49 protein-coding genes (1 of these 49 cut by a window edge) are annotated in these 56,887 nt (G+C 70.3%); 19 read left to right on the top strand and 30 right to left on the bottom strand.

Annotated elements, in window-relative coordinates:
• Positions 1-50 precede the first annotated feature (50 nt).
• A complete protein-coding gene (locus ACWGIH_RS11920; protein WP_453450309.1) occupies positions 51-1,601 on the bottom strand; it encodes a ricin-type beta-trefoil lectin domain protein in 1,551 nt (516 codons plus the stop codon).
• 122 nt (positions 1,602-1,723) lie between these two features.
• Between ACWGIH_RS11920 and ACWGIH_RS11925 the strand changes: the two genes are divergently transcribed.
• The 4 genes from ACWGIH_RS11925 (at position 1,724) to ACWGIH_RS11940 (ending at position 6,922) form a co-directional block, all read left to right on the top strand.
• Positions 1,724-3,136 carry a class II fumarate hydratase gene (locus ACWGIH_RS11925; RefSeq protein ID WP_453450308.1) on the top strand — a complete coding sequence of 471 codons (1,413 nt, stop codon included), beginning with the start codon at positions 1,724-1,726 and terminating at the stop codon, positions 3,134-3,136.
• Between the two features lie 103 nt (positions 3,137-3,239).
• Entirely contained in the window at positions 3,240-3,926 is a 687-nt protein-coding gene (gene fomD, locus ACWGIH_RS11930) for a cytidylyl-2-hydroxypropylphosphonate hydrolase (RefSeq protein WP_453450307.1), read from the top strand.
• Positions 3,927-4,053: 127 nt separating this feature from the next.
• A complete protein-coding gene (locus tag ACWGIH_RS11935) occupies positions 4,054-4,746 on the top strand; it encodes a class I SAM-dependent methyltransferase (protein ID WP_453450306.1) in 693 nt (230 codons plus the stop codon).
• Positions 4,747-4,801: 55 nt separating this feature from the next.
• Positions 4,802-6,922: a SpoIIE family protein phosphatase gene (locus tag ACWGIH_RS11940; RefSeq protein WP_453450305.1), complete on the top strand. Its 2,121-nt coding sequence runs from the start codon at positions 4,802-4,804 to the stop codon at positions 6,920-6,922.
• A gap of 78 nt (positions 6,923-7,000) precedes the next feature.
• Here the strand turns inward: ACWGIH_RS11940 and ACWGIH_RS11945 are convergent, their stop codons facing one another.
• Positions 7,001-9,265 carry a transglycosylase domain-containing protein gene (locus ACWGIH_RS11945; protein ID WP_453450304.1) on the bottom strand — a complete coding sequence of 755 codons (2,265 nt, stop codon included), beginning with the start codon at positions 9,263-9,265 and terminating at the stop codon, positions 7,001-7,003.
• Between the two features lie 237 nt (positions 9,266-9,502).
• Between ACWGIH_RS11945 and ACWGIH_RS11950 the strand changes: the two genes are divergently transcribed.
• Genes ACWGIH_RS11950 through ACWGIH_RS11960 form a run of 3 tightly spaced genes read left to right on the top strand, consistent with a single transcriptional unit; the run spans position 9,503 to position 13,130 of the window.
• A complete protein-coding gene (locus ACWGIH_RS11950; RefSeq protein ID WP_453450303.1) occupies positions 9,503-10,030 on the top strand; it encodes a PadR family transcriptional regulator in 528 nt (175 codons plus the stop codon).
• On the top strand, positions 10,027-10,713 hold the full coding sequence (locus ACWGIH_RS11955; protein WP_453450301.1) for an ABC transporter ATP-binding protein: 687 nt from the start codon (positions 10,027-10,029) through the stop codon (positions 10,711-10,713). The genes ACWGIH_RS11950 and ACWGIH_RS11955 overlap by 4 nt, the downstream gene beginning before the upstream one ends.
• Complete coding sequence (locus ACWGIH_RS11960; protein WP_453450300.1) at positions 10,710-13,130, top strand: FtsX-like permease family protein; 2,421 nt, start codon at positions 10,710-10,712, stop codon at positions 13,128-13,130. The genes ACWGIH_RS11955 and ACWGIH_RS11960 overlap by 4 nt, the downstream gene beginning before the upstream one ends.
• Positions 13,131-13,166: 36 nt before the next feature.
• On the opposite strand, the gene ACWGIH_RS11965 is transcribed toward ACWGIH_RS11960, so the two are convergent.
• Entirely contained in the window at positions 13,167-14,105 is a 939-nt protein-coding gene (locus tag ACWGIH_RS11965; protein ID WP_453450299.1) for a LysR substrate-binding domain-containing protein, read from the bottom strand.
• Positions 14,106-14,234: 129 nt separating this feature from the next.
• Between ACWGIH_RS11965 and ACWGIH_RS11970 the strand changes: the two genes are divergently transcribed.
• Positions 14,235-14,789 carry a peroxiredoxin gene (locus tag ACWGIH_RS11970; RefSeq protein WP_361832984.1) on the top strand — a complete coding sequence of 185 codons (555 nt, stop codon included), beginning with the start codon at positions 14,235-14,237 and terminating at the stop codon, positions 14,787-14,789.
• A 15-nt stretch (positions 14,790-14,804) separates the two neighbouring features.
• A complete protein-coding gene (locus ACWGIH_RS11975) occupies positions 14,805-15,338 on the top strand; it encodes an alkyl hydroperoxide reductase (RefSeq protein ID WP_453450297.1) in 534 nt (177 codons plus the stop codon).
• An 80-nt stretch (positions 15,339-15,418) separates the two neighbouring features.
• On the opposite strand, the gene ACWGIH_RS11980 is transcribed toward ACWGIH_RS11975, so the two are convergent.
• The 4 genes from ACWGIH_RS11980 to ACWGIH_RS11995 all read right to left on the bottom strand — a co-directional run bounded on the left by ACWGIH_RS11980 (position 15,419) and on the right by ACWGIH_RS11995 (position 20,447).
• Positions 15,419-16,771, bottom strand: coding sequence for an AI-2E family transporter (locus tag ACWGIH_RS11980; protein ID WP_453450296.1), 1,353 nt, complete (start codon positions 16,769-16,771; stop codon positions 15,419-15,421).
• Between the two features lie 125 nt (positions 16,772-16,896).
• Positions 16,897-17,628: an aggregation-promoting factor C-terminal-like domain-containing protein gene (locus ACWGIH_RS11985; RefSeq protein ID WP_453450295.1), complete on the bottom strand. Its 732-nt coding sequence runs from the start codon at positions 17,626-17,628 to the stop codon at positions 16,897-16,899.
• A gap of 405 nt (positions 17,629-18,033) precedes the next feature.
• Entirely contained in the window at positions 18,034-19,356 is a 1,323-nt protein-coding gene (locus tag ACWGIH_RS11990) for a PhoH family protein (RefSeq protein WP_351173081.1), read from the bottom strand.
• A gap of 329 nt (positions 19,357-19,685) precedes the next feature.
• On the bottom strand, positions 19,686-20,447 hold the full coding sequence (locus ACWGIH_RS11995) for an isoprenyl transferase (RefSeq protein WP_365820672.1): 762 nt from the start codon (positions 20,445-20,447) through the stop codon (positions 19,686-19,688).
• A 130-nt stretch (positions 20,448-20,577) separates the two neighbouring features.
• Here ACWGIH_RS11995 and mgrA point away from each other — a divergent pair, with 130 nt between their 5' ends.
• Positions 20,578-21,615 (top strand): L-glyceraldehyde 3-phosphate reductase, encoded by a 1,038-nt coding sequence (mgrA, locus tag ACWGIH_RS12000; RefSeq protein ID WP_453450293.1) that lies wholly within the window; start codon positions 20,578-20,580, stop codon positions 21,613-21,615.
• Positions 21,616-21,631: 16 nt separating this feature from the next.
• Here mgrA and ACWGIH_RS12005 read toward each other — a convergent pair whose 3' ends face one another.
• Positions 21,632-22,216: a hypothetical protein gene (locus tag ACWGIH_RS12005; protein ID WP_453450292.1), complete on the bottom strand. Its 585-nt coding sequence runs from the start codon at positions 22,214-22,216 to the stop codon at positions 21,632-21,634.
• 325 nt (positions 22,217-22,541) lie between these two features.
• Here ACWGIH_RS12005 and ACWGIH_RS12010 point away from each other — a divergent pair, with 325 nt between their 5' ends.
• Positions 22,542-22,922, top strand: a complete 381-nt coding sequence (locus ACWGIH_RS12010) for a DUF192 domain-containing protein (protein ID WP_453450291.1) — start codon at positions 22,542-22,544, stop codon at positions 22,920-22,922.
• Positions 22,923-23,156: 234 nt separating this feature from the next.
• On the opposite strand, the gene ACWGIH_RS12015 is transcribed toward ACWGIH_RS12010, so the two are convergent.
• Entirely contained in the window at positions 23,157-23,573 is a 417-nt protein-coding gene (locus tag ACWGIH_RS12015; protein WP_453450290.1) for a winged helix-turn-helix transcriptional regulator, read from the bottom strand.
• Between the two features lie 61 nt (positions 23,574-23,634).
• Here ACWGIH_RS12015 and ACWGIH_RS12020 point away from each other — a divergent pair, with 61 nt between their 5' ends.
• Positions 23,635-24,843, top strand: coding sequence for a winged helix DNA-binding domain-containing protein (locus ACWGIH_RS12020; protein WP_453450289.1), 1,209 nt, complete (start codon positions 23,635-23,637; stop codon positions 24,841-24,843).
• A gap of 46 nt (positions 24,844-24,889) precedes the next feature.
• Here ACWGIH_RS12020 and ACWGIH_RS12025 read toward each other — a convergent pair whose 3' ends face one another.
• Positions 24,890-25,645 carry a class I SAM-dependent methyltransferase gene (locus tag ACWGIH_RS12025; RefSeq protein ID WP_453450288.1) on the bottom strand — a complete coding sequence of 252 codons (756 nt, stop codon included), beginning with the start codon at positions 25,643-25,645 and terminating at the stop codon, positions 24,890-24,892.
• 134 nt (positions 25,646-25,779) lie between these two features.
• On the opposite strand from ACWGIH_RS12025, the gene ACWGIH_RS12030 reads away from it, so the two are divergent.
• Positions 25,780-26,139 (top strand): antibiotic biosynthesis monooxygenase family protein, encoded by a 360-nt coding sequence (locus ACWGIH_RS12030; protein ID WP_453450287.1) that lies wholly within the window; start codon positions 25,780-25,782, stop codon positions 26,137-26,139.
• Between the two features lie 49 nt (positions 26,140-26,188).
• On the opposite strand, the gene ACWGIH_RS12035 is transcribed toward ACWGIH_RS12030, so the two are convergent.
• From ACWGIH_RS12035 to ACWGIH_RS12095, 13 genes are all read right to left on the bottom strand, one after another.
• Entirely contained in the window at positions 26,189-26,815 is a 627-nt protein-coding gene (locus tag ACWGIH_RS12035; protein ID WP_453450286.1) for a hypothetical protein, read from the bottom strand.
• Between the two features lie 45 nt (positions 26,816-26,860).
• Positions 26,861-27,421: a hypothetical protein gene (locus ACWGIH_RS12040; protein WP_453450285.1), complete on the bottom strand. Its 561-nt coding sequence runs from the start codon at positions 27,419-27,421 to the stop codon at positions 26,861-26,863.
• A 174-nt stretch (positions 27,422-27,595) separates the two neighbouring features.
• Complete coding sequence (locus ACWGIH_RS12045; protein ID WP_453450284.1) at positions 27,596-28,270, bottom strand: OmpA family protein; 675 nt, start codon at positions 28,268-28,270, stop codon at positions 27,596-27,598.
• 3 nt (positions 28,271-28,273) lie between these two features.
• Complete coding sequence (locus tag ACWGIH_RS12050; RefSeq protein WP_453450283.1) at positions 28,274-28,876, bottom strand: hypothetical protein; 603 nt, start codon at positions 28,874-28,876, stop codon at positions 28,274-28,276.
• Between the two features lie 32 nt (positions 28,877-28,908).
• A complete protein-coding gene (locus ACWGIH_RS12055; RefSeq protein WP_453691639.1) occupies positions 28,909-29,517 on the bottom strand; it encodes a pilus assembly protein TadG-related protein in 609 nt (202 codons plus the stop codon).
• On the bottom strand, positions 29,514-29,705 hold the full coding sequence (locus ACWGIH_RS12060) for a hypothetical protein (RefSeq protein WP_453450316.1): 192 nt from the start codon (positions 29,703-29,705) through the stop codon (positions 29,514-29,516). The genes ACWGIH_RS12055 and ACWGIH_RS12060 overlap by 4 nt, the downstream gene beginning before the upstream one ends.
• A gap of 499 nt (positions 29,706-30,204) precedes the next feature.
• Complete coding sequence (locus tag ACWGIH_RS12065; protein WP_453450314.1) at positions 30,205-31,080, bottom strand: DUF5936 domain-containing protein; 876 nt, start codon at positions 31,078-31,080, stop codon at positions 30,205-30,207.
• Between the two features lie 27 nt (positions 31,081-31,107).
• Entirely contained in the window at positions 31,108-32,049 is a 942-nt protein-coding gene (locus tag ACWGIH_RS12070; RefSeq protein ID WP_453450282.1) for a type II secretion system F family protein, read from the bottom strand.
• A gap of 57 nt (positions 32,050-32,106) precedes the next feature.
• Complete coding sequence (locus tag ACWGIH_RS12075; protein WP_453450280.1) at positions 32,107-33,465, bottom strand: CpaF family protein; 1,359 nt, start codon at positions 33,463-33,465, stop codon at positions 32,107-32,109.
• Positions 33,466-33,475: 10 nt separating this feature from the next.
• A complete protein-coding gene (locus ACWGIH_RS12080) occupies positions 33,476-33,805 on the bottom strand; it encodes a TadE/TadG family type IV pilus assembly protein (RefSeq protein WP_361832951.1) in 330 nt (109 codons plus the stop codon).
• A 473-nt stretch (positions 33,806-34,278) separates the two neighbouring features.
• Positions 34,279-35,886, bottom strand: coding sequence for an AAA family ATPase (locus ACWGIH_RS12085; RefSeq protein WP_453450279.1), 1,608 nt, complete (start codon positions 35,884-35,886; stop codon positions 34,279-34,281).
• Positions 35,887-35,978: 92 nt separating this feature from the next.
• Positions 35,979-36,692: a Flp pilus assembly protein CpaB gene (cpaB, locus tag ACWGIH_RS12090; protein WP_453450278.1), complete on the bottom strand. Its 714-nt coding sequence runs from the start codon at positions 36,690-36,692 to the stop codon at positions 35,979-35,981.
• 93 nt (positions 36,693-36,785) lie between these two features.
• Positions 36,786-37,727 (bottom strand): hypothetical protein, encoded by a 942-nt coding sequence (locus tag ACWGIH_RS12095; RefSeq protein ID WP_453450277.1) that lies wholly within the window; start codon positions 37,725-37,727, stop codon positions 36,786-36,788.
• 294 nt (positions 37,728-38,021) lie between these two features.
• Between ACWGIH_RS12095 and ACWGIH_RS12100 the strand changes: the two genes are divergently transcribed.
• Positions 38,022-38,990: a chitinase gene (locus ACWGIH_RS12100; RefSeq protein ID WP_453450313.1), complete on the top strand. Its 969-nt coding sequence runs from the start codon at positions 38,022-38,024 to the stop codon at positions 38,988-38,990.
• A 68-nt stretch (positions 38,991-39,058) separates the two neighbouring features.
• Here ACWGIH_RS12100 and ACWGIH_RS12105 read toward each other — a convergent pair whose 3' ends face one another.
• Complete coding sequence (locus ACWGIH_RS12105) at positions 39,059-40,390, bottom strand: Nramp family divalent metal transporter (protein WP_453450276.1); 1,332 nt, start codon at positions 40,388-40,390, stop codon at positions 39,059-39,061.
• Positions 40,391-40,539: 149 nt separating this feature from the next.
• Here ACWGIH_RS12105 and ACWGIH_RS12110 point away from each other — a divergent pair, with 149 nt between their 5' ends.
• Positions 40,540-41,880, top strand: a complete 1,341-nt coding sequence (locus tag ACWGIH_RS12110) for a M14 family metallopeptidase (RefSeq protein WP_453450275.1) — start codon at positions 40,540-40,542, stop codon at positions 41,878-41,880.
• A gap of 70 nt (positions 41,881-41,950) precedes the next feature.
• On the opposite strand, the gene ACWGIH_RS12115 is transcribed toward ACWGIH_RS12110, so the two are convergent.
• Positions 41,951-42,406 carry a phospholipase A2 gene (locus tag ACWGIH_RS12115; RefSeq protein WP_453450274.1) on the bottom strand — a complete coding sequence of 152 codons (456 nt, stop codon included), beginning with the start codon at positions 42,404-42,406 and terminating at the stop codon, positions 41,951-41,953.
• Positions 42,407-42,622: 216 nt separating this feature from the next.
• On the opposite strand from ACWGIH_RS12115, the gene ACWGIH_RS12120 reads away from it, so the two are divergent.
• A complete protein-coding gene (locus tag ACWGIH_RS12120) occupies positions 42,623-47,281 on the top strand; it encodes an nSTAND1 domain-containing NTPase (RefSeq protein WP_453691634.1) in 4,659 nt (1,552 codons plus the stop codon).
• 125 nt (positions 47,282-47,406) lie between these two features.
• On the top strand, positions 47,407-48,228 hold the full coding sequence (locus ACWGIH_RS12125; protein ID WP_453450272.1) for an MBL fold metallo-hydrolase: 822 nt from the start codon (positions 47,407-47,409) through the stop codon (positions 48,226-48,228).
• Positions 48,229-48,364: 136 nt separating this feature from the next.
• Here the strand turns inward: ACWGIH_RS12125 and ACWGIH_RS12130 are convergent, their stop codons facing one another.
• The 4 genes from ACWGIH_RS12130 to ACWGIH_RS12145 all read right to left on the bottom strand — a co-directional run bounded on the left by ACWGIH_RS12130 (position 48,365) and on the right by ACWGIH_RS12145 (position 52,216).
• On the bottom strand, positions 48,365-49,858 hold the full coding sequence (locus ACWGIH_RS12130) for a GntP family permease (protein WP_453450271.1): 1,494 nt from the start codon (positions 49,856-49,858) through the stop codon (positions 48,365-48,367).
• 129 nt (positions 49,859-49,987) lie between these two features.
• Positions 49,988-50,401, bottom strand: a complete 414-nt coding sequence (locus tag ACWGIH_RS12135; RefSeq protein WP_062770654.1) for a RidA family protein — start codon at positions 50,399-50,401, stop codon at positions 49,988-49,990.
• A gap of 7 nt (positions 50,402-50,408) precedes the next feature.
• Positions 50,409-51,167, bottom strand: coding sequence for an IclR family transcriptional regulator (locus tag ACWGIH_RS12140; protein ID WP_453450270.1), 759 nt, complete (start codon positions 51,165-51,167; stop codon positions 50,409-50,411).
• Positions 51,164-52,216 (bottom strand): sugar kinase, encoded by a 1,053-nt coding sequence (locus ACWGIH_RS12145; protein ID WP_453450311.1) that lies wholly within the window; start codon positions 52,214-52,216, stop codon positions 51,164-51,166. The genes ACWGIH_RS12140 and ACWGIH_RS12145 overlap by 4 nt, the downstream gene beginning before the upstream one ends.
• Positions 52,217-52,371: 155 nt before the next feature.
• Between ACWGIH_RS12145 and ACWGIH_RS12150 the strand changes: the two genes are divergently transcribed.
• A complete protein-coding gene (locus tag ACWGIH_RS12150) occupies positions 52,372-53,679 on the top strand; it encodes an amino acid deaminase (protein WP_453450269.1) in 1,308 nt (435 codons plus the stop codon).
• Positions 53,680-53,897: 218 nt separating this feature from the next.
• Positions 53,898-55,499 carry an N-acyl-D-amino-acid deacylase family protein gene (locus ACWGIH_RS12155; RefSeq protein WP_453450268.1) on the top strand — a complete coding sequence of 534 codons (1,602 nt, stop codon included), beginning with the start codon at positions 53,898-53,900 and terminating at the stop codon, positions 55,497-55,499.
• Between the two features lie 1,232 nt (positions 55,500-56,731).
• Here the strand turns inward: ACWGIH_RS12155 and ACWGIH_RS12160 are convergent.
• Positions 56,732-56,887, bottom strand: partial view of a hypothetical protein gene (locus ACWGIH_RS12160; RefSeq protein WP_453450267.1) — the 3' end only. The gene runs 456 nt beyond the window's last position; only the last 156 of its 612 coding nucleotides appear in the window; its start codon lies beyond the right edge, outside the window — the gene reads right to left on this strand; it ends in the stop codon at positions 56,732-56,734.

The raw sequence follows: 56,887 nt of genomic DNA on the forward strand, positions 1-56,887 counted from the left end.
GCTACGGCCCCTCCACGCGCGCGTGGAGGGGCCGTAGCCGTACCGCGCTCTCAGGCGAACCGCTGGTTCGCCGCCCCCGAGCACTTCTGGAGCCGCAGCGGCTCCTTGGCTGCCGCCAGGGTCAGGCAGAGCCCGGTGTCGGCGGCGGGCCGCAGGGTGTCCGCCTCGCGGACGAACTTCTGGTTGGCGCCGCCGTGGCAGTTCCACAGCGTCACGGCGGTGCCTTCCCTTGCCGTGCCCGGGACGTCGAGGCAGCGGTCCTGGGTCAGGCCCGTGTGCAGGGACCGCTGTCCGCCGGGCCCGCCGTCGTACCACCAGGTCTGGTTGCGGTTGCCGGTGCAGTCCCAGCCCTGGACCTTGGTGCCGTTACGGCTCTTCGACGCGTCGACGTCCACGCACGTCCCCGTGCCCGCGTTCTTGAGCGGCTTGTACGCGTCGTCCCAGGCGCCCGGGTAGAGCTTCGGGCTGCCCGTGCTCGCCGGGTCCGCGCAACCGCCCTCGCTGAGGCCGGAGTCGTAGATCTGCGTCAGGCAGGAGGCGAAGGCGGCGTGGCCGCGGGCGTTGGGGTGGAAGGACTGGCGGACCGAATTGGAGTCCGGCGGGAACGGGTGGGAGAGGTCCACGTAGAGACCGCGCGCCCAGGTGTCCTCCATGCAGACCTCATGGCCGTGGAAGAGGCGGGAGTTGTCGAGGTAGGTCGCGCCCGCGGCCTTGACCGCCTTGCGCATGCCGGTCTCGAAGGTGGGGACGGCGTAGTTGCGGCCCCACTCGGTATCGGAGTCGTAGCCGAGACCGCCGCACGCCAGCTTGCCGGGGAACTTGGGGTTGTCGCGGAAGTCGGGGCCGATCGGGCTCGGGTAGCCCATGACGACCAGCTTGTAGTCGTCGCCCGCGTACCCCGCGTCCCTCATGACGGTCTTCAGGTCGCGGACGGACTGTTCGACCTTGGGCACGAGCGCGTCGACCCGCGCCTGCCAGCCCGCCGTGTACTTGCCCGCGCAGGCGCCCTGGCTGAGCAGGAAACGCGTCACGCAGTCGGTCATCACGGGCGCGAACTGGAGGTCGTCGTTGGCCCCGATGACGAGCAGCACCGCCTTGATCTTCGTGTTGCGCGCCTTGACGGCGAGGTTGTCGCTCTGCACCAGCTCGTCGGGGTACTGCTTCTGGCCGCCGATCCTGATGTTGACGGTCTGCGCTCCCGAGCAGGCGACGTTGTACGTCTCGTCCGCGGGGATGCCGGTGCGGTGGATCGCGGCGTCCGGGGAGCGGTGGCACCAGTTGTCGGGGCCGTCGGTGCCGGGTTCGTACGTTCCGACGCCCTCCCCCGAGATCTCGCTGTCGCCGAGGGAGATCAGCCCGGTCCTGCGGTCGGCGAGCGGGCGCTCGGCCGGGTCGCCGTAGAGCTCGGTGGCCTCGGCCGCCCGGATCTTCTCCAGGTCCGGCGGCAGGGGCGTGGCAGCGGGTGCGACGCTCCCGCGGTCCTTGCCGTCCGCCGCCTGGGCAGGCGTGCCCGCCACGGTGCCGAGCACCGCCGCCATCGCCACGGCCGCCGCGAACATACATCGCGGCCTGCCCTGGCGGCCTTGTCTGGTGCGCTTCATTGCGCCTCCCCGGTTTGGTGTTACCCACGGTTTTTACTGGTGAGTAAGAGCCTTGGGAATACCTAGAACAAGACAAGTGCTCAACTTTTCAGCGAGGTTTGACGGAGAGGTAGGTTCGAGGCATGACCAGCGACGCCAGCGCAAGCGCAAGCGGTGAGTACCGGATCGAGCACGACTCCATGGGCGAGGTACGGGTCCCCGAGCACGCCAAGTGGCGGGCGCAGACGCAGCGGGCAGTGGAGAACTTCCCCGTCTCCGGACAGCGCCTCGAGCGCGCGCACATCGCCGCGCTCGCCCGGATCAAGGCGGCGGCCGCGAAGGTCAACGCGGACCTCGGGGTGCTCGACAAGGACGTCGCCGACGCGATCGCGGACGCGGCGGGCGAGGTGGTCGAGGGGCGCTGGGACGAGCACTTCCCCGTGGACGTCTTCCAGACCGGTTCCGGCACGTCGTCCAACATGAACACCAACGAGGTCCTCGCGACGCTGGCCACCGAGCGGCTCGGCCGCAGCGTCCACCCGAACGACCACGTGAACGCGTCCCAGTCCTCGAACGACGTCTTCCCCTCCTCGATCCACATCGCGGCCACCGGCGCCGTGACACAGGACCTGATCCCCGCGCTCGAACACCTGGCGACCGCCCTGGAGCGGAAGTCGGCGGAGTTCGCCGACGTGGTGAAGTCCGGGCGCACGCACCTGATGGACGCCACGCCCGTGACCCTGGGCCAGGAGTTCGGCGGCTACGCGGCCCAGGTGCGCTACGGCGTGGAGCGGCTCGAGGCCTCGCTGCCCCGCCTGGCCGAACTGCCCCTCGGCGGCACCGCGGTGGGCACCGGGATCAACACCCCGCCCGGCTTCTCGGCGGCCGTGATCGACGAGGTGGCACGGGCCACGGGGCTTCCGCTCACCGAGGCCAGGGACCACTTCGAGGCCCAGGGCGCGCGTGACGGCATCGTGGAGACCAGCGGGCAGCTGCGGACGATCGGCGTCGGCCTCACGAAGATCGCCAACGACCTGCGCTGGATGGCTTCGGGCCCGCGGACCGGCCTCGCCGAGATCAACCTGCCCGACCTGCAGCCCGGTTCCTCGATCATGCCGGGAAAGGTGAACCCGGTCATCCCGGAAGCGGTGCTCATGGTCGCCGCTCAAGTCACCGGCAATGACGCGACGGTTGCCGCCGCGGGCGCCGCCGGCAACTTCGAGCTGAACGTGATGCTGCCGGTCATCGCCAAGAACGTCCTGGAGTCCGTGCGGCTCCTCGCCAACGTCTCGCGGCTCCTCGCCGACCGGACGGTGGACGGAATCACCGCGAACGCCGAGCGGGCCAGGGAGTACGCCGAGTCCTCGCCCTCCGTGGTCACCCCGCTGAACAAGTACATCGGATACGAGGAGGCGGCGAAGGTCGCCAAGAAGTCGCTGGCCGAGCGGAAGACCATCCGGGAGGTGGTCCTGGAGGGCGGGTACGTCGAGCGGGGCGAGCTCTCCCTGACGCAGTTGGACGAGGCACTGGACGTCCTGCGGATGACGCATCCATAGGACGCCTCGCAGGGAGCATCCATGGGGCGCATCCATGGGCTGTTTTCCTTTACGCCCGGACACGTTCCGAAGAGCTTGTCCGGGCGCCGACTAATATCTCTGCATGACAGACCTGACCACGCCGCCAACGACGAGCAGCGAGACAGCACGCTGGGCCCCCGGTTCCCACGTCCTGTGGCGGTACAAGGAGAACGCCGGTAACAGCATGCACATCTGCCGGCCCGTCACGGTCGTGCAGGACACGGAAGAGCTGCTCGCCGTCTGGCTGGCCCCCGGCACCGAATGCGTGAAACCCGTCATGGCCGACGGGACTTCCGTCCATCAGGAACCACTCGCCACCCGCTACACCAAGCCTCGCGCCCTGCGCAGGGACCGCTGGTTCGGCACCGGCGTGCTGAAGCTGGCCCGCCCCGCGGAGCCGTGGTCGGTGTGGCTGTTCTGGGACCCGGGATGGCGGTTCAAGAACTGGTACGTGAACCTCGAGGAGCCACGCGCCCGTTGGGCCGGAGGCATCGATTCCGAGGATCACTTTCTGGACATCTCCGTGCGACCGGACCGGACGTGGCAGTGGCACGACGAGGACGAGTTCGCCCAGGCCCGGCGCGCCGGTCTGATGGGGGCGGAAAAGGCACGGGACGTGCGGGCCGCGGGGCATGCCGCCATCGACGTGATCCGCTCGTGGGGGCGGCCCTTTTCGGACAACTGGCCGCACTGGCGCCCCGATCCGGACTGGGCGATTCCGGCCCTTCCGGACGACTGGGATCGCACGCCCGCGCATATGACGTCATGAGACCCTTGATGCGCCCCCATGGTTCAAACGTAGGATCGTCCTCCGCAAGGGCGCACAGCAGCAACTCAGCAGCAACTCCCTGAGCTTGCGCGTTGCCTGACAGGATGTCATCGAAGGGCGGCAGAACGTGAGCGAGGCGAGCGAGTTCGACGGGTACGGCGGGCCATCCGGCGCGCTGCCCGACCGGACGGGCCAGGCCGAGGCCTTCGACGCCATCGGCAGGCACTACGACGAGGCCTTTCCCCACAAGGACGGGCAGGTGGCCGCGGGCCGCAGGCTCGCCGAGGCGCTGCCACCCGGCTCCAGGGTGCTCGACGTGGGCTGCGGCACGGGCGTCCCGACCTCCCGGCAGCTCGCCGACGCCGGGCACCACGTCCTCGGCATCGATCTCTCCTCGGGCATGCTCGACCTCGCCAGGAAGAACGTGCCCGCGCACAACGCCGAGTTCCGGCAGCTCGACGTGGCGGCGCTGCGTGCCGAAGGCCCGGACGGCGTCGGGAAGTTCGACGGGATCGCGGCATTCTTCGCGCTCCTGATGCTGCCGCGCGCCGAAATCCCGTACGCTCTGCGGCTGCTGCACGGTCTGCTGCGCCCCGGCGGCCTGCTCGCGCTGTCCATGGTCGAGGCCGACCTGGACGACGCGGGAATTCCGTTCCTGGGGCACACAATCCGGGTATCCGGTTACCTGCGGGAGGAACTGCGGCAGGTCGTACGTGACGCGGGCTTCGACATCGTCGACGAGGACACGTACTCCTACGCCCCGGCGAGCACCGACGTACCACCCGAGCACCAGCTCTTTATGCACTGCCGACGCGGCTGACCAACGTAGCCACCGGACACCAAGGCGCAGCCCCGGACGGACGGATTCGAAACGCGTGACGGAGCACTCCATCCCCGACGAGGGCCGACAGCCGCGAGCTGCCCGGCCCGCCGCCCCCGCGGATCCCCGCGGGGCGCAGGCGCGTGCCCGGAAGGCGCGGGACACCCCGGGCGCGGCCGCTTTGCCCGCGCAGGCCCAGGTCCGTGCGGGCGACTGCACGGCGAGCCCGAGCGACGAGCACTCCCAGCCGTCCGGCGTCCCCGGACAGCAGCCCGACCCGCACCGGCCGCGCCCCGACCAGGGAAGCGGGCAAGGGAGCGGTCAAGGCAACGGGCACGGCGGCGGGCACAGCGGCGGGCACGGCGGTGGGCACAACGATCCCGACGGCGTCCCCCCGGGCGCCCCTGGCGGTGAGGAGCGGCGTACGGGACAGCCACGACCTGCGGGGTCCGGCCCCGCGGCGATGCGGCGCGACGGCGACCGGCTGCGCTTCGTGGGCGCCGCGACCCGTCGCATCGCCCGCGGCATCGACCTGGACGAGATCGTCATGGGCCTGTGCCGGGCCACGGTGCCGACGTTCTCCGACGCCATACTGGTCTATCTGCGCGACCCGCTGCCGGTCGGCGAGGAGCGGCCCAGCGGCGCGCTCATCCTGCGGCTGCGCCGCACCGACCGGCTGCGCTCCATCGAAGAGGGGGCGGAGGAGCCCGACACCGACGGCGCCGCCCTGCCCTCCCTTCAGGTGCAGAGCGACCTGGTGACGACCGCCGAGCTGTGCGAGGTGCGCCCCGGCGGCACCCTCGCCGAGGTCCTGCGCGGCGTGCGCCCGGTGTTCGCCGACGCCCCCGCGGCCCGCGCGGCCCTGCCCGAACTGCTCGGCGAGGGGCGGACGGTGCCCACGGGGCAGCGGACGATCCTCGCGCCGCTGCGGGGCAGGCGCCGGGTGATCGGCGCCGCGGTGTTCCTGCGCCGCCCCGACCGGCCCGCGTTCGAGAACGACGACCTGCTCGTCGCGGCCCAGCTGGCCACGCACAGCGCGCTCGGCATCGACAAGGCGGTGCTCTACGGCCGCGAGGCGTACATCGCCGACGAGCTGCAGCGCACGATGCTGCCCGAGACCCTGCCGCGTCCGACCGGCGTGCGCCTCGCGTCCCGCTATCTCCCGGCCGCCGAGACGGCCCGGGTCGGCGGCGACTGGTACGACGCGATCCCGCTGCCCGGCAGCCGGGTCGCGCTCGTCGTGGGCGATGTCATGGGGCACTCCATGACATCGGCGGCGATCATGGGCCAGCTGCGGACGACCGCGCAGACCCTGGCCGGGCTCGACCTGCCGCCCCAGGAGGTCCTGCACCACCTGGACGAGCAGGCCCAGCGGCTCGGCTCGGACCGCATGGCGACCTGCCTCTACGCGGTCTACGATCCGGTCGCGCACCGCATCACCATCGCCAACGCCGGTCATCCGCCGCCCGTCCTGCTGCACCTGGGCGGCCGCGCGGAAGTCCTGCGGGTCCCGCCGGGCGCTCCCATCGGCGTGGGCGGCGTCGACTTCGAGGCCGTGGAGCTCGACGCGCCCGCGGGCGCCACACTGCTGCTCTACACGGACGGCCTCGTCGAGTCCCGCCTGCGTGACGTGTGGACGGGCATAGAGCAGCTGCGCGAACGACTCGCCGCCACCGCCCAGTTGACCGGGCCGGACCATCCGCCGCCCCTGGAAGCCCTCTGCGACGACGTGCTCGACATGCTCGGCCCCGGCGACCGGGACGACGACATCGCGCTGCTCGCCGCCCGCTTCGACGGCATCGCGCCGAGCGACGTCGCGTACTGGTTCCTGGAACCGGAGGACGCCACGCCCGCCCGCGCCCGCCGCCTGGCCCGCAGCGCCCTGGAGCGCTGGGGCCTCGAAGAGCTGACGGACTCCCTGGAGCTCCTGGTCAGCGAGGTCGTGACGAACGCCGTGCGGTACGCGTCACGGCCGGTGACCCTGCGCCTGTTGCGTACGGACGTGCTGCGCTGCGAGGTCGGCGACGACGTGCCGCAACTGCCGCGGCTGCGGCAGGCGCGGGCCACGGACGAGGGCGGCCGCGGGCTCTACCTGGTCAACAAGCTGGCCCGGCGGTGGGGCGCGACGCGCCTGAGCACCGGGAAGGTGGTCTGGTTCGAGCTGAACCACAGCTGAGCCGGCAGCGGTGCACACGGCGAAGGCGCCCGGAAGCAAGTGCTTCCGGGCGCCTTCGCGTCGAGCGGCGGGTGGCCGTCAGTCCCTGGCGGGCCGCCCGTTCGGGTTCTCCGGGATCTCGATGGAGTCCGTCGGGTCCGGCTCGTCCGGGTCGTCCGTCGGCTCCTCGGTGGTGGGCTCCTCCGTCGGCTCCTCGGTGGTCGGCTCCTCCGTGGGCTTCTCCGTCGTCGGGTCGTCCGTCGGCGGCTTCGTCGTCGGGTCCTCGGTCTCCGAGGGCTCCTCCGTCGGCTCCTTCGGGGCCTGCGTCGTCGGCTCCGGGGGCGGCGCGATGGCCGCGCCCATGGAGGTGTCCAGGTCGAACTCGCTGGGCGAGCCCATCGCGTCGAAGGTGTACGCCGCCCAGATCTGCGCCGGGAAGCTGCCGCCGTCGACGCGCGGCAGTCCGCCCGCGCCCTTCATGGAGACCTGCTTGCTCTCCTCGGCCGTGCCCGCGGCGCCTTCACCGAAGAGGCCGACGGCGGTGACGAGCTTCGGCGTGTAACCGGCGAACCAGGCCGACTTGTTGTCGTCGGACGTACCGGTCTTGCCCGCCACGTCCTGCACGGGGCTGCGCACCGCGCGGCCCGTTCCGTCGTCGACCACGCCGGTCAGGACCGAGGTGAGCGAGTCGGCGGTGCCCCGATCGACGACCTCCTCACCGATCGCGTCCGGCAGCTCGATCGTGCGGTCCTTGTGCTCGACGGACGCCACGATCTGGGGGGTGACCTTCTTGCCGTGGTTGTCGAGCGTCGCGTAGACGCCCGCCATCTCCAGCGGGCTCGCGCCCATGGTGCCCAGGGTCTGGGCGGGCACGGCGGGCAGATCCTCGACGTCCATGCCGAGCTTGCCCGCGGTCTCCAGGACCTCGTCCATGCCGACGTCCACGCCCATCTGCGCGAAGACGGAGTTGATGGACTTGTTCATCGCCTTCTGGACGGTGACCTGGCCGTAGCTCTTGTCGTCCTCGTTCGGCGGCGCGAAGGCGACGTCGCTGCCCTTGACCGGGCGCTTGCTGGTGCCGTCGTAGATCGTGTTGGCCGTGATCGGCTGGCCCGACTGCGTCTTGGCGCCGCTCTCCAGGGCCGCGGCGAGGATCAGCGGCTTGAAGGTGGAGGCCGGCTGGTAGTCACGCCGGGTGGCGTTGTTCGTGTAGTGCTTGACGTAGTCCTCGCCGCCGTACATGGCGAGGACCTTGCCGGTCTTGGGGTCGACGGACGCGGCACCCGCCTGCACCCGGGCGTCGGCCTTGCGCTTGTCCGGGTCGAGCTGCTTGTTCAGCTCCTTGTCGACGGCCTTCTCCAGAAGCTTCTGCTTCTTCTTGTCGATGTTCAGCGTGATCGTGTAGCCGCCCGCGTCGAACTGCTCCTCGCTGAGGTGACCGGCCTTCATGACCTCGGCCTTGGCCTCCTTCACGAGATAGCCGGCCTGGCCCTCGAGGCCGGGCGCGGCCTTGGGGGACATCGGCTTCTTGAAGGTCAGGCCCTCGCGCTCGCTCGCCGACAGCCAGTTCTCCTCGACCATGTTGTCGAGCACGTAGTTCCAGCGCGCCTCGACCAGCTTCCGGCTGGCGTCCGTGGCGGACGTCCAGTCGTACTGACTCGGGGCCTGCAGGAGGGCGGCGAGGTAGGCGCCCTGCGAGACGCTCAGCTTCTCGGCGTCGATGCCGTAGTACGCCTGGGCGGCGGCCTGGATGCCGTAGGCGCCGCGGCCGTAGTAGCTGGTGTTGATGTACCCGGCGAGGATCTTGTCCTTGCTGCTGTTCTGGTCCACCTTCAGCGAGATGACCAGTTCCCTGAACTTACGGGTCACCGTCTGATCCTGCGTCAAGTAGTAGTTCTTGACGTACTGCTGGGTGATCGTCGAGCCGCCCTGCTTGCCCTTGCCTGTGACGGTGTTGATCAGGCCGCGGGCCGTGCCCTTGAAGTCGACGCCCTTGTCCTTGTAGAAGGACTTGTTCTCGGCGGCCACGAACGTGCGCTGGACCTTCTTGGGCACCTTGGCCAGGTCGACGACCTCGCGGTTCAGCTCGCCGGTCCTGGCGATGACATCGCCGTTCTTGTACTTGTAGACGTTGCTCTGGAGCTTTGCCGCGGCGTTGCCCTCGGGCACGTCGACCATCATGTAGAGGACGACGAAGCCGAGCATGCCGAGCAGGCAGAGCCCGAAGAACGTCCCGAGTATCTTCTTCAGCGTGAAGAAGCGGCGTATGCCCGTGCGCTTGGGTTTGCCGCCGCCGGCGGGGCGTACGCGCGCTGCCCGGCGCGCGCCGCGCTGCCGCGCCTGTCGCTCTTCCGCTCGGCCCATGGCTCTGAGTGCTCCGCTTCCGTCTAGTCCTCATGCGTACGTCGAGTCAGCTCATGAAGCTAACACCGCACCCTGGGACAAACTCATGCCGATCCGGTCTTTTCCGGACGTGACAAAGAGCACCTGCCCTTGAGTACCGACGAACACAAGCCCCAGAAGGTTGCCCGCCTTTCGAACCTGTGAGCTGTCCGTGACAGGTATACATGCCACGTATACACACGGTGTAGAGTGCTCCGCATGTCCATCGGTCACACCCTCCTCGGCCTTCTTGAGTCGGGCCCGCGCCACGGCTACGACCTCAAGCGCACCTTCGACGAGAAGTTCGGGCACGACAAACCCCTGCACTACGGGCAGGTCTACTCGACCATGTCCCGCCTCCTGAAGAACGGCCTCGTCGAGGTCGACGGCATAGAGGCGGGCGGCGGTCCCGAGCGCAAGCGGTACGCGATCACCGAAGCCGGCATCACCGATGTCGAGCGCTGGCTCGCCACCCCCGAGAAGCCCGAGCCCTACCTCCAGTCGACCCTCTACACGAAGGTCGTCCTCGCCCTCCTCACCGAGCGCGACGCCTCGGAGATGCTCGACGCCCAGCGCGCCGAGCACCTGCGCCTGATGCGCATACTCACCGACCGCAAGCGCAAGGGCGACCTCGCCGACCAGCTGATCTGCGATCACGCCCTCTTCCACCTCGAAGCCGATCTGCGCTGGCTCGAACTCGCCGCCGCACGCCTCGGCAAGCTCGCCCAGGAGGTCCGCCCCGCATGACCCCCGCCGGTTCCCTTCTCACCGCCTCCGGGCTCCGCAAGGCGTACGGTCCGACCACCGCGCTCGACGACGCCGAATTCTCCATCCACCCCGGCGAGGTCGTCGCCGTGATGGGCCCCTCCGGGTCCGGCAAGTCCACGCTCCTGCACTGCCTCGCGGGGATCGTCAGGCCCGACTCGGGCTCCATCACGTACAACGGCCGTGAGCTCACCGGCCTGCCGGACGCCACGCTCAGCGCCCTGCGCCGCAGCGAGTTCGGCTTCGTCTTCCAGTTCGGGCAGCTCGTCCCCGAGCTGACGTGCGTGGAGAACGTCGCGCTTCCGCTGCGGCTCAACGGCGCGAAGCGCAGGGACGCCGAAGCGACCGCCCGCACCTGGATGGAGCGCCTGGAGGTCGAGGACGTCGCCGCCAAGCGGCCCGGCGAGGTCTCCGGCGGGCAGGGCCAGCGCGTCGCCGTGGCCCGCGCGCTCGCCACGAGCCCCCGCGTGCTCTTCGCCGACGAACCGACCGGCGCCCTGGACTCCCTCAACGGCGAGCGCGTCATGGAGCTGCTCACCGACGCGGCGCGCTCGACGAACGCCGCCGTGGTCCTGGTCACGCACGAGACGCGGGTCGCCGCCTACTCCGACCGCGAGATCGTCGTACGCGACGGCAGGTCACGGGACATGGAGCGGGCGATATGAGTCTCGACACCCGCGCGAAGGCCACCGGCCCGAGGCCGCCGCTCGCCGACGACACCGCGACTGTGTCCAAGGGGGGACCCCGCGCCTTCGTCCGCGACCTCGCGATGGGCATCCGCTTCGCCGTCGGCGGCGGCCGCGAGGGCTGGACCCGCACCCTCCTGACCGCGGTCGGCGTCGGCCTCGGCGTGGCCCTGCTGCTCGGCGCGGCATCCGTGCCCAACCTGCTCCAGAACCGCGAGGACCGCTCGGTGGCCCGCTCCGCCGAGGGCGAGTTCTCGGGCAAGAAGGTCGAGCGGTCGGACTCCACGGTCCTGCAACGCGACGTTCCCACCGACTTCCGCGACAAGACGGTGAGCGGCCGCGTGCTGCGCGCCGAGGGCTCGCACCCGGCCCTGCCGCCCGGCCTGAAGAAGATCCCGGCGGACGGCGAGATGGTCGTGTCGCCCGCCCTGCGCGAACTCCTCGGAAGCTCCGATGGCGCCCTCCTCAAGGAGCGGTACAGCCAGTACCGCGTCACCGGCACCATCGGCGACGCCGGCCTGACCAACCCCCAGGAGCTCTACTACTACGCCGGTTCCGATGCCCTCACCCCGGCCAAGGGCGGCCACCGCGTGGAAAGCTTCGGCTACAAGGAGCCCGCGGAACCCCTGGACCAGATGCTGGTCGTCCTGGTGGTCCTGATCTGCGTGGTCCTGCTCACCCCGGTGATCATCTTCATCGGCACGGCGGTCCGTTTCGGCGGCGACCGGCGCGACCGGCGTCTCGCCGCGCTGCGTCTCGTCGGCGCCGACGCCCACAGCGTGCGGCGGATCGCGGCGGGCGAGGCCCTGTGCGGCGCGCTGCTCGGCATGGCCTTGGGCGGTCTGTTCTTCCTGGGCGTGCGCGAGGTGATCGGCACGCTCGACGGGTGGAAGATCAGCGCCTTCCCCTCCGACGTGGTGCCGGTGCCCGCCCTCGCCGTGCTGATCCTGCTCGCCGTGCCGGTCACGGCCGTCCTGGTCACGCTGATCTCGCTGCGGGCCGTCTCCATCGAGCCGCTCGGCGTCGTGCGCAGCAGCAAGCCCCGCAAGCGCCGCCTGTGGTGGCGCATCGTGATGCCGCTCCTCGGCCTCGGGATCCTGCTGGCCGCGGGCCAGGTCGGCGGCGACATGGCACCGCCGGTCTTCGCCATCGGCGCGGGCGCGACGCTCACCCTGGTGGGCCTGGCGGCGCTGCTGCCCTGGCTCGTCGAGGCGAGCGTGCGTCGGCTGCGCGGCGGCGGCCCCATCCCCTGGCAACTGGCCACCCGCAGGCTTCAGTTGAGCAGCGGTACAGCGGCACGGGCGGTCAGCGGCATCACCGTCGCCGTGGCGGGCGCGGTCGCCCTGCAGATGCTGTTCGTCGCGATGCACGACGACTTCAACCAGGCGACCGACAACAATCCCGCCCGCGCCAAGCTGGTCGTGACGGCCGACGTCGGCGACGGCGAGCTCGCCGAGCGGATGATCGACACGTTCCGCACGACCAAGGGCGTCGAGAAGGTCATCGGCACGGTGTCCACGTACGTCGTCAAGCCGGGCAAGCTCAAGGCGGACGACATGCGGCCCACCACGGAGCTGACGGTCGCCACCTGCGCGAACCTGCGCGAGCTCGCCCGCATCGGCAGCTGCGAGGACGGCGACACCTTCGTCGTGCACACCGGCACCGCGATGGACAAGTGGGTCGACAAAGCGGCGCGCCCCGGCAAGCCGGTCGACCTGAACGCCATCAGCTGGGACGAGCCCGGCCACCGGCACGTCCCGTGGACGCTGCCCGCCGACTCCCGCACGGTCAAGGCCCGCTCCGACCCGGGCGGCGAGCTGCACAACGGCATCTTCGCCACGCCCGGCGCGATCGACCTGTCCAAGATGGCCGACGCCGCGACGACCGCGATGATCAAGGTCGACCCGGACGTCCCGGACGCCGAGGAGTACATCCGCAACGCCGGGGCGCACGTCGACCCGTTCCTCGACGTGCGGACGCTGCGGGCGATCGAGCGCGACAAGCAGTACGCCACCATCCAGAAGGGCCTGCAGGTCGGCGCGATGGCGACGATGGCGCTGATCGCGGCGTCCATGCTGGTCTCGATGATCGAGCAACTGCGGGAGCGCAAGCGCCTCCTTGCCGCGCTCACTGCGTTCGGCACGCGCCGCGCGTCGATGGCCTGGTCGATCCTGTGGCAGACCGCGATCCCGGTCGCGATCGGCCTGGCGCTCGCCGTGGCGGGGGGCATCGGCCTCGGCTGGGTCATGGTCCGCATGATCCAGCACTCGGTCACCGACTGGTGGCTCTTCGCCCCGCTTACGGTCGCGGGCGCCGCCCTCGTCGCGGTCGTGACGCTGCTCAGCCTGCCGCCGCTGTGGCGCATGATGCGCCCGGACGGCCTGCGCACGGAGTAACTCCCCCGCCAGGGGCGGTGCGTTGCCGGTGCGGGGTCACAACACCCGCACCGGCAACGGCTTCACGGCCCCCCTCATCGCGGCGGCCAGCGCCTCGTACTCCGCCGCGCGCGCGGCGCCCGTACGCATCGCCAGGGCGATCCGCCGGGTCGGTGCCGGATCCGCGAAGTACCCGGTGAGCAGCTGGTTGCTGCGGCTGGTCTCGACGCGGACCGCGGTGCGCGGCAGCAGCGTCACGCCGAGCCCGCCGGCCACCAGCTGTACGAGGGTGGAGAGCCCGGCGGCCGTCGTGGTCACCGGGGCGTCCGCGCGCCCGGCCTCCCGGCAGATGTCCAGGGCCTGGTCGCGCAGGCAGTGGCCCTCGTCGAGCAGCAGCAGGTTCAGCTCGCGCAGGGCTTCGCGCGGGATTCCCTCGCGCCCGCCGAGCCAGTGGTCAAGGGGCGTGACGAGCACGAAGTCCTCGTCGAACAGCGGGAGTTCGGTGACTCCGGGCACGCCGAGCGGCACGGCGAGCAGCAGCAGGTCGAGCCGTCCGGCACCGAGGCCCTCGATCAGTGAGGACGTCTGCTCCTCGTGCACCTGGAGATCGAGGTCCGGGTACTTCTCGTGGACGAGACCGATGAGCGCGGGCAGCAGGTAGGGCGCCACGGTCGGGATCACGCCGAGCCGCAGCGCCCCGGTGAACGGCGCGCGCACCGCGTCCGCCTCCTCCATCAGCGCCCCGACCTCTTCGAGCACGGCCCTGGCCCGCACCGCGAGGCGCTCACCGGCCGACGAGAGCAGCACCTTGCGGGTCGTACGCTCCAACAGGGTGACACCGAGTGTCTCCTCCAGGGCGGAAACGGCGCCGGAGAGCGCGGGCTGACTCATCCCTATTGCTACCGCTGCGTCCCTGAAATGCAGATGCTCGGCCACGGCCGCGAAGGCGCGCAACTGCGCCAGGCTGGGCTGCTTGCCCCTATTTATGGCTCGCACTGATAGCCACCTCCGATCAACAGAACAAAGTGTAGCTATTTCCCTAATCAATGCACTCTGTGCCACGATCGACAGCAGTCCAACCCCCTGGAGCCCCTTACCCGGGTTCCTATGCTGCAAGGAGAGTCCGTGCTCACTGTCGGTGACAAGTTCCCCCAGTTCGATCTGACCGCCTGCGTCTCGCTGGAGAAGGGCGCCGAGTTCAAGCAGATCGACCACAAGACCTACGAGGGCAAGTGGAAGATCGTCTTCGCGTGGCCCAAGGACTTCACCTTCGTGTGCCCGACCGAGATCGCCGCCTTCGGCAAGCTGAACGACGAGTTCGCTGACCGCGACGCCCAGATCCTCGGCTTCTCCGGTGACTCCGAGTTCGTGCACCACGCCTGGCGCAAGGACCACCCGGACCTGACGGACCTGCCCTTCCCGATGCTGGCCGACTCGAAGCACGAGCTCATGCGTGACCTCGGCATCGAGGGCGAGGACGGCTTCGCGCAGCGCGCCGTCTTCATCGTCGACCAGAACAACGAGATCCAGTTCACGATGGTGACCGCCGGTTCCGTGGGCCGTAACCCCAAGGAGGTCCTCCGGGTCCTCGACGCGCTCCAGACCGACGAGCTCTGCCCCTGCAACTGGACCCAGGGCGACGAGACCCTTGACCCGGTCGCGCTGCTCTCGGGCGAGTGAACGGAGCTATCTGACATGGCACTCAACGAACTGAAGTCCGCCGTACCGGACTACGCCAAGGACCTGAAGCTGAACCTCGGCTCGGTCATCGGCAACTCGGACCTGCCCAAGCAGCAGCTCTGGGGCACCGTGCTGGCCTGCGCCATCGCGTCCCGCTCCCCGAAGGTGCTGCGCGAGCTCGAGCCCGAGGCCAACGCCAACCTCTCCCCCGAGGCGTACACCGCCGCCAAGTCGGCCGCGGCCGTCATGGCGATGAACAACGTCTTCTACCGCACGCGCCACCTGCTCTCGGACCCGGAGTACGGGACGATGCGCGCCGGCCTGCGGATGAACGTCATCGGCAACCCGGGCGTGGAGAAGGTCGACTTCGAGCTGTGGTCGCTCGCGGTTTCCGCGATCAACGGCTGTGGCCAGTGCCTCGACTCGCACGAGCAGGTGCTGCGGAAGGCCGGCGTGGACCGCGAGACGATCCAGGAAGCCTTCAAGATCGCCGCCGTGATCCAGGCGGTCGGCGTCACGCTGGACTCGGAGTCCGTGCTCTCCGAGTAAGCGGCCGAGCAACGCGAAAGGGCCCCGCCGGCGGAAGTCGGCGGGGCCCTTTCGCGTACGAGGACCGTACGAGGACCGTGTCACTCGGTGGTGGGCTCCCGCTCCACCGGGGCCACGTCCAGCGCCGTCGCGCCCCTCGGCTGAGGTGCCTGCTTCAGGGCGGCCTCACGGGAGTACGCCCGCAGATAACCGACCACCGTGTTGGTGACGGCGACCAGCGGCACCGCGACGACGGCCCCGCCGATCCCGGCGACGAGACCACCCGCGGCCACCGAGAGCACCACCGCGAGCGGATGCACCCGCACGGCACGGCCGAGGATGAACGGCTGCAGGATGTGCCCCTCGATCTGCTGCACGGCCAGGACCACGACCAGGGTCATCACACCGGTGAAGACGCCCTGGGTCACCAGGCCCACCACCACGGCGAGCGCACCCGAGATGACCGCGCCCACCAGCGGGATGAACGCGAACAGGAAGATGAAGACGGCCAGCGGCACCGCCATCGGCACCCCGAGGAAGTAGATCCCGAGCCCGATGAAGATCGCGTCGATCAGAGCCACTATCACCGTGCCGCGCACATAGGCCGTCAGCGTGCGCCAGGCACGCGGCCCCGCGCCCGCGATGCCGGGCCGCGCGGGCGCCGGGACCAGCTTGAGGACCCATTCCCAGATGCGCTTGCCGTCGTACAGCAGGAACAGCGTCGAGAACATCGCGAGCAGGATGCCCGTCATGGCCTCCACGATGACGGTGACGCCTTCGAGGCCCGCCGACGTCAGCTCCTCCGTGTTCGCCCCGACCGCCTCGCGCAGGCTCTTGGCGATGTCGTTGATCTGGTCCTCGGTGACGTGGAACGGGCTGGTGAGCAGCCAGTTGCGCAGATCGTCGATGCCGTCCTGGACCTGACTGGAGAGCGTGTCCACGTTGTCCATGACCTGCCAGACAACGAACCAGCCGACCAGGCCGATGACGACGAAGCCGAGGACGGCCGTGACGACCGTCGCGAGCCCCCTGGGGAGACCGAGCCGCTTGAGCCGGACCACTGTCGGCTGGAGCATCGCGGTGACGAGCAGCGCCGCGACGAAGGCGAAGACGACGAGCTGCACGGCGCTGATGACCTTCATCAGCACCCAGAGCGTGCCCGCGAGCACGAGGAGACGCCAGCCGGCCTCGGCCGCGACCCGCATCCCCCACGGAACCGCCGCGACGGGGTCGGGCCGGGCCGCCACATCCGGGGCGTACGCGGGCGGGGCGGGCACGACCTGCTCCTCCGCGGCCGCGTCGCCCTCGGCGGCGGCAGCCTCGTCGGCGGAAGACCGTCGCGAGGTCGTGATGCCGTCCTCAGGGCCGGAGTCGGGCTCGTCGCGGCCCATCCGTTCCCCCATCTGCGACAGCCCCGCACCGAGCCGGCCGATCCACCCTGGCACTCGCGACATGATCCGTCCTCTTCCCCCGTCTTGCCCCACCACTCCCCCCTGGAAGTTGTCGGAATGACCGTACACGGCAAAGACCCCCCACCGAAGGACGGTGAGGGGCCTTAGAAGGTTGAGCGATGTGCGGCTCAGTACCAGTTGTTCGCCTGCCAGAAGTCCCAGGCTCCGCACGGGCTTCCGTAGCGGTCGTTCATGTAGCCGAGGCCCCACTTGATCTGCGTGGCGGGGTTCGTCTGCCAGTCGGCACCGGCCGAGGACATCTTGGAACCGGGCAGCGCCTGGACGAGGCCGTAGGCACCCGAAGAGGGGTTGCTGGCCTTGTAGTTCCAGGTGGACTCGTGGTTGACGATGTTGCTGAAGCACTGGAACTGGTCACCGGGGACCATCTGCCGTGCCATCGCCTGGACCTGCGAGACCGAGTACGAGGACTGCGGGGCGAAGTCCGACGCGTCGCGGGCGGAGGAACGGCTGGCCTTGGTCTCGGTGGCCTCCTCGCGCTCCTTCTTGGCCGCGGCCTTCTCCGCCTTCTCGGCGGCCTCGGCCTTCTCCGCGGCCTTCTGCTTCGCGATCGCCGACTCGGCGGCCTTCTTGCGGGCCGCTTCTGCCGCGGACTTCTTCGCGGCCGTGTCCGCAGCCATGGCCTGTGCGTCGGCCTGCTGCGTCAGGGACGCGGTCTGCACCTGGGCCTGCTGGCCCGCGGGGATGTCTGCGAGGAGAGTCGCGTCGCTTGCTGTCGCCTCGAAGTCGTTGTCATTCGAGGCGCCCGGGGTGCTGCCCGAGGCGACACCGACAACAGCGCCGACGGTGGTGACCGCGGTGGCGGATGCCACGGCGAATCCCCGGACCGAAATCCGGCTCACACGGTTTCCTTCCAGCATCGCCCGCTAGGTGACCTCGCGGACGCAATCTTGCCCCTGACGCTGGCCTCCGCTTGGTATCGGTCACGGGAGGCACGGGCCCGGTGGGCAACTCCCGTGACGGGAGTGCCGCGTGGTGCTCGGGCGGCATGCGACGGCCACTATGAAGTTCTGGTTTCTCTGTGTTGCCGTACCGCTGGGGGTACACGTGTGTCGCATGCGGGGCCTGACAGGACCCAGACTCTGCCCCAGCCGGATGCCGCAAGGCAATTCTCCGTGCCGTGTGAAAGCTCACACCTCGTTTGCCCCAGGAGTTTTTCGGAAAAGGGCGGACGCCATGACGCCGCCCGGCTAAGCTCCTTCGCTTCGCCGGGCGGCGCCAACTACCGCGTAACCAGGGTGAACTGGTCAGATCTGGCCGTCCTCCAGCATTTCGGTCACGAGCGCCGCGATCTGCGAACGCTCGGAGCGGGTGAGCGTGACGTGGGCGAAGAGCGGATGGCCCTTCAGCTTCTCCACGACGGCAACTACCCCGTCGTAGCGCCCCACTCGGAGGTTGTCGCGCTGGGCGACGTCATGGGTCAGCACGACCCGGGAGTTCGCCCCGATCCTGGACAGAACGGTCAAAAGGACGTTCCGTTCCAGGGATTGGGCCTCGTCGACGATCACGAACGCGTCATGCAGCGAGCGCCCGCGGATATGGGTGAGCGGGAGCACTTCGAGCATGCCGCGCGCCGTCACCTCCTCGATGACCGCCTTGCCCGCGACCGAGCCCAGCGTGTCGAAGACCGCCTGGGCCCACGGACCCATCTTCTCGGCCTCGGTGCCGGGCAGATAGCCGAGCTCCTGCCCGCCCACCGCGTACAGCGGCCGGAAGACCATCACCTTCTGGTGCTGGCGGCGCTCCAGGACCGCCTCAAGGCCCGCGCAGAGCGCGAGAGCCGACTTGCCGGTGCCCGCCCGGCCGCCCATCGACACGATGCCGATGTCCGGATCGAGCAGCAGATCCAGCGCGATGCGCTGCTCCGCACTCCTCCCCTTGATGCCGAAGGCCTCCCGATCCCCGCGCACGAGACGGACATTGCCCTCGGCCGTGACCCGGCCGAGCGCCTTGCCCTTCTCGGACTGGATGGTGAGACCTGTGTGGACGGGCAGGTCGGCCGCCTCGGGCACGTACAGGGTGTCTTCCTCGAAGAGGAGGTCCACCTGTTCGCCGGAGAGGGTCAGTTCGGACATTCCGGTCCAGCCGGAGTCCGTGATGGCGAGTTCGGCGCGGTACTCCTCCGCGAGGAGGCCGACCGAGGACGCCTTGATCCTCAGGGGCAGATCCTTGGATACGACGGTGACGTCGTATCCCTCTGCCTGGAGGTTGCGCGCTACGGCGAGAATCCGTGAGTCGTTGTCCCCCAACCGGTAGCCGGCCGGAAGCACGCCGGGATCGGAGTGGTTGAGCTCGACGCGCAGCGTGCCGCCCAGGTCGCCGATCGGGATCGGCGCGTCCAGGCGGCCGTGCCGGACCCGGCAGTCGTCCAGGAGGCGCAGGGCCTGCCGGGCGAAGTAGCCGAGCTCGGGATGGTGCCGCTTCGCCTCGAGCTCCGTGACCACGACGACGGGCAGCACGACTTCGTGCTCGTCGAAGCGGTACATGGAGTTCGGGTCGGCGAGCAGAACGCTGGTGTCGAGAACATAGGTGCGCCTGTCGGGCATGCGGCGCTTTGTGCTGGTCACCACGGAAGGACGTACCCCCTCGGATGAGGTCGGGGAGCGACGGGAAGGATGCCGGGAGAAGTCCGGACCGGTCTCGTGCCGCAGTGCGCGGGCCGAGCTCCGGCCCTCCACTTCGCCCGTACTCACCGCACGGTCGTCCTGGTGCAAAGGGCCTCCCGGGCGGACGGCCCCATGCCGCCCGCTGAGATACGACATCCGTGAATCGGATGTCGACCTGGAAGGCTTATTCCCTCGAACATGCGCAGCCATGCCAGGGCATATGACGGCGCGTCCGTGAACTCTGGGTTACTCACGCCTCACCGACGTGAGCACCTCACGTGCCTCGTGGGGCGTCAGCCGCCGTAGCGCCGGTGCCTGGCCGCGTAATCACGCAGTGCGCGAAGGAAATCGACCTTGCGGAACGCCGGCCAGAAGACTTCACAGAAGTAGTACTCGGAGTGGGCCGATTGCCAGAGCATGAAGCCGGACAGGCGCTGCTCGCCACTCGTTCGGATCACCAGGTCGGGGTCCGGCTGGCCGCGGGTGTAGAGGTGCTTGGAGATCAGGTCGACGTCGACGGTCTCGGCGACGTCCTCCAGGCTCGTGCCCTTGTCCGCGTGGTCCAGGATCAGCGAGCGGACCGCGTCGGCGATCTCCTGCCGGCCGCCGTATCCGACGGCCACGTTGACCAGTATTCCCTTGTTGCCGTGGGTGGCCTGCTCGGCCTCCTTCAGGACGGCCTGGGTGCGGGCGGGCAGCAGGTCCATCGTGCCCACGTGGTGCACGCGCCAGCGGCCGTCGGTGGCGAGGCTGCGGACCGTGTCCTCGATGATGCCGAGGAGCGGGATGAGCTCCTGCTCGGGGCGGTCGAAGTTGTCCGTCGACAGCATCCACAGGGTGACGACCTCGACGTCCGTCTCCGCGCACCAGCCGAGGAACTCCTCGATCTTGTACGCGCCCGCCTGATGGCCCTGTTCGGTGGTCCCGCCGGATGCCTTCGCCCAGCGCCTGTTGCCGTCGAGGATGACCCCGATGTGCTTGGGCACCTGATCGTGGTCGAGGCGGCCTTCCACCCGGCGTGCGTAGAGTCCGTACACCAGGTCGCGCAGGTTCACTTCTGTCAGCCCCTCCATGCAGATGGCAGTCCCCGAAGGCGAAAGCCTACCGCTGTGAGGGCGGGCCTCCGCCCTCGGGTGACGCGGGGCCCACCCCCGGAAGTTCCGTGGCTGAAGTAGCTTCATACCCATGAACGACACGTCTCTGTACCAAGCGGCAGCGGACCGTTACAGCTCCATGGAGTACCGGCGCACGGGCCGCAGCGGCCTGAAGCTGCCCGCCGTCTCCCTCGGCCTGTGGCACAACTTCGGCGACGACAAGTCCCTGGAGAGCCAGCGCGCGATCCTGCGCCGCGCCTTCGACCTGGGCGTCACGCACTTCGACCTGGCGAACAACTACGGCCCGCCGGCCGGTTCGGCCGAGCTCAACTTCGGCAAGCTGTTCGCCCAGGATTTCGCCCCGTACCGCGATGAATTGGTCATCTCGACCAAGGCGGGCTACCTCATGCACCCCGGCCCGTACGGCGAGTGGGGTTCGCGCAAGTACCTGCTGTCGTCCCTCGACGCCTCGCTGAAGCGGATGGGCGTCGATTACGTCGACATCTTCTACTCGCACCGCTTCGACCCGGACACGCCGCTCGAAGAGACGATGGGAGCGCTCGCCTCCGCCGTACAGCAGGGCAAGGCGCTGTACGTGGGTGTCTCCTCCTACAACAGCGAGCAGACCGCCGAAGCGGCGCGCCTGCTGCGGGAGATGGGCGTTCCCGCGCTCATCCACCAGCCCTCGTACTCGATGATCAACCGCTGGACCGAGGACGACGGCCTGCTCGACACCCTCGAGAACGCCGGGATGGGCTGCATCTCGTTCGTGCCGCTCGCGCAGGGTCTGCTCACGAACAAGTACCTGAAGGGCATCCCGGAGGGTTCGCGCGCCACGCAGGGCAAGTCGCTCGACCCCGACCTCCTGAGCGACGAGGTCGTGCGACGCCTGGGCGGCCTGAACGACATCGCGGCCCGCCGCGACCAGTCGCTCGCACAACTGGCCCTCAACTGGGTCCTGCGCGACGAGCGGATGACCTCGGCGCTCATCGGCGCCTCCAGCGTGAAGCAGCTGGAGGAGAACGTCGCGGCCCTCGCGGGCCCGAAGCTCACCGACGAGGAGCTCACCGAGATCGACACGTTCGCCGTGTCGACGCCGGGGACGAACATCTGGGCCGGGCGCGGCTAGTCCTGGCGAGGACGCCTCAGCCGGGGTACCCCTGACCCTGCCACTGCGCCGGGTCGGGGGTGCGCCCGCGCTTGAACCAGACGCCGGCGGAACCCTGGCTGAGCAGGATCACGAGCGCGATCGAGCAGCCCACGAGAATGAGGCCGCCCGGGCCCGCGCCTCGGCCGAGGGCGCCGAAGCCGACCAGGATCTGCACGCTGCTGAGCACGATCGACGCGACACGCTTCCCGTGGCCGGGCACCTGGAAGCGGAAAGCCAGCACGCACAGCGGGACCAGAGGGAAGTTGGCCCCGAGGACCGCGCCCGCGACCTCAGCCCCGTAGAGCGCGCCGGCGACGATCGAACCGAGCAGGGACATCCCGGAAAGCACCCAGATGATCACCTGCGCCGCGCGCACACCGCTCGGCATCCCCTGCGGCGGCACGGGGCCGTAGCCCTGCCCGTACGCGGGACCGTAGCCCTGGCCGTAGGCCTGCCCATAACCCGGTCCGTACCCCTGTCCCGGCCCGTAACCGGGATCCTGCGCGGGGCCCGGGTAGGCGGGCATCCCCGCTTGCGGGTTCTCGGGGGGCGGGGGGAACGGGGGGACCTGGTTCGACATGTCCCTGACGATAGCCGGACGGCCCGTGTCGGCGATCATGCGGCCTCGTGCGGACTCATGCGCACCCTCGGCCCCGCGGGCACAAAAAATCGGGCCGGTCCGTGGGGGGGAGACGGACCGGCCCGAGGGGGGGTTTCCACCATAACCCTTCGTGAGGGAAGTCGCGCGCATCGGCGTGCCACAACTACTCTCCGGAATCGCCCGGCGACTCCCCGACCCTGCTCCCACACCGCATTTCGGCCTCAGCGGCATATTCCGGCCCTGCCAGGCGGTAGCCCATTGGAGGGACCCGGCCTGGGGCGCCCGCTTGACGCGGCGGCCGCAGATGCCGCTAGCTTCGGCCGGCATGGCGACGCTTCTTCTGCTCCCGACCGGCCGGACGCTCCCCCTGGAGGTCGCGGACTCCGCCGGTGCACGGCGGCGCGGGCTGCTCGGCCGTGACGGGGTGAGCGGGGCGATGCTGCTGAGCCCGGCGAACAGCGTGCACACGGTGCGTATGCGGTTCGCCGTCGATGTGGCGTACCTGGACCGGGAGCTGCGAGTGCTGTCCGTGCGGACGATGCGGCCCTGGCGGATCGGGCGGCCCCGACTGCGGGCCCGGCACGTCCTGGAGGCGGAGGCCGGGGCGATGGCGGAGTGGGGCGTGCGCCGGGGGGTGCGGGTCGAGGTGCGATCCGGCGAGGCGACAGGCGCCGACGGCGGATGAGGGGCGCGCGGGGCCGCGCAGCCCCCTCCGCCGCGCGGCACCGCACACGTGGCTTTGCTCACGCGAATTCGCCTTGGTCTGAACTTACGTGATTCTCGCCGCCGGATCGAGCCAGTCCGGATAACGATGCGGAATCAACGCCACCTGTTCCGGGTTCACTTGGCTTGTTCGGCTCGCTTGCCACGCTTGGCTAACGATCGGCCCCGGCAGGCAACCATCAGCCCATCAATCCCGTCAGGCGGCTTTGCCGTCCTTCTTGCACTCGCGGTTGGCCACCAGCTGCTGCATGTTCTCGTCGCCCCACACGCCCAGCGGGATCAGCGCCTCGTTCAGGGACGCGCCGAGGGGGGTCAGCGAGTACTCCACCTTCGGCGGCACCTCCCGGTACACCTCGCGATGCACGATGCCGTCGGACTCCAGCTCGCGCAGCTGCTGGATGAGGACCTTCTCGCTGATCCCGGTGATGTGCCGCCGGAGCTCGCCGAAGCGCAGCGTCCTGCCCGCGTACAGCGCCCAGAGGATCATCGGCTTCCATTTGCCGCCGACGACGTCCACGGCGGCGTCGAGTCCACACGCGTACAGCGTCTTGGTCTCCTTGCCGCTCACCGGTTCCCCGCTCCCCGAATTACCCTCCGCGCCGCTCTTCGGCATGGTCCACTCCTCGTGTCCGCAGAGCCACTTCCCCGTTCGACAGTACCGAAGGAGACCCCCGATGAGCGCCCCTTCCACCGTCACGTGGAGTGCCGCCAACGCCCGGCGCGTGGAGCGGCAGTTCCTGCGGACTCCGGCAAGGCCGGGCGAGGCCGGGCCCGCCGAGGTGGTCGACGCGATGCTCGCCGCGCAGGCGCAGGTGATGTCCGCCGCGGAGCTGTCGGTGGGGCTGCGGATGGACGGGGCGACCCGGCAGGACGTACGGGACGCGCTGTGGGGCGATGAGCCGAGTCTGGTCAAGACCTACGGACCGCGCGGCACGATCCACTTCCTGCCGACCGCGGAACTCCCCTTCTGGACGGCCGCGTTGTCCGCGATCCCCTCCGGTCCGAGCCCGTTCAAGGCGGAGGACCGGCTGTCGCCCGCCCGGACGGCGGAGATCGTGAGCGCGATCGGCGAGGCGCTGGACGGGGTCCGGCTGACCATCGACGAGCTGAGCGCGGAGGTCGTGGCACGTACGGGGCCCTGGGCCGGCGACCTCGTGCTGCCCGCCTTCCAGGGGATGTGGCCGCGGTGGCGCTCGGTCATGTATCTCGCGGGCCACCGCGGGGTGCTGTCCTTCGCCCCGAACCGGGGCCGCAAGGTGACGTACACGCGTCCGCCGGTGTCCGATGCCCCGCCGCTGTCCGCCGAGGTGGCGACGGAGCTGCTGGTCCAACGGTTCCTGCTCGCTTACGGGCCTGCGAGGCCGGGCGAGTTCGCCAAGTGGGCGGCCGCGCCGGACGGCTGGGCGAAGGGGATCTTCGCGTCACTGGCATCCGCCGGAAGGATCGAGGCGGTGGACATGGAGGCAGGGATGCCGGAGACGAGGACGCCGGGGACGAAGGGGGCGGCGTCCGCGTGGGTGGTCGCCGGGGACACGGAGTTCCCGGAGGAGCCGGTGCGGGGCGTGCGGCTGCTGCCGTACTTCGACGCGTACGTGATCGCCTCCCACCCGCGGGCGAGGCTCTTCCCGGGCCGCGCCTACGAGCGGGCACTGGCCGGGGGCCAGGCGGGCAACTTCCCGGTGCTGCTGGTCGACGGTGTGGTGACAGGGGTCTGGCACCAACGCCGCTCCGGACGCCGCCTGACGGTCACGGTGGAACCCCTGGACACACTGAGCGCCGCCCAGGAGCGGGAACTCGCGGGGCAGGTGGAGCGGGTGGGGGAAGTGCTGGAGGGAGTCGCGGAGTTGGTGGTGGGCAAGGTGACGGTGGGGGCGCACGCTTAGGCCGGCGGCCACGCGCACTTGAGGCATCCGCAGCCGTCCCTGCCGCTCATCGCTTGCGGGCGTCGAAGAGATGGCGTGTGCTGTGGGCCACGAAGGAGCCCTCCGTCTCGATCCGGTCGTGCAGTTCCCGCAGCCGCGACCAGTACCGTTCCACCGAGAAGTCCGGCACCATCCACACCACCTTGCGCAGGAAGTGGACGACGGCACCGATGTCGTAGAACTCCATCCGCAGCCGTTCCGCCCGCAGGTCGACGATCTCCAGGCCCGCCGCTTCCGCCTCGGCCCGCTCGCCGTCGGGATGGCGGGCGTTCCGTGTGTCCTCGGGCTGCGGGCCGAGGAAGTACTCGACGACCTCGAAGACGCTGGCGGGGCCCACGTGCTGGGCGAAGTACGTGCCCCCGGGGCGCAGCACGCGGGCGATCTCGTCGAAGTGCGGCTTCACCGGGTGCCGGCTGGTGACCAGGTCGAACGCCTCCGCCGCGAACGGCAGCGGCGCGTCCTCGGGCGAGGCCACCACCACCGCTCCCCGCGGATGCAGCAGCGAGGTGGCCTTGGCGACGTTCGGCGCCCACCCCTCCGTGGCGACGACGAGCGGCGGCAAGGAAGGCGCGGCCGCGAGGACCTCGCCGCCGCCGGTCTGGATGTCGAGGGAGGCGTTGGCGTGCCCGAGCCGCTCCCCCATGGCGTGGGCGTACCGCCAGGAGGGCCGCTCCTCCGTGGCCCGCCCCTCGAACCAGGAGAAGTCCCAGCCCTCGGTCGGGGCCGACTCCGCTTCCGCCACAAGTACGTCGAAACCGCTCATGGATCGATCTTCGCATCACACAGAGCTGTCTGCCGTGAGGGCCATCGGCGACACTCGCCCTCTGGCCGTCCGACTGCCCCACTGCCCAACTGTGCTTTATCCAGCCTTAATTAGGACACACATAGGGTCGGATCATGACCACAGAGAACCAGCAGCCGACGGCGGCGGACGCGTCGGACCCGTCGCCCGTCACCTTCATCAACATCTTCGAGATCGCCCCCGAGGACGTCGACGCCTTCGCCGAGAAGTGGGAACAGCGGGCCGCCATCATGAGCGAGAAGCCGGGCTTCATCGACACCCGGCTGCATCGCGCCCAGTCCCCCGACGGCCGCTTCCAGCTCGTGAACGTGGCCCACTGGGAGAGCCAGGAGGCGTGGGAAAAGGCAGGCGCAGACCCGGCTTTCGCGAACCGCGCGAACGCCGCGTGTGAGTCCAAGGAAACCCCGGTAACGGCGAATCCGGGCCTGTACGACGTGGTCGTACGCTTCCCTTGACCCTTCACCCATGTCCCTCGCCCCGCCTGGTGGCCGGAGGGTCGGGCGGTCAGTGGGATTTCTGTGTGGCGGGGTCGTCAGGAGCGATGCCCCGCGGGTTCGGGATCTTGCCGGGGCCCTGGCTCGGCCACTTGCTCGGTGAGGGTTCGCGCGGGCGCGAAAGCGAGTCGTCGAGTCGCTCCCTGCGCCACGTGCCGTCCCGGCAGACGAGCCCCCATCCGGAGCTCATGACGTGCCATTCGCCCGCATCCACGCAGGGCATTTCCTGGTGAGGACGGAAACGCCAGCGCCAGTTCCACTCGTTGCCGCTGTTGTCGCCCTCTTCGCCCTCTCCACCCTCCTCGCCCTCGTCGCATCGGAGCTCCGTCCCGTGGCGGGTGACGCCCGCGGGACGACGTGGCGAGCAAGCAGGGTTACGCCAGCCGTACGTCCGCTCCCAATGCGGGGTCATGACCACGGTGACCGGCGCGGGCGACGGGCTGGCCGACGGCTCCTCCGGGCAGCCGCTGGAGGTGCGGTCCGGAGGCGGTTCGGTGCCTCCCCAGAAACACATCACCACGGCCTCCCCGGAGCTGGGGCCGGCCGCGGAGGGCTCGACGGTTCCGTTTCCGCAGGCGGTGATCACCGCCATCGCGCCGACGCCGGACACGACCCCGAGTGTGCGCATCCGCCCCATGCAGCGAGAGGCTAAGCGCATCGGCGATCCCTCGTGGGGCGGTCCTCAAAGGTCGGCCCAAACATGCCCCTCGCCGTACGAGGACTCGCCCCTGAAGAACCAGTCGGCCAGGTCGCCGACGCGTTCGAGGCAGTCCTCGTAGTACGGGGCGGGCACCGGGCGCGGGAAGTCGGGGTGTGCGGTCCATCCCGGTACGGCGGTCGCGACCTCGTAGAAACCGTCGGCCAGCCATCGGTCGAGCTGGGACGCCGCCTGGAAGTGGGCGCAGACGGCTCGCATGGCTCGTTCCAGACGGGTGAAGGCGGCTCGGTCCCAGGTCAGGTCGGTTCGCAGCCGGAGCAGGAAGCTTCCCTCCTCGGCACGGAACTCCCGCTCCAGGGTTTCGAGCATCTTCCGCAGGTAGTCCATGGGCTGCCCGATGCGGGAGGGCCAGCCGGGATGCAGGCTCGCCACGAGTCCGTCGAAGTCCTCGTTCACATACGCCGCTTCGGCGGGCTTCAAGCGGATCTGCCTGACCTTCGGGTCTGCCCACCACACCTCGAAGGGGGTGACCGTGCCCTCGGGCGGCCAGGCCTCCACCGCCCTCGGCAGGAGCAGGACGTCCACGAAGCCGCCCACCGGCAGGCCGATGTCCGCGGAGCCCGGCCCGGAGCTCCTCCCACTCGCTGTCGCTGATCTCGCTCATGCCGCTGACGCCGCTGGCCTCGCTGATGTTGTTGACCTCACCTGGTGCAGGTTGCAGAAACTCCCGGAGCGCGCCCGGAGGCGTGCCGCCGCCGTCTAGCTCCGCGTACCCGTGTCGCCCGCTTCTGTCCCTCCTCGTGGGAACGTGACCTCGACTCGGCGGTTCTTCTTGCGGCCCTGCTCGGAGGTGTTGTCCGCGATCGGATAGTCCTCGCTGTAGCCGCGTACGGAGTACGTGACCTCGGGGCCCAAGTAGCTCGCCAGCTTGTCGTGCACCGCTTCCGCGCGCTTGCGGGACAGGGTCTTGCCGTGGCTGTAGGAGCCGAGGTTGTCCGTGAAGCCGAACACCCTGACGTTCGTCGCCTTCTGCGCCTTGGCCTCTTCCGCGATCGCCTTGATACGGGCGTTCGCCTCGGGGTTCAGCTTGTTGCTGTCCTTGGGGAAGAGAACTTCCGCCTGCAGCGCGAACTTCACGTCCGTGTTGGTGTCCTCGCGGCGCTCCTCACCGCCGAGGTCCTCGACGACCGACTTGATGTCCAGGACCTTCGCCGGGGCGAGGGTCGCGCCGTCGGCCAGCTTCAGCCCCGGGCTGTTGGAGTCGACCTCGGGGGGTGGGGAGGTGGTGGTGCTGCCCGGGGGTGCGCTGGGGTCTTCGTCATCGGCATGGGCGGAAGTTCCGGTGAGGAAGACCAGCGCCGTGAGGGTGACGGTGACTGTGGCGAGGTTGCGGGTGCGGGTGCGGGTGCCGGGGCGTGATCGTGGGTGGCCCATGGGTTACTCGCCCTCGGAGATCTCGATGGAGGCGGGGGGCATCGACCCGACCTGGAAGTTGACCTTGCCGGTCCCCTCGGGCGGGGCGGGAAACTGAGCGAACCAACTGGCCGTAGCACCTTGCTTTACGCGGCCATCGAACTTTGTGCACAGGCAACGCCCCGAGGTGTCCCGCAGCACGAGGTACTTCTTCTTCCCGTCGTTGTCCACCAGGCTCGCGCCGGACAGAGAGCCACCGTTCGAACGAAGCTCCCGTTCGTCACTTGCCCAGTTGGCCCCGAGCCAGGACTGGCTGCCATTGTTCGTGACCGTTCCGGAAACCGTGACGAAGCCGCCCCCGTCACGCAGGGCCGAATTGACCACGACGCTGATGTCACCGTCTTTGCCCTCAGCCAGAACCTTGTCGGTCTCGGGTGCCTCAGTCTCCTTCTGCCCGTCATCTCCGTCGTCGTTCTTGGCTGACGAAGAGGAAGGCGTGCTCTTCTCAGGCTTGTCCTCGTCTCCACCATCCCCGCCACCGCAACCGGCCACCGTGAGGACCAGCCCAGTAGTGATCGCCACAGCGGTCATTGCCCTGCGGGTCTTCTTGGTGCGCCGAATGCTCATCGGTACGGATTCCTTCTTTAGTCGGCCACTCATCAGTCAGCCAGGTGGACAGAGAAGAGAACGGACGCATCCGGAAGATCGTCCAGCTTGAAGTCCTCCGGATCGATCTCGAAAGGTTCGCCGCCATCGCAGACGAATTCCACGGCCTTCTCGGGGTCCGCCGAAGGAGCAACATCACAGCGAGGCTTGATGATGGCAGTGGCTTCGGCCTGGGCGTGCTGGGACTCCGTGCCCGGGATGATCGAATCCCCCACCGTGTAGTTGGTCTCGATCTCCACCCGGAAACCCGGATAGCCGTTCACCTCGGCCGGGCCGAAGCCGACGACAGACGAGTCGTTGTCCGCAGCCAGCGCATCCGCCGCGCCTTCCGCTCCGTCACCCTCGAAGTTGTCGCCGGCCAGCCAGTCGAGCCAGTCATCGCCCTTACCGATGGACGCCCCCAGGCCGTCGACAAGTTCGTCTCTGGCATCCTGCGCAGCCGCCAGCGCTGCGGCGTCAGCTGCGGATTGAGCGCCGTTCCGCGCGGATGCGGCTTGCGCGAACGCGAAAAACGCGAACGCAACAAAGAGCAGAATCCCCGTCATCCAGATGTAGATGGGAAGAGTCTGCCCTCGGTCACCCTGCAGGCGGGGCGCTATCAGCCACCGCCTACCACGTCGTCGACCGCGTCCCCTATGGCGGAGGAGATCGTTCCGTCCAGCCCCAGCTGGTCGATCAACGTAAAGATCCCCGCAATAAGAATCATCAGCCCCGCATACTCCACAAACCCAGCACCCGCATCCCGCTCCCTTCCCCGAGCCCGGGAAGTCACGGTCGCTGTCCAGTCGATCCAGACTCTGAGTACGCGTTCCTTCAGCACGACGGCCCCTTCTCTCCCACCCGATACACGCGCCGCGAAACGCACCGCTGGCGCAACCGATTCCGACGCCGCTGTCGTCATAGGCAACGTACGCGAGATCTTGTGACCCAACAGCCACTCTCCGCAACCAATACCTTCTGGTGCGCGGAAGTTGGCGAGTTCCCTTCCCCGGTGGCGAGGTCATCACGCGCCCCGGGGGCTTGCGGCGGAGATCCGCGTCGGGTCGCTCGGCGGTTTCATGCGTTTCACGACTTCCCCTTCCGCACGTACCGTGAACTCAGCTTTTGCAAAGGTCGGTTGGGGGGTGCGGTGGCGATGGGGGCCGCCCCTGCCGTGACCGCCCCCTCCCCGTCTACCGAGTGACTGTCCCATAGTTGGTTGCAGCCGCGAAGCGGTTTCGTGGAGTGGCTTGATAGCGGCGGTGGCAGTGGCCGCGGCGCCGTAGTGGTCCGGACCTCTCACGGCTTCCTCACTTCCCCAGGATCGAGCCGAAGTCCGAACCCGAGCCGAGAAACATTCCCGCCGCGATCAGAATCATCGTGGCCGGAAGCATGAAGACCAGCGTCACCATCGTTGCCTTGGGGATCGTCTTCGCCGCCCTGCGGCGGGAGTTCTGGGCGTCCGTGCGGCGCATGTCCGTCGCCAGTTGGATGAGCGTGTCCGCGATCGGTGAGCCCAGTTCCTCGCCCTGCTGCAGTGCCGAGACGAACTGGGAGACCTGTTCGGAGGCGTTCCTGCGGCGCAGTTCGTCGAATGCCTGGCGGCGGCTCACCCCCATGTCCATCTGGCGCAGGGTGATGCGCAGTTCGTCCGCCCAGGGGCCCTCGTACCGCTCCGCCACGCGGTCCAGGGCCTGGCGGAAGCCGAGGCCCGCCGAGACCACCACGGCGAGTACGTCCAGGAAGTCCGGGAGGGTGCGGTCGATGACCTCGCGCCGTTCCCGTATCGCCTGCCAGATCAGCGCGTCCGCCGCCGTCACGCCGAAGGCGAAGGTCAGGAGGCCGAAGAGCGAGGCGCCGTTGGTGAGGAAGACCAGACCCATCACGAAGCCGAAGATGCCGTAGACCGCCCTGCGTGCCGCATAGCGGTCGATCGTCAGGCCTCCCGGGTTGCCCGCCATGTCGATCTTGCGGCGCTTGGCGTCCACCCGTTTCGGGCCCATCAGGCGCAGGACGAGGGGGGCGAAGCGTATGCCCAGACGGTCCACCGCCGAGCCCGCCGTCGATACGCGGGTGGCGCCGACCTCCAGGGCGATCGCCAGGTCCGAGGGGAGCTTCGCCTCCGCGCGGTACATGCGGATGCCCTGACAGACGCCCGCCACCGCGAGGCCCATCACGGCCGCCATCGCCAGTCCGAACATGCCGCCGCCTCCCTACACTTCGATCTTGCCGAGGCGCCTGATCACGAAGAAGCCCACCGCGTACAGGCCCAGCGCGATCAGGATCAGCGTCTGGCCCATCGGTGAGCCTGTCACCCGGGCCAGCGCGCCCTCGTTGGAGGAGTTGATCAGGAGGAGGGAGCCGAGGCCCAGGAGCGGAACCGTGAACGCCGTCGCGTGGACCTCCGAGAGCATCGTGCGGACCTCACGTCGCGTCTCCTTGCGGTCCTCCAGGGTCTGGGTGAGGTTCCGGAGGGAGTTCACCACCGAGCCGCCCGCCTTGTTGGACAGGACCAGGGTGGTGACGAGGACCACCAGTTCGCGGGACGGGAGACGTGCCGCGAGTTCGCCGAGGGTGTCGTCGATCGAGCGGCCCATGGTCAACTGGTCCGCCACCATCGACAGTTCCTCGCCCGCCGGGGACTCGAGCTCCTCCGCCGCCATCGCGAGGGATGTGCGGAGGGCCAAGCCTGCCGCCGTCGCGTTGGCCAGGATACGGGCCACGTCGGGGAGTTGGTTGATGAACGCCTCGATGCGTTTCTGGCGTTGCCAGTTGAGGAACACGACCGCGCTCCAGACCGCGACGATGCCCGCGATCGGGCCGAAGAACGGGGCCAGGGTGGCCGCCGCCATGAGCCAGAGCGCTGCGACGACGGCCACGACGTAGATGAAGAACTCGCCGGCCGTCAGATCGAGTCCCGTCGCCGAGAGGCGCAGGTGGATGGCTCGGCCGAGGCGGGTGCGGCGCAGGCGGCGGTCGACGGTCGAGAAGCGGCGGCCACGGCCGGCGGCGTCGGCCGTGCCGGGGCCGATCGACAGGCGGTCGACCAGCGCCTGGCGCTGGGCACGGCCCGACGCGTACGCGTGGACTCCCGCGACGGCGAGCGTGCCGGTCAGGATCGTCGCGCCGAGGGCCAGGAGGGCAGGGTTGTCCATCAGCCGGCCGTCCTTCTCGTCACGGTCATCGGACGACCGTCCTTCTCGTCGCGGTCATCAGCCGATCGCCTCTCTCGTGTTCAGTGCGTCGATGGCCTGGGCCACGCCGAATCCCGGCGGCACCGGCTCGCCCGCGACGTACAGCCGCTCGGCGACGGAGCGCGGCAGCGGCAGGTGCTCGAAGTAGCCGTGCACGCGGCGGTCCAGGCCGTTGCTGCCCGGCTGGTGCGGCACGAAGCGGGTCACCGGGGCGATGCGGAACTGTTCGCGGCCGTGCGAGACGAGCAGGACGATCTCGGCGACCTTGCGTGAGCCGTCCGCGTGCCTGGCGAGCTGGACGACCACGTCGACCGCCGAGTTGATCTGGTCCTTCAGCGCCTCGAAGGGGATCTGGACCTCGGACATCGAGCCGAGAGTCTGGAGGCGCATCAGGGCGTCCTCCGCCGTGTTGGCGTGGACCGTCGCGAGGGAGCCGTCGTGGCCCGTCGACATGGCCTGCAGCATGTCGAGGGTCTCGCCGCCCCGGACCTCGCCGACGATGATGCGGTCGGGGCGCATGCGGAGGCTGTTGCGGACGAGGTCGCGGATGGTGATCTGGCCCTTGCCCTCCACGTTCGGAGGGCGGGATTCCAGGCGGATGACGTGGTCCTGCTGCAGCTGGAGTTCGGCCGAGTCCTCGATGGTGATGATGCGTTCGTGGGCCGGGAGGAGGCCGGAGAGCGCGTTGAGGAGCGTCGTCTTTCCGGAGCCCGTGCCGCCGCTGACGATGATGTTGAAGCGGGCGCGCACGAAGGCGGAGAGCAGGAGCAGCATGTGCTCGTCGAGCGAGCCGAGGCCGATGAGCTCGTGCAGCGTGTACGCGCGGGGGAAGCGGCGGATGGTGAGGGTCGCGCCGGTGAGGGCGAGGGGCGGGATGATCACATTCACTCGCTCGCCGGTGGGCAGGCGGGCGTCGACCATCGGGTTCGACTCGTCCACGCGGCGGTTGACCGTGGAGACGATGCGTTCGATGGTCTGCATGAGCTGGTCGTTCGACGCGAAGCGGAGGGGGAGCTGCTCGACGCGTCCGGCGCGCTCGACGAAGATCGAGTCGGGGCCGTTGACCATGATCTCCGTGATGGAGGCGTCGGCGAGGAGCGGTTCGAGTACGCCGAGTCCCAGGGCCTCGTCCACGACGCGGCGGATGAGCTGGGAGCGCTCCGAGGTCGACAGGACGGGGCCCTCGCGGCTGATGATGTGTCCCATGACGCGTTCCAGGCGCGCGCGGCGGTCCACCGCTGTCAGGGACGACATCTCGGCGAGGTCGATCTCTTCGAGGAGCTTGGAGCGGTAGACGGCGACGAGGCTGTCGTCGCGGCTCGGGCCGCTGCCCTTGCCGTGGTCGTGCGGGGTCGCCACGCGGTCGCGGAGGCTCATCTCGGCTCTCTCAGCTCCCCTCTTCGTCTTCGTCGTTGGGCATCGTGGCCGACTTCGTGACGGACCATCCCGCGTCCACGAAGGGCAGGAGCGTGGGGACCTGGACGGTGACGTCCGCCGTGGTCGTCGCGCCGCCGCCGCTGATGGCGACCTGGGCGTCGAGGCTGCCGTCCATCGCCGCCATCCCCGCGGCTTCGCCGCCCTCGCCCTGGGAGGCGACGCGGGCCGCCGCGCGGGCGCCCGAGCCCGCCTGGTTGACGGCGTATCCGACGAGGCCCAGCTGGATGGTGGCGAGGCCTATGAGGAGCAGGATGGGCAGGAATCCGGCGAATTCGAGCATGGAGACGCCTCGGTCGCCGAAGGAGCGGTTCCGCCTGTTCCGCCTTCTCCGCTTCCGGGGATGCTCCGGTCCGGCCGGGAGCGGAGGCCCGGCAGGGAGCTGATCCGGACCGGCCGGGAGCAGATGCGGACCGGCCGAGAGCTGCTCCGGACCGGCCCGGAGCAGAAACGGCCCGGCGGGGAGCTGATCCGTTCCGGCCGGGAGCAGAAGCGGCCCGGCCGGAAGCAGATACGGACCGGCCGAGAGCAAAAGCGGCCCGGCCGGAAGCAAAAACGGCCCGGCTGAGAGCTGATCCGGACCGGCCGGAAGCTGCTCCGGACCGATCGCGAGACGACGCGCCCCGTCCGGTAGGCGCCGCACCCCGTCCGGGAGACGCCGAACCCCATCCGGAAGACGCCGAACCCCATCCGGCCTTCGCGGGCGAACTCGGCGGAACCGGTGATCAGCGCCGCGCCCGAGCCGACGGCAGCCCCTCACCCGTCCTCACCCTCCTTCGCCGCCCCCGCCTCCCCGCTCACGCTCCACCCCGCGTCGATCCCGGGGAAGAACAGCGGGACGTCCGCGTCCACGTGGGCCTTCCACACCGCTCCCTCGTCCGTGCAGGCCACCTCCGCGCCCTGCCACGCCGACGGCAGATGCTCCTTCGCCGCGGCCTCGCACGCCGCCGCGCCGCCCTCTCCCACCGCGTACGCGGCCGTGGCGGCCCGCGCCGCCTCGTCCGCGGCGTTTCCGGCCAGGGAGAACGTGTAGCCGTACAGCGCGCACTGCCACAGGAGGCCCATCACGGCGAGCAGCAGGGGGAACATCCCGGCGAACTCCAGGGTGACCGCGCCACGGTCGCCGGTGACGCGCTTGCGCAGGGTGAGCCGCTTCGTGCCGCCGGACGCCGCCTCCGGGTCCACCAGGCCGAGCTCGCCCGCCAGCGCCCACAGCGCCTGCTTGACGGTGGACTTGCTGTCCAGGTCCTGCATGCGGCCGGCGTCGACCGCGCCCTGCAGTTCCTTGAAGTTCGCGGGGACGGTGGTGCGGGCCACTCGCGTCCCCGTCACCCGTTCCACCAGGGAGGGCTGGATCTCCGCGCCCTTGCCGTGGCGGTTGACGACCGTGAGCGTCTCCTCCGCCTTGCGGATCTGGAGGCGGTCCCACAGGCGCACCATGCGCTTGGCGGCCCGTACGGAGACGACGTCCGGGGTGACCAACAGGATGGCCTGGTCGGCGAGTTCGATGGCCGTGGCGCTCGCCCCGGTGACGTACGTGCCGCAGTCGACGAGGACGACGTCGTAGCGGCTGCGCAGGGCGCCGAGTGTCTGACGGGCCACCCGGTCGGTGATCTCCTCGCCGCGCTCGCCCTCGCCGGGGGCAAGGAGGAGGCCGATGCCGGTCTCGTGCGTGTAGACGGCGTCCTGGAGGACGCGGGGCGTGATGTCGGTGATCGACGCGAGGTCGGCGATGGAGCGGCGGAACTGGACGTCCAGGTAGGAGGAGACGTCACCTGCCTGGAGGTCCAGGTCGAGGAGCGCGACCGTACGGCCCGAGGCCCGTGCCGCGAGGGCGAGCTGGACGGCGGCCAAGGTGGTGCCGACGCCTCCCTTGGCGCCGCTCACCGCGACGACGTGGCCGCCCCCGGGGGTCTCCCCCGACCCGGCGTAGAGCTCTATGCCCGCGCTGCCCAGGTGCCTGCGCATCCCCGCCGACCAGGCGGCCGCCGCGTGCACGCGCTCGGCGAGGGCGTCGTACGCGAGGGGGAAGCCGACGATGCCGCGGGCTCCGGAGTCCATCGCGGCGGTCAGCAGTGCCGGGCTCGTGTCGGCGGTGATCAGCACGACGCCGACCGCGGGGAAGCGGAGCACGAGGTCGCGGATCAGGTCCAGGGCGGGGACGGGGCCGATGCGCTCGTGGACGATGACGACTTCGGGGAGTTCGTCGATGGACTCCGCCGCGAGCCTCGCCAGGTGGTCGAGCAGGGCGGTGGAGTCCGCGACGGGCAGGGCGGGTTCGGCGTCCGGCAGCTGTCCCGTCAGCGTCGAGAGCGCGCGGGCGGCCTCCATGTCCCCCACGGCGGGGAGGATCCGGGTCGTCATGCGTCACCCCACCGGGTACTCGGGTGCGTGGGCGTGCGGGCTCCGCATCGCAGCGGCGGTACATCCGTGCGTCGCCTCATCCGCGGGGCCCCCTACTTGTCCTCGTCGAGTGTGTACGTCCGGTCGCCCCGCGGGATCGCCGCCTCCTCGCCCTGGCCCACCAGGGCCAGGCGGACATGCGTGGCGAACGACTCCGCGTACGCGACGCGCTGCGCGTCCGCGGTGTCGAGGGCGAACGTGATCGGCACTGCTTCCGTCGCCGTGCGGCGGCTGCTGCGGTCGTCCTGGTCGGGGTCGAGGGCCGTCAGTTTGCCCACGTCGATCACCTTCGCGGACTCCACGATGACCTTCGACTGGTCCTTGGCGTTGTCGGTCTCGCCCTTGAACGTGGCGTAGATGTTGACCGTCGAACCGGGCGTGATCTTGCCCGCGACGCCCGTCGCCGCGTCGATCATGATGGCGATCTCCTGCTGGCCCGGCTCCAGTTCGGGGCGGTTCACGATCATGTCCGTCTGGAGCAGCGAGCCCTTGCGCAGCTCGGTCACCGCGATCTTGCCGCGGACCTGGCGGAGATCGGTGACGGCGTTGTCCGAGAGCCACCTCTCCGGCATCTCGACCTTCTCGAACTGGTCGGCGCTCAGCTCCTTGTAGGGGGCGATGTCCCCCTTGAGCTTGTACGCGGCCACTTCCGGCCCCACCTTCGAGTTCACGTCCCGGATCACGGAGAGGACGCCCACGAACGCGCCGAACGCGGCCAGGACCGAGAGGACCAGCAGGATGACGCCGCGGCGCTGGCGTGAGTTCATGGACCGGACTACCTCGATCGGGTGCGGGCGGCTACGGACAGTGATCGTTGTGGCGCGCGTTCAGTTCGGGGTCGTACCCAGTGGAGCCTGGCCTTACGTCCTGCCTCGCGGAAGCGCGCGTACGGCACGAGCGGAAGCAGGGGCGGGAGCGGGGGCGGGGGCGGTAGCGGGGGCAGCGGCGGAGGCGGGCGCCGCGCGTTCCGGTGGTGGCAGCAGCGGCGCGGCACAGAACCCGCAGCGGTCGCCGATGAGTTCGAGCCCGCACCAGTGGCAGCCGTCCCGCCGGACGGACGACACCAGTTGGTAGAGCACCGAGATGTCGGGGATCGCCGCGGCGAATTCGACGAGCTTGCCCGTGGCCCACCAGCGCGCGGAGTCCCCCGGCAGCCGGGCCTCCTCGACGCCCTGGGTCCGCCAGGCCGGAGCGAGTGTCTCGGTGACCCAGTCGCTTCCCAGCTGCCCGGCGGCGTAGAGCAGCTTCGTGCCGAAGCCGGGGCCCGGCAGCGTCGCGTCCCCCGTGACCTTGATCAGCTCGGGCCGGGGCGTGGCGAGCACGGCGAACTGGGCTCCGGGCATCCATGACTTGGCGTGGGACTGGAGCGTGACCGGGACCCGGTCCAGCTTCGCCACCGAGCCGAGCAGCGCGCCCGCGTAGATGTAGTGGGAGAGGAGCCGGGCCGCCGAGGCGAGGACGCCGGGGCTGAAGTCGCAGATCGACAGCTGGCGGAGCTGGAGCGCGAGGACCGCGAGGCCGAGCGGCGGCAGGTCGGGGCGCAGGATGGCGATGCGGTCGCTCTCCAGGACGGAGCGGATCGCGTGCATGCGCTGGACGAGGGCGGGTGGCGCCGAAGCGGGGCAGAGGACGATCACATAGCCGTGGTGCTCGATGAGCGTGTGCATCTCGGTGAGCGCCTGGTCCAGGGAGTACGTCCGCGGTGACTGGACGGCGCTCTGCAGGACGGCCGCGGACGGGGTGTGCCGGTCGGGCGACGGCAGCACCAGGTCAGGGCCGGTGACGGCTATGGCGGTCGGCATGCGTACACCCCCCGGTCTTCGTGCACTTCTGCCTCAGCACCTTATCCAGGTCATCGCCACCTCAACACCCAACTTCCCACTGTTCACGTAGAGGTTGGCCGGACTCGCGGGGTCCGGGTGGTGTCAGAGGTCTTGACAACGCAATTGGTCTGGACCAGCTTGTACGACCAGGCAGAGCGCCGGGCAACCCCCTCGTACGGCCCGGCGCAAGCCCTCCGAGCACCCCAACTCCCCCCACCGGAGGCAGCAGTGGACCACGCACGCGGCAGGACACGCAGGAAGGCAGGGTCCGTCATCGGTCTGACAACGGCACTGGCCCTCGCGCTCACCGGCCTGCTCACCGGCGGCGCCGACGACGCCGAGGCGGACGCCCGCGCGGTACCGGAGCACGCGGTGACCGGCTACTGGCAGAACTTCGACAACGGCGCCACCGTCCAGAAGCTGAGCGACGTACAGGACGAGTACGACATCATCGCGGTGTCGTTCGCGGACGCGACCGGTACGCCGGGCGAGCTGGCCTTCAACCTGGACTCGGCCGGGCTCGGCGGGTACACCGTCGAGCAGTTCAAGGCCGACCTCAAGGCCAAGCAGGCGGCCGGGAAGTCCGTGATCCTCTCGGTCGGCGGCGAGAAGGGCGCGGTGACCGTCAACGACTCCGCCTCGGCGACCGCCTTCGCGGACTCGGCGTACAAGCTCATGCAGGAGTACGGCTTCGACGGCGTCGACATCGACCTGGAGAACGGGCTCAACTCGACCTATATGTCGCAGGCGTTGAAGTCCCTTGCCGGGAAAGCCGGTTCGGGGTTCGTCCTGACCATGGCGCCGCAGACGATCGACATGCAGTCCACGTCGAACGAGTACTTCAAGACGGCGCTCGCCGTGAAGGACATCCTCACGGTCGTCAACATGCAGTACTACAACAGCGGTTCGATGCTGGGCTGTGACGGCAAGGTCTACAGCCAGGGCTCGGTCGACTTCCTCACCGCGCTCGCCTGCATCCAGCTGGAGGGCGGCCTCGCCCCGTCGCAGGTCGGCATAGGCGTCCCGGCCTCGGCGAAGGCGGCCGGCGGCGGTTACGTCTCGCCGTCCGTCGTCAACCAGGCCCTGGACTGCCTGGCGAAGGGCACGAGCTGCGGTTCCTTCAAGCCGTCCAAGACGTACCCCGGCATCCGGGGCGCGATGGCCTGGTCGACGAACTGGGATGCCGCCGACGGCAGTTCCTGGTCCAAGGCGGTCGGGCCGCACGTCCACGGCCTGCCGTAACCCGGCGGCCACCCCTCACACCTGCAGCGCCGCCGCTCCCCCGGCGGCGCTGCGGCCTGTACCCACGGTCAGAAGAAGCTGCCCCAGTCCTGGTCCGTGATCTGCTTGACGCACAGGACCAGGAACAGCAGGCCCGCGATCGCCAGCATGCCGTTGCTGAGCCAGCCGTTGCGCCACTCGGCGGGCGTACGCGACGAGTTGAGCAGCCAGACCAGGGTGAGCGCGAGGAACGGCATGAAGGCCGCGCCGAGCACGCCGTAGATGATGATGAGGCGGAACGGCTGGCCCTGGAAGAGCAGGATCATCGGCGGGAAGGTCAGCCACAGCAGGTAGGCGCGGAACGGCACCGACTTCTCGCGGGCTCCGGACGCCACCTCCTCGCCCGACAGGGCCTTCCCGTCGACGCCCGTCCGCTGCTTGCGGTAGCGCTCCACGAAGTCGGCGAACATCAGGCTCACGCCGTGCCAGACGCCGATCAGCGAGGTGAAGGACGTGGCGAAGAAGCCGATCAGGAAGAGCTTGGCGGTGGCGTCGCCGTACTCCTTCTCCAGGATGCCGGAGAGCTGTACCAGGCCCTGGTCGCCGCTGGCGATGGCCACGTTCGCGGAGTGCAGCAGCTCGGCGCCGACGAAGAGCATGGCGACGACGAAGATGCCGGTGGTGATGTACGCGACGCGGTTGTCGAGCCGCATCACCTTCATCCAGCCGGTGTTCGTCCAGCCCTTGGCGTTGACCCAGTAGCCGTACGCGGCAAGGGTGATCGTGCCGCCGACGCCGCCGATCAGTCCGAGCGTGTTGAGGATGGAGTCCTTCTCGTCGGGCAGCACCGGAAGGAGGCCCGCGAAGGCGTCGCCGAGGTGCGGGGTGACGCGGATGGCGAGGTAGACGGTGACGACGAACATGATGCCGACGAGCACCGTCATGACCTTCTCGAAGACGGCGTACTTGTTGAACCAGACGAAGACCAGGCCGACGAGGCCGGTGAGGATTCCCCACCACTTGAGCTCCATGACGTCCGGGAAGAGCGCCTGGAGCGGCAGTCCCGACGACGACATGGCCGCGGCCCCGTAGACGTACCCCCAGATGACGACGTAGACGACGAAGAACCACGTCGTCCAGCGCCCGAGGCTCGCCCAGCCGTCGAAGAGGGTGCGTCCGGTCGCCAGGTGCCAGCGTCCGGCCGCCTCGGCGAGCGAGATCTTCACCACGCAGCCGAGCACGGCGGCCCAGAGCAGGGTGTAGCCGAAGTTGCTGCCCGCGATGAGCGTGGCGACGAGGTCGCCCGCGCCGACGCCGGTCGCGGCGACGACGATGCCGGGTCCGATGTATTTCCAGCTGGACTTGCGGGGCCGGGGAGCCGCATCTCCCGTGGCAGTGCCACTGCCTGTCGTGTCAGCCATGCCGATCAAGAAACCGCATGGCGGCTCGTGACACAAGGGGTTGGCCGAAGAGAGCGTTGACCGGAGCATGCCATGCGCCCACGATGGGCGCGCGCAACCCGCACCGCACGCGTCGCACTGAACCACCCCCCCACCCCTCAGGAGACTTCATGCGACTTCGCATACGCGGCAGAAGATCCGCTTCCCTCGCGGTACTTCTCGCCCTCGCCGTGGCGGCGCCGCTCACCGCCAACGCCTCACCGGACACCGCCGCCCCCGCCGCTCGCGGCTCGGCGGCCACCGACAACGAAACGCGCCAGTACGAGATCCCCCTCGGCGACGATCCCGCCGCCCGCACCGCGCTCGCCCGCACCGGCGTCGCCATCGACGAGGTCGACGCCCGCGCGGTGGTCGTCTCGGCCGACGGCCGCGAGGCGGCCGGGCTCCGGGACGCGGGCTACGAGCTCAAGGCCTTGGCCGGACCCCCGAAGCGTACGAACGGCGAGCCCGTGGAAGCCAAGGACTTCCCGCCCGCCGACGCGAGGTACCACAACTACGCGGAGATGAACGCGGAGATCAACCAGCGCATCGCGGCCCATCCGACCCTGATGAGCAAGAGGGTCATCGGCAAGTCCTACTCAGGCCGGGACATCGTCGCGATCAAGATCAGCGACAACGTGGGCACCGACGAGGCCGAGCCCGAGGTCCTCTTCACCCACCACCAGCACGCCCGCGAACACCTGACCGTCGAGATGGCGCTGTACCTCCTTCGCGAACTCGGCGACGACTACGGCACGGACGCGCGCATCAAGAAGATGGTCGACGAGCGCGAGATCTGGATCGTGCCGGACCTGAACCCGGACGGCGGCGAGTACGACATCGCGTCCGGCTCCTACCGCAGCTGGCGCAAGAACCGCCAGCCCAACGCCGGCTCGTCGAACGTCGGCACCGACATGAACCGCAACTGGGCCTACCGGTGGGGCTGCTGCGGCGGTTCGTCCGGCTCCACGGGATCCGAGACCTACCGCGGCCCGAGCGCCGAGTCGGCACCCGAGGTGAAGGTCGTCTCCAACTTCGTGCGCAGCCGCATCGTCGGCGGCAAGCAGCAGATCAAGGCCTCCGTCGACTTCCACACGTACAGCGAGCTGGTCCTGTGGCCGTACGGCTACACGTACAGCGACACGGGCCCCGGCCTCACCCAGGACGACCGCGACGCGCACGCCGCCATCGGCCGGAAGATGGCCGCGAGCAACGGCTACACGCCGCAGCAGTCCAGCGACCTCTACATCACGGACGGGTCGATCAACGACTGGCTCTGGGGCAACCAGAAGATCTTCAGCTACACCTTCGAGATGTACCCGTCGTCCGCGGGCGGCGGCGGCTTCTATCCGCCCGACGAGGTGATCGAGCGGGAGACCAACCGCAACAGGGACGCGGTCCTGCAACTCCTGGAGAACTCGGACTGCATGTACCGCTCCATCGGCAAGGAGCAGCAGTACTGCACGAGTTGACGGACCCGGCACGGCACCGCGGCCCCGGACCCGTGCGGTGGGTCCGGGGCCGCGGTGTGCCGTCGGCGGCCTAGTAGAAGGAGCCGTCGGCGACGCCGGCCCGCAGGCCGTCGTACATGATCTTCGCCTCACCGAGGCAGAGGTTCTGGGCCGTGCTCCCCTCGGGGTGGGTCTCCAGGCAGGAGGCCCGCATCTGGTGCCAGAAGTGCTCGTCGATCCATGCCTTGGTCTCCGCCGTGGCGCTGAGCTTGAGCGCGCCGTGGTTGCCGTAGTTGCGGTAACCGAAGTCGTGCTGGGCGCAGGCCTCGAAGAAGATTCCGTCCGGCCACCACGTGCAGCCGTCGTTGCTCCAGTCGTACGGAGCGTTGTGCGGGTGGTTGACGAAGTCGATCCGGTTGAGGTTCATGATGCGGTCGGCCTCGCCGCGGATGTCGTCCGCAGCGGCAACGGGAGCCGCTCCGGCGGTCAGTGCGAGGCAGGTGGTCGCCGCGAGGAGGGTTTTGCGCAGGGCGGTGCGTACACGCATGAGTGAGTCCTTCGTGGGTCGGGCCGGGCGTCTTGCCGCCCGGAGGTGACGGCAACGGCCGCCGGTCACCCCGCCGGAGCCGATCACTCCAAAGGAGGGGATGAGCGCGGATGGATCACGCCCGGCGGCAGCTCTGCGTAATTTTCTGAGCACGCAGCGTTGCCGTTTCTCAGCGTGGGGCACGGGACGCGGGCGGCCAAGGAGGTGCCTGTCGCCTTGTCCGACGGGAAACGGGAAACACCATCTGACCTGCCGCTTCTTCGGCCGGCGGAGAGCTTCGGCGACTGCTTGCGGCGGCTGCGCGCCGACCGCGGCATGTCCCTCGCGGATCTTTCGCGGGTCGCGCATTACAGCCGGGGCTATCTCAGCAAGGTCGAGAACGGTCAGAAGCCGCCGACGCCCGAGGTGGCCCGCGGCTGCGACGAGGCGCTGGACGCGGGCGGCGAGCTGATCGCCCTCGCGCCTCCCCCGGTGGGCGGCCCCGGGCGGGGGCCTTGCCCCTATCCGGGCCTCGCCGCCTTCGAACCGCGGGACGCCGCGTGGTTCTTCGGCCGCGAGCGGGCCACCGCGGCCCTTTCCGCGCGTCTCGCCGAGCGGTTGCGGCGGCCGGGCCCGGTGATGGTCGTGGGGCCTTCGGGTGCGGGCAAATCCTCGTTGCTGCGGGCCGGGCTCGTCCCCGCGGTGGCCCGCGGTGTGCTGCCGGCGGCCGGATCCCGGTCGTGGCCGGTGGTGTGCTTCTCCCCGGGGGCCCACCCGCTGGACAGCCTCGCAGCGGCTCTCGCCGATGTACCGGGGCTCGTTATCTCCGCGGGGCCGGCGTCCCCGTCGTACGCCGACGCGGTACGGGCCGCTGTCGCGGGTGCCGGCGGGAGGGGTGCCCCGGGCGGACTCGTGCTGGTGGCCGACCAGTTCGAGGAGGTCTTCACCCTGTGCACGGCCGAGGACGAGCGCCGCCGCTTCATCGAGGTCCTGTGCGCGTTGACCGCCCCGGTCACACGTCCCACCCCCGTCACGCCAGCGCCGGCCGAGCCCGCGGCCCCCACCACACCGCCCACGCCCGCCGCGCCTGCGAAGCCCGCCACAGCGCCCACGCCCGCCATGCCCGCCGCGCCTGCTGCACCCACAGCTCCCGTCGTGCCTGCCACGCCTGCCGAGCCAGCCACGCACATCGCGCCTGCGAAGCCCGCCGGGCACATCACCTCCGCCGCACCCGTCGCGCCCGCTGCACCCGAGGCTCCCGTAGCGCCTGCCTCGTCTGCAGAGTCAGCCACGCCCGTCGCGCCTGCGAAGCCCGCCACAGCGCCCACGCCCGCCATGCCCGCCGCGCCTGCTGCACCCACAGCTCCCGTCGTGCCTGCCACGCCTGCCGAGCCAGCCACGCACATCGCGCCTGCAGCGCCTGCCGAGCCAGCCACGCCCGCCGCGCCTGCGGAGCCCGCCAGGCACATCACCTCCGCCGCGCCCGTCGCACCTGCTGCACCCGAGGCTCCCGTAGCGCCTGCCACGCCTGCCGAGCCAGCCACGCCCGTCGCGCCTGCAGAGCCCGCCAGGCACGTCACGCCCGCCGCGCCTGCAGAGCCCGCCGGGCACATTCCCCCCGCCGCGCCCATCGCGCCTGCTGCCGTCGCCGCTCCCCTTGCGCCTGCCTCGCCTCTCTCGCCTGCCGAGCCAGCCACGCACATCGCGCCGGCCGCCCCCGCCCCGCCTGCCGCACCTTCCGTACCCACCACCGATGCCGCCCCCGCCTCACCCACCACCCCCCACCAGTCACCCCCTCTCCTCGTCGTCGCCGGTGTTCGTGCCGACTTTTATGGGGCCTGTTTGGAGCACCCGGGGCTGGTGGCCGCTTTGCGGGATTGTCAGTTGCCGCTCGGGCCCATGACGCGGGACGAGTTGTGTGCGGCCATCGAGGGGCCCGCGCGGCGGACCGGGCTCGTCCTCGATTCCGGTCTTGCCGAGCTTTTCCTGGCCGAACTGGGCGTTCACGGTGACGCCCCGGCGCCGCCCGACGCGGGCACGCTGCCGCTCCTCGCGCACGCGCTCCTCGCCACCTGGCAGCAGCGGGACGCGCAGGACGGGCGGATGAGCGTGGCCGCCTACCGCCTCACCGGCGGCATCAGAGGCGCCGTCGAGGCGACCGCCGAGGACGTGTACCACGGGCTCGACCCGGCGGAGAGAAGCGCCGCCCGGCACCTCCTGCTCGCCATGGTCCGGATCGGGCCGGGGCAGCAGACCGCTCGGCGGCGGATCTCCCCGGAGCAGCTGGCCTCGCTCCCGCCGGACCCGGACACCACACACCGCGTCGTGACCGCGTTCGCCGACGCCCGGCTGCTCACCCTGGACGCGGACGGCGCCCAACTCGCCCACGAGGCGCTCCTGTCGGCCTGGCCCAGGCTGCGGACCTGGATCGACACCGACCACGCACTGCTGCGCGACCGGCAGCGGCTGACCGAGGCGGCGGAGGCCTGGGAGAGCTGCGGACGCGATCCCGCCGTCCTGTACCGCGGCACCCAACTGGCCACGGCCGCCGAGACCCTGGCCGCCACGCACACCGGCCGCGCCACCCCTGAGGCCCGGTTCATCGCCGCCGCGCGGACGGCCGCGTCACGTCACGCCCGCCGACGCAGGAACACCCGCGCGGGCCTCATCCTCTTGACGGTCCTTGTCCTCCTGGCGAGCGTCACCGCATGGCAGCAGGCCCGGGGCCGTGTCCAGCGGGACGCCGAGGCGGCCTCGCGTCAACTGGCCTCCCGGGCCGAGGGTCTGCGCTACACGCGTCCGGTGGAGGCGATGCGGATGAGCGTGGCGGCCTGGCACATCCAGCACACCCCGGAGGCCGAGGCCGCGCTCCTCGCCTCGGCGGCCCAGGCCGAACAGGACGCGTTCCGCCCGCCGGTGGGCGACGGCGCGGACGAGTACCACGGAGCGCATCTCAGCGGCAACGGCCGTGTGGTGCTCACCCGCGACGACCGCCACGTCCACGCCTGGGACGTCGTACGGCACGAGCGCGTGGCCCGGATCAGGCACCGCGGACGGCAGGTGCAGGACCTGTCGGCGGACGGCAGACGCATCGTCCTCGGCGGCGGCAACCGCTCCCGGGTCTACGACGTGCGGTCCGCCCGGCCCGTGGGACCCGCGTTCCGTACGCCGTCCGAGCCGGCCTCCTTCTCCCCCACCGGTCGCCACGTCGTCGTACAGGACCTGTCGTCGATCGGGGTACGGCGCACGGAGAGCGGCCGTGTCACGCGGCGGGTCCCCCTCACCCGGTACGCGGACGTCCCCGAGGTGGCGATCAGCCGCGACGACCGGATCCTGGCGTTCTGCCGGGCCGCGAAGCCGGGCGGGCGCCACGTACTCGAGGTACGCGGCACGGCCGGCGGTCCGGCCATGCCCGCCCCGCTCGGCAAGCTCTCCCGGAAGGACCGCCGGACCGTGTGCGGGAACGAGCAGCTCGGTCACCGGATCGTCCTCGACCCGCGGGGCCGTTTCCTCGTCTCCCTGGGAGACACCGCCCGCGCCTGGGACCTGAGGACCGGGCGGTCGTGGCTCGCCTCACCGGTCCACGCGAGCGCCGCGTTCAGCGACGACGGCGAGTTCCTCGGTGTCACCACCGACGAGGAGGTCCTGTTGTGGCGCACCTCCCAGCCCGGGCGGCCGGTGTACCGGCACTCGCTGAACGGCGGTTCCGCCACGCAGCTGCGCATCGACACCGAGGACCGGGCCATCCGCTACTGGGAGGACGGCACGACCGTACGCACCCTGGCCCTGGGCAACGCGCTGACCTCGGACTGGCGGCGCGAGAGGGTGGTCGAGGCGCAGTACAGCCCCGACGGAGGGCAGTTGGCTCTCGCGCGGCGCTCCGGCGGGCGGATGCGCTTCGAGCTGCGCCCCGCCGCTCCCGGCGCGGCACCCCGTCTTCTCGCCACCGCGGACTGCGGTCTGTCCGAGCCGGGTGACGTGGACCGCGCGGACCGGAGCTGCGACGTGCTGATGTCGTTCAGCGCCGACGGCCGCCGTCTGGCGTACGGGATCAGGGCGCGGCACGGCTACACCAGCCGCCGCCACCCGCAGACCGTCCACGTGTGGGACGTACGGGAGGGGCGTGAGCACAGCCGGCACGTGCTGGCCCGTGCGGGGCGCGCGGACGAGGACGCCGTCGGGTTCGCCCTCGGGCCGGACGGCGCGACCCTCCTCGTCCTGCGCGACACGGCACGGCAGTTGGAGACCGTGGACCTGCGGGCGGGCGGCGACGCGCAGACGGCGCCCGTCGCGTTCAACGGCCGGTCGCCGGGCAACGGACACCTGGTCCTGCGCCCCGACGGCGCGTTCGCCGCGGGCGCCGGAGGGCTCTACCGGCTGCCGTCCGGACGCAGGCCCACCCGTCCCCCGCTGCTGTCCGGCAGCGCGCACCGCGTCGCCTTCAGCGCCGACAGCACCTTGCTGGCAACGGGCGGGCACACCGGAAGGGTCGCCCTCTGGAACGGCGACGGCACCCAGCTGCTCGCGGACCTGCACGGCACGTTCGACGTCAGCGGGGACGGCTCCGGGTCCCCGGTGACCGCCCTCGCCCTCAGCCCCGACAGCCGCACGCTCGCCGCGGGCGACAGCGGCGGCCGCGTCGCGCTGTACGACGTGCCGTCCAGCAGGCTCCTGGTCGCCGCCCTGCCCACGGCGGGTGACGCGGTGCGCGCGCTCGCCTTCGGTCCGGACGGCAGAACCGTCCTGGCCACGGGCGAGCACTCGTCCTCCTACGCCTACCGCCTCGACCACGGCCATCTCGTCGACCGGGTCTGCGCACGCACCGAGGGAGGGTTCTCCGCCGCCGAGTGGGAGAAGCACATCCCGGGGGTGCCGTACGGCAGGACATGTACGTGACGTGCGGGGTCCGGGGAGCGCGACGGACGGCTCGTCCGGGTGCGGTCGCGGGGGAAAGGGACGAGCATGGACTTCATCAGGGCCGCGACGCGATCACCATCCCTGTGGGGGCTTGGAGATGTGTCATGCGCGTCCACAAGGTACGCCCCGACATCAGCGTCCTGAGTGACAGCCTTGAGGTGCCGGGGATCGGCCACATCCCGGTCAACGCCTTCGTCCTGCACGCCGCCCAGCCCGTTGTCGTCGACACGGGCCTCGGGCTGTCCGACCGCAACTTCCTGGAGGCGCTCGCCACCGTCCTCGATCCTGCCGACGTGCGGTGGATCTGGCTCACCCACCCGGACCGGGATCACACGGGCGGGATCTTCGACCTGCTGGTCGCGGCGCCCGAGGCGCGGGTCGTGACCACGTTCGCGGGGGCGGGGATCATGTCCTGCGAGCGCCCGCTGCCGCTCGACCGCGTCTTTCTGCTCAACCCGGGGCAGACCCTGGACGTCGGCGACCGCACCCTGACGGGGTTCAGGCCACCCCTCTTCGACAACCCGGCCACGGTCGGCTTCTTCGACGGCAAGTCGGGGGTCTGTTTCAGCTCCGACTGCTTCGGGGGGCCGATGCCCAGCGCCGAGCTGGCACAGGCCGACGACGTCCGCGAGGTCGCCGTGGAGGACCTGCGGGCCGCACAGCTCCTCTGGGCCACGGTCGACAGTCCGTGGGTGCAGAACGTGGATGTGGCGAAGTTCCTCGTCAGCTTCCAGCCGCTGCGGGACGGGTCGCCCGAGCTCGTCCTCTCCACGCATCTGCCGCCGGCCCTCGGGATCACCGGGACGATGATGGACACCCTGGGATCGGCGCCCGGGGCCCCGCCGTTCGTGGGCCCTGACCAGGCGGCGCTGGAGCAGATGCTGGCCGGGTTCGAGCCCGCCGGCGGGCATCCGGTCGCCACCTGACGAGGGTGCCCCGGACCATGGCGGCCCGGGGCACCCTCGGTGACGTACGACAAGGAGTGGTGCGGGAAGGAGTGGTGCGGGAAGGAGTGGTGCGGGAAGGAGTGGTGCGGGAGGAGTGGTGCGGGAGGAGTGTTCGCTACACGAACAGACTGACCACGGCCGCGACCGCGAAACCGGCCAGGGAGAGGACCGACTCCAGGACCGTCCACGTCTTGAGCGTGTCCCGCTCCGAGATGCCGAAGTACTTCGCCACCATCCAGAAGCCGCCGTCGTTGACGTGCGAGGCGAAGATCGAGCCCGCCGAGATCGCCATGATGACCAGGGCGACGAACGCCTGCGAGTGGTCGCCCTCGGCGAGGAGCGGGGCCACGATGCCCGCCGTCGTCACGATCGCCACCGTCGCCGAGCCCTGGGCGACGCGGAGCACCAGGGAGAGCAGGTAGGCCAGGACGATGATCGGCAGGCCGACGTCCTGGAAGGTGTCCGAGAGGGCCTTGGCCACGCCGCTCGCCTTGAGGACCGCGCCGAAGATGCCGCCGGCGCCGACCACCAGGAGGATGTTGCCGACCGGCTTCAGGGACGAGGTCGACACCGTCTCCAGGGACTTGCGGGACCAGCCGCGCCGGATGCCGAGCAGGTAGTACGCCATGAGCAGGGCGATCGTCAGGGCGACGAACGGGCTGCCGAAGAACTCGATGACGCTGCGGAACGTCGAGGGGTCGAAGGCGATCGAAGAGAAGGTCGCGAGGAGGATCAGGAACAGCGGCGTTCCGATGATCGCGAAGACCATGCCGAGCGGCACCGGCTTCTCGCGCGGCTCGACGCCCGCGGCGCGCTGTTCGGCGACGACCGCCTGCCGTGCCTCGTCGGCGGCCTCGACCATGTCCTGCGGGACGGGCACGAAGATGCGCTTGCCGATCCAGGCGGAGTAGACCCAGGCGGCGATGACGGCCGGGATGCCGCAGACGATGCCCATCAGGATGACCCAGCCGAGGTCCACCTTGAGCAGACCGGCCGCGGCCACCGGGCCGGGGTGCGGGGGCAGGAACGCGTGGGTCATCGACAGACCCGCGAGCAGGGGCAGGCAGTACAGGAGGATCGACTTGCCGCTGCGCTTGGCGGCGGCGTACACGATCGGCGCGAGGACGAAGATGCCCACGTCGAAGAAGACCGGGATACCGAAGATGAGGCCCGTCAGACCCATCGCGAGGGGCGCGCGCTTCTCGCCGAAGAGGCCGAGGAGGCGGGAGGCGAGGACCTCTGCGCCGCCCGAGACTTCGAGGATCGCGCCGAGCATCGTGCCGAGGCCGATGATGATCGCCACATGGCCGAGGATGCCGCCCATGCCGGACTCGATGACGGAGACCGCGTCGGACTTCTGGACCGTGCCGAAGAGTTCGGTGACGGAGAGGCCGGCCGAGAGGCCGACGACTATGGACACCGCGAGCAGCGCCACGAAGGGCTGCAGCCTGACCTTGATGATCAGAAAGAGCAGAAGCACGATGCCGAGCGCGGCGACGGTCAGCAGACCGGCGGTGCCGTCGATCAGGGTGAGGATTCCGCCGGTGTGGGGTGGTTCCTCGGCGGGGGCGGCGGCCGCGAGCGCGGCGAAGGGGGACGACGGGGACATCTTTGACCTCGTAAGTGCATGGGGCTTTCAGGGCAGGGGGGATCACGGCGCGGCGCCCGAAGGGGGGAGTTGGGCGCCGCGCCGTGACGACTAGCGGCTTGCGGAAGGTGGATCAGGGGACGGGCTGCGTCAGCTCAGGACGGCGAGCGCGTCGATCTCGATGAGGAGACCCTTGGGCAGGCCCACGTAGACCGTGGTGCGGGCCGAGGCGGGGGCCTTGAGGCCCTGCTCCTCGAAGTACGCGTTGTAGATCTCGTTCATCTCGGCGAAGTGGTCCACGTCCGTGAGGTAGACGCGCATCATCATCACGTCGTCCCAGGTCGCGCCGCCCTCTTCGAGGATCGCCTTGACGTTGGCGAACGTCTGCAGGGTCTGCTCGCGCAGGGTCGGGCCCGCGGGGGTGGGGGCCTTGCCCTCCTCGGCGGGGAGGAAGCCGACCTGACCGGCGACCTGAAGGATGTTGCCCTTCTTGACGCCGTGGGAGAACTTCGCGGGCGGGGTGGTGTGGGTGGCCGGGGTGAGAGCGGTCTTCTCGGTGGTCATGGCGTGCTCAGGCTTCCTTGAGGGGTGACTTGCCGGAGTACTCCCGGCTGATGGCGTCCGCCGTACGGCGCACCAGCGGGAGCAGCGTGAGGAGTTCCTCGGCGGTGACGACGACATTCGGCGCGGACACCGACATGGCGGCGACGACGCGCCCGTCCGCACCGCGGATGGGGGCCCCGATGCAGTTGATGGACTCCTCGTGGCCACCGAGGTCGGTGGCCCAGCCCTGTTCGCGCACGGCGGCGAGTTCCTTGAGGAACGCGGCGGCGTTGGGCGTCGAACGGGACGTGTACGTGGGGTAGTCGAGCTTCTCCGCGATCGCACGGCGCTCGGCCTCGGGAAAGTCGGAGATCAGCAGCTTGGCGACGGCGGCGACGGTGATCGCCACCGGCTTCCCGATGCGGGAGTACATCCGCACCGGATAGCGGCTCTCGACCTTGTCGATGTAGAGGACTTCCTGCTCCTCGTAGACCGCGAGGTGCACGGTGTGGCCGCACTTCTCGTGGAGGGCGAGGAGGTGGGGGTGCGCGATCTCGCGTACGTCGAGGTTCTCGACGGCCTCCTGGGCGAGCGCGAAGAGGCGGGCGCCCAGGCGGTAGCGCTGGTCGGACTGGCGGTAGACCAGGCCGTGTTCGTGCAGCGTGCGCAGCAGCCGCAGGGCGGTGGACTTGTGCACTTCGAGGCGCTCGGCGACCTGGCCGAGATCTGCGGGGCCTTCGGCGAGCAGCGGCAGGATGGACAGGGCGCGATCGACGGTCTGGCTCATGTACGTGCCTCCTCCTTGGCCTCAGTGTTCACGGGGACGCCGTCCGTCCAGCCCGGGCCGAGACGAAGTGTCCCCCAGGTGTCGGCGTCCAGTGCGGCAAGACGATCGGTGTGCGCCCTCTCGGGAGGGGTGGCGAGGTCGCCGGCGACGGTGAGCGCGGCGGCCGCCATGAGGTGCCCGTGGCGCAGGCGCCGGTCGGCGGGCAGCCCGCGCAGGGTGGCGGAGAGGAACCCGGCGGCGAAGGCGTCACCGGCGCCGACGGGGGCGACGACGTCGACCTTGAGCGCCGCCTGGAAGACGGCGGGCTCGCCCTCGGTGTAGACGGTGGCGCCGCCGCTGCCCTGCTTGACGACCAGGGTGGCGGGCTCGGGGAGGGCGGCGCGGACGGCGTCGGGGCCGCCGGTGATGCCCCAGGCGTCGGCGGCCTCGTCCTCGCCGACGAAGACGAGGTCGGCGCCGCGGGCGAGGTCGAGCAGGACGCGGGGGCCTTCGCCCGCCCCGCTCGCGTCGCCGCTCCACAGGCCCGGGCGGTAGTTGACGTCGAAGGACACAAGGGGGCGGCCGGGGCGGGGCGCGGTCAGCTCGCGCAGGAGGGCGAGGCAGTCCGCGGAGAGGGCGGCGGTGATGCCGGAGAGGTGCAGGATGCGGCCCGCGTCGAGGGCCTCACGGTCCACGCTGTGGGGCGCCATCGCGGAGGCGGCCGATCCCGCGCGGTAGTAGAGGACCTCGTGGGCGTCGGTGTCGCGGTCGTCGGCGGTGCGGAAGTAGATGCCGGTGGGGCGGTGCGGGTCGCGTCCGACGGAGCCGGTGTCCACGCCGTAGCGGGCGATGGCCTCGACGAGGTGGTCCCCGAAGCCGTCGGCGCCGACGCGGCTGACCCAGCGGGTGCGGTGCCCGGCGGCGGCGAGCGCGCAGGCGACGTTCGACTCGGCGCCGCCGATTCCGCGGTCGAAGGAGGGGACGTCGGCGAGGCGTCCGGCGCGTGAGGGCAGGAACGTGACCATGGACTCGCCGAGCGCGACGACGTCCACTGCTGCCTGCGCGTCCATCGCTGCCTGCGCGGCCTCTGCGGTCACGATCTTCCTGCCCCTCAACCGACTGCCCGGATCCGTTGACCCGGCGTTGGCTCGGATGTTAGACAGCAGTAAGCGACATACGCAATGACCGTTGCACATCATGCAACGCACCTTTTCGAGGAGGCGCCATGGCCGCCGACAACGCAGCCGACCGCTCCGCCGGACGTCTTGCCCGGGAGCTCGACCGGCTCGCGGACGAGCGGGTCGACCACCGCTTCAAGGGCCTGCCCCCGGACGCGGAGGGCCTGACGGTCGGCGAGCTCGCGGCGCAGCGCCGGAACCTCTTCACGGACGGTTTCACCACCCCCGTCCTGGCCCTCTCCGCCGAGCGCCTCGAGCACAACCTCGCGCTGATGGAGACGTACTCCGAGCGGCACGGCCTCGCCTTCGCCCCGCACGGCAAGACGTCCATGGCGCCGCAGCTCTTCGCGCGTCAGCTGGAGCGGGGCGCGTGGGGCATCACCCTGGCCGTGCCCCACCAGGTGCGGGTGGCCCGCGCCTACGGCATCGAGCGGATCTTCCTCGCCAACGAACTGGTGGACGCGGCGGCGCTGCGCTGGATCGCGTCCGAGCTCGATGCCGACCCCGCGTTCCGCTTCATCTGTTACGTCGACTCCGTGCCCGGCGTCGCCCTGATGGACGCCGCTCTGCGCGAGGCCGGCGCCACGCGTCCCGTCGACGTCGTGGTGGAGCTCGGCGCGGGTGACGGGGCGCGCACCGGTGTGCGTACGGAGGCCGAGTGCGTCGATATCGCCAACGCCGTCGCCGCCGCGGACACACTGCGCCTGGTGGGCGTCGCCGGGTACGAGGGCGAGGTCCCGGAGGCGACTCCCGAGCGGGTACGGGCCTGGCTCGGCCGTCTCACCGCGCTCGCCGTCGAGTTCGACAAGGCGAACCGGTTCGCGGACCTGGACGAGATCGTCGTCAGCGCGGGTGGCAGCGCGTGGTTCGACGCGGTGGCGGACGTCTTCGAGGAGATCCCCGAACTGTCGGTGCCGGTACTGAAGTTGCTCCGCTCCGGGGCGTACGTCTCTCATGACGACGGCCACTACCGCCACTTGACCCCGTTCAACCGCATCCCCGACGAGGGCGCGCTGCACCCGGCGTTCCGCCTCTGGACGCAGGTGGTGTCGCGGCCCACGCCGGAGCAGGCGTTCACGAACGCGGGCAAGCGGGACGCGGCGTACGACATCGACCTGCCCGAGGCGCAGGTCGTCCACCGGGGCGGGGTGGACCGGCCTGCGACCGGGGTCACGATCACCGGCCTCTCCGATCAGCACGGGTGGGTCCGTACGACCTCGGAGGCGGATCTTGCCGTGGGTGACTGGGTGGGGCTCGGTCTGTCCCACCCCTGCACGTCCTTCGACAAGTGGCAGTTGATCCCCCTGGTCGAGGCGGACGGCACGGTCACGGACTACATCCGTACCTATTTCTGACCCCTGGGTCCTGGGCGGAGTCCGGGCACCCCGCGGTGCCGGGCGGACGAACAGGCAGAACCGCCGCTCCGCGGCGGATGTCTCCCACCCACCCACCCGATACCCGGCAGTCGCCGACCACGAAAGCCGCACGGGTGGTGCGGGTGGGAACAACAGCCCGGCCGGAGGCCGGGTGCACCACACACAAGCTGCGCCCACGCAAGAGAGAGGCACCCCCCATGGACCTGGTGATCCGAGACGCCCGCGTCATCGACGGCACCGGAGGTGCCTCCTACCGAGCCGACATCGGCGTACACGAGGGCAGGATCACCGAGATCCACAGGGAGGGGGACGCGGGCCCCCGCCCCACGGGGACCCGCACGCTGGAGGCCCACGGCCTGGCCCTCGCGCCCGGTTTCATCGACATGCACGCCCACAGCGACCTCGCCCTCCTCCGCGACCCGGACCACAGCGCGAAGGCCGCCCAGGGCGTGACCCTGGAGGTCATCGGCCAGGACGGCCTCAGCTACGCACCCGTCGACGACCGCACCCTCGCCCAGGTCCGCCAGGCCATCACCGGCTGGAACGGCGACGGCAGCGACATCGACTTCGACTGGCGCACGGTCGGCGAGTACCTGGACCGCCTGGACCGGCAGGGCACCGCCGTCAACGCGGCCTACCTCATCCCGCAGGGCACCGTCCGCATGTACGCGGTCGGCTGGGACGACCGCCCCGCGACCCCCGCCGAGATCGAGCGGATGAAGCAGCTCGTCGCCGAGGGCATGCAGCAGGGCGCCGTCGGCATGTCGTCGGGCCTCACCTACACCCCCGGCATGTACGCCGACGACTCCGAACTCACCGAGCTCTGCATGGTGGTGGCCCAGTTCAACGGCTACTACTGTCCCCACCACCGGAGTTACGGTGCCGGCGCCCTCCAGGCGTACGAGGAGATGGTCAACCTCACCCGCACCGCGAACTGCCCCCTCCACCTCGCGCACGCCACGATGAACTTCGGCGTGAACAAGGGCAAGGCGCCCGACCTGCTCGCGCTCCTCGACACCGCCCTCGCCGGCGGCGCCGACATCACCCTCGACACGTATCCCTACACCCCCGGCTGCACGACCCTCGTCGCCATGCTGCCCAGCTGGGCCAGCGAGGGCGGGCCCGACGCGATCCTCGCCCGGCTCCAGGACGACGTGACCGCCGAGAAGATCCGCCACCACATGGAGGTCATCGGCGCCGACGGCTGTCACGGCGTACCGATCGAGTGGGACAAGATCGAGATCTCCGGTGTATCCGACCCGGGGCTCGCCTCCTGCGTCGGCAAGACGATCGCGGAGTCGGCGGCCCAGCGCGGCGAGGAGCCCTGGATCACCGCCCGCCGCCTGCTCATCAACGACAAGCTGGGCTCCACGATCCTCCAGCACGTCGGCCACGAGGAGAACGTCCAGGCGATCATGCGCCACCCCGTGCACACGGGCGGCAGCGACGGCATCCTCCAGGGCTTCAAGCCGCACCCGCGCGCGTACGGCACGTTCCCGCAGTACCTCGGCCGCTACGTACGCGAACTCGGCGTCCTCACCCTGGAGGACTGCGTCGCCCACCTCACCGGACGCCCGGCGGCCCGCCTGCGCCTCCCCGACCGGGGCCTCCTACGCGAGGGCTACCGCGCCGACCTGGTCCTCTTCGACCCTCAGACGGTCGCGGCGGGCTCCACCTTCGACGCTCCCCGAACGCTTCCCTCCGGCATCCCGCACGTCCTGATCGACGGCAGATTCGTGATGGAGGACGGCCGCCGCACGGACGTCCTGGCGGGCCGGTCGGTGCGCCGGACTCCCTAGGTGGCGGGGGCCCGGTCCGGGGCTTTGCTGGGCCGGTGGCTTCGGTTGGTGCCGGGGCCATCCGGTGTCCCGAGGTTGGCGGTTACGGGCCGGGTGTAAAGGGCGCTCCTGCGTCGCGTCGGCTACGCCGATTCCGCTGCGCTCCACCCTTGACACCCGTCCCTCCACCGCGCGAGGGAAGACGACCGGACGGCCCGAGGGGCGGGACTCTTGACCACTCTCGTCCCGTGTTCTGTTTTCCGGCCGACTGCGGACTGGTCCGTCGGGGGCGGCCGGTGGGGGGAGGGGCGCGCAGCCGCCCCGGAACTGGACCCCGGTCTCGTCAAGCGTCTGCCGACCGGATCGTCGGGGGCGCCGTCACGGGGGCAGGGCGCGCGGTCGCCTTGAGGAGGGAAGACGGTGGTCGTCCTGCATCCGCCGACCGGCCGGAGATGGCCAGTTACCCCGAGGACTACGAGGGGTGGGGGGTCCGGCACCTAATTCCGAGAAGGCGCGTTTCACAACGCGCGCGCCCCCCTTCTGCCGGAACGCAACTTCACCAAAGTAGGTGCCCCGCCGCGCCGCCGGGGCCCCGCGCGCGGGAATTGCAGGAAAATCCCGCAACCCCCGCCCCCCACCCGGCGTGTCGTGAGACTTTCCTGCAATCCGCTCAGCGAGCCATCCCGATCCGCCCCGCGACCCGCCCGCGCGACACCCGGCCGCTGTCCCGATCATCCGGTCCTCCGGTCCTGGCGCGAGCGTGCCTTCCGCCGCCATGGACTGTCGATACCGGCGCTCACTCGCCTCGCCCCGCCCCGCCCTGCCTCGCCTCGCCTCGCCTCGCCTCGACCGCGACGGCTCTCCCGTTCACCACGGAAGATCCGGTCAGCAGACGCTTGACGAGACCAGCAGCCCTCCCCGGGGCGGCTGCGCGCCCCTCCCCCCACCGGCCGCCCCCGACGGACCAGTCCGCAGTCGGCCGGAAAACAGAACAAGGGACGAGAGTGGTCAAGAGTCCCGCCCCTCGGGCCGTCCGGTCGTCTTCCCTCGCGCGGTGGAGGGACGGGTGTCAAGGGTGGAGCGCAGCGGAATCGGCGTAGCCGACGCGACGCAGGAGCGCCCTTTACACCCGGCCCGTAACCGCCAACCTCGGGACACCGGATGGCCCCGGCACCAACCGAAGCCACCGGCCCAGCAAAGCCCCGGACCGGGCCCCCGCGGGACCTCCGGCCATTCCAGTTCCAGTTCCCCTGCTACTTCTTCTTCCTGATGTTGATGTGGGCGTTGAACTCGGCGCCGAGGATGGTCAGGAACACGTTGCCCTGCCAGCGGCGCGTGTCCAGCGAGTCCCCGACCTGGCCTTTGCCGAGCGCCCCCTTGTCCTGGATCTTCAGTGCCCGGAACTCGGT

It is taken from the genome of Streptomyces sp. NPDC054872 (assembly GCF_053610705.1).

Bases quoted from the DNA above. Each gene is read 5' to 3' on its own strand.
- ACWGIH_RS11925 (WP_453450308.1), top strand. From the start codon at position 1,724: ATGACCAGCGACGCCAGCGCAAGCGCAAGCGGTGAGTACCGGATCGAG.
- ACWGIH_RS12015 (WP_453450290.1), bottom strand. From the start codon at position 23,573: ATGCCGAAGAGCGGCGCGGAGGGTAATTCGGGGAGCGGGGAACCGGTG.
- ACWGIH_RS12065 (WP_453450314.1), bottom strand. From the start codon at position 31,080: ATGGCGGCCGTGATGGGCCTCGCGGTGGCGGGCGTCTGTCAGGGCATC.
- ACWGIH_RS11980 (WP_453450296.1), bottom strand. From the start codon at position 16,771: ATGTCGCGAGTGCCAGGGTGGATCGGCCGGCTCGGTGCGGGGCTGTCG.
- ACWGIH_RS11955 (WP_453450301.1), top strand. From the start codon at position 10,027: ATGACCCCCGCCGGTTCCCTTCTCACCGCCTCCGGGCTCCGCAAGGCG.
- ACWGIH_RS11920 (WP_453450309.1), bottom strand. From the start codon at position 1,601: ATGAAGCGCACCAGACAAGGCCGCCAGGGCAGGCCGCGATGTATGTTC.
- ACWGIH_RS12125 (WP_453450272.1), top strand. From the start codon at position 47,407: ATGCGCGTCCACAAGGTACGCCCCGACATCAGCGTCCTGAGTGACAGC.
- ACWGIH_RS12145 (WP_453450311.1), bottom strand. From the start codon at position 52,216: ATGGACGCGCAGGCAGCAGTGGACGTCGTCGCGCTCGGCGAGTCCATG.
- ACWGIH_RS12025 (WP_453450288.1), bottom strand. From the start codon at position 25,645: ATGAGCGGTTTCGACGTACTTGTGGCGGAAGCGGAGTCGGCCCCGACC.
- mgrA (WP_453450293.1), top strand. From the start codon at position 20,578: ATGAACGACACGTCTCTGTACCAAGCGGCAGCGGACCGTTACAGCTCC.
- ACWGIH_RS12010 (WP_453450291.1), top strand. From the start codon at position 22,542: ATGCCGCTAGCTTCGGCCGGCATGGCGACGCTTCTTCTGCTCCCGACC.
- ACWGIH_RS12020 (WP_453450289.1), top strand. From the start codon at position 23,635: ATGAGCGCCCCTTCCACCGTCACGTGGAGTGCCGCCAACGCCCGGCGC.
- ACWGIH_RS11945 (WP_453450304.1), bottom strand. From the start codon at position 9,265: ATGGGCCGAGCGGAAGAGCGACAGGCGCGGCAGCGCGGCGCGCGCCGG.
- ACWGIH_RS11960 (WP_453450300.1), top strand. From the start codon at position 10,710: ATGAGTCTCGACACCCGCGCGAAGGCCACCGGCCCGAGGCCGCCGCTC.
- ACWGIH_RS12105 (WP_453450276.1), bottom strand. From the start codon at position 40,390: ATGGCTGACACGACAGGCAGTGGCACTGCCACGGGAGATGCGGCTCCC.
- ACWGIH_RS12095 (WP_453450277.1), bottom strand. From the start codon at position 37,727: ATGCCGACCGCCATAGCCGTCACCGGCCCTGACCTGGTGCTGCCGTCG.
- ACWGIH_RS12035 (WP_453450286.1), bottom strand. From the start codon at position 26,815: ATGGGGCGGATGCGCACACTCGGGGTCGTGTCCGGCGTCGGCGCGATG.
- ACWGIH_RS12135 (WP_062770654.1), bottom strand. From the start codon at position 50,401: ATGACCACCGAGAAGACCGCTCTCACCCCGGCCACCCACACCACCCCG.
- ACWGIH_RS12080 (WP_361832951.1), bottom strand. From the start codon at position 33,805: ATGCTCGAATTCGCCGGATTCCTGCCCATCCTGCTCCTCATAGGCCTC.
- ACWGIH_RS12130 (WP_453450271.1), bottom strand. From the start codon at position 49,858: ATGTCCCCGTCGTCCCCCTTCGCCGCGCTCGCGGCCGCCGCCCCCGCC.
- ACWGIH_RS12005 (WP_453450292.1), bottom strand. From the start codon at position 22,216: ATGTCGAACCAGGTCCCCCCGTTCCCCCCGCCCCCCGAGAACCCGCAA.
- ACWGIH_RS12140 (WP_453450270.1), bottom strand. From the start codon at position 51,167: ATGAGCCAGACCGTCGATCGCGCCCTGTCCATCCTGCCGCTGCTCGCC.
- fomD (WP_453450307.1), top strand. From the start codon at position 3,240: ATGACAGACCTGACCACGCCGCCAACGACGAGCAGCGAGACAGCACGC.
- ACWGIH_RS12050 (WP_453450283.1), bottom strand. From the start codon at position 28,876: ATGAGCATTCGGCGCACCAAGAAGACCCGCAGGGCAATGACCGCTGTG.
- ACWGIH_RS12115 (WP_453450274.1), bottom strand. From the start codon at position 42,406: ATGCGTGTACGCACCGCCCTGCGCAAAACCCTCCTCGCGGCGACCACC.
- ACWGIH_RS12070 (WP_453450282.1), bottom strand. From the start codon at position 32,049: ATGGACAACCCTGCCCTCCTGGCCCTCGGCGCGACGATCCTGACCGGC.
- ACWGIH_RS11950 (WP_453450303.1), top strand. From the start codon at position 9,503: ATGTCCATCGGTCACACCCTCCTCGGCCTTCTTGAGTCGGGCCCGCGC.
- ACWGIH_RS12030 (WP_453450287.1), top strand. From the start codon at position 25,780: ATGACCACAGAGAACCAGCAGCCGACGGCGGCGGACGCGTCGGACCCG.
- ACWGIH_RS12085 (WP_453450279.1), bottom strand. From the start codon at position 35,886: ATGACGACCCGGATCCTCCCCGCCGTGGGGGACATGGAGGCCGCCCGC.
- ACWGIH_RS12150 (WP_453450269.1), top strand. From the start codon at position 52,372: ATGGCCGCCGACAACGCAGCCGACCGCTCCGCCGGACGTCTTGCCCGG.
- ACWGIH_RS12155 (WP_453450268.1), top strand. From the start codon at position 53,898: ATGGACCTGGTGATCCGAGACGCCCGCGTCATCGACGGCACCGGAGGT.
- cpaB (WP_453450278.1), bottom strand. From the start codon at position 36,692: ATGAACTCACGCCAGCGCCGCGGCGTCATCCTGCTGGTCCTCTCGGTC.
- ACWGIH_RS12075 (WP_453450280.1), bottom strand. From the start codon at position 33,465: ATGAGCCTCCGCGACCGCGTGGCGACCCCGCACGACCACGGCAAGGGC.
- ACWGIH_RS12045 (WP_453450284.1), bottom strand. From the start codon at position 28,270: ATGGGCCACCCACGATCACGCCCCGGCACCCGCACCCGCACCCGCAAC.
- ACWGIH_RS11975 (WP_453450297.1), top strand. From the start codon at position 14,805: ATGGCACTCAACGAACTGAAGTCCGCCGTACCGGACTACGCCAAGGAC.
- ACWGIH_RS12110 (WP_453450275.1), top strand. From the start codon at position 40,540: ATGCGACTTCGCATACGCGGCAGAAGATCCGCTTCCCTCGCGGTACTT.